The 55,382-nt window shown below is 61.3% G+C and carries 60 protein-coding genes and 1 tRNA gene (2 of these 61 cut by a window edge); 23 read left to right on the forward strand and 38 right to left on the reverse strand.

Annotated elements, in window-relative coordinates; genetic code table 11:
- The 6 genes from FHT69_RS08500 to FHT69_RS08525 form a co-directional block, all read left to right on the forward strand.
- A protein-coding gene (locus FHT69_RS08500) for a DsbA family protein (protein WP_047615707.1) crosses the window boundary here: on the forward strand, positions 1–704 show its 3' portion. The gene continues 55 nt to the left of window position 1, outside the view; the window shows 704 of its 759 coding nt (coding positions 56–759); the start codon falls outside the window, past its left edge; its stop codon occupies positions 702–704.
- 161 nt (positions 705–865) lie between these two features.
- The gene (gene aroQ, locus FHT69_RS08505) at positions 866–1,303 is read left to right on the forward strand and encodes a type II 3-dehydroquinate dehydratase (RefSeq protein ID WP_047614855.1); all 438 of its coding nucleotides are present in this window, start codon (positions 866–868) and stop codon (positions 1,301–1,303) included.
- 20 nt (positions 1,304–1,323) lie between these two features.
- Positions 1,324–1,794, forward strand: a complete 471-nt coding sequence (accB, locus tag FHT69_RS08510) for an acetyl-CoA carboxylase biotin carboxyl carrier protein (protein WP_097594597.1) — start codon at positions 1,324–1,326, stop codon at positions 1,792–1,794.
- Between the two features lie 4 nt (positions 1,795–1,798).
- On the forward strand, positions 1,799–3,154 hold the full coding sequence (accC, locus tag FHT69_RS08515) for an acetyl-CoA carboxylase biotin carboxylase subunit (protein ID WP_174824496.1): 1,356 nt from the start codon (positions 1,799–1,801) through the stop codon (positions 3,152–3,154).
- A gap of 7 nt (positions 3,155–3,161) precedes the next feature.
- Complete coding sequence (aat, locus tag FHT69_RS08520; protein ID WP_183905217.1) at positions 3,162–3,776, forward strand: leucyl/phenylalanyl-tRNA--protein transferase; 615 nt, start codon at positions 3,162–3,164, stop codon at positions 3,774–3,776.
- Between the two features lie 75 nt (positions 3,777–3,851).
- A complete protein-coding gene (locus FHT69_RS08525; RefSeq protein ID WP_183905218.1) occupies positions 3,852–4,778 on the forward strand; it encodes a DUF2167 domain-containing protein in 927 nt (308 codons plus the stop codon).
- Positions 4,779–4,796: 18 nt separating this feature from the next.
- On the opposite strand, the gene FHT69_RS08530 is transcribed toward FHT69_RS08525, so the two are convergent.
- The 5 genes from FHT69_RS08530 to gatB all read right to left on the reverse strand — a co-directional run bounded on the left by FHT69_RS08530 (position 4,797) and on the right by gatB (position 8,339).
- Positions 4,797–5,237, reverse strand: coding sequence for a DUF2155 domain-containing protein (locus FHT69_RS08530; RefSeq protein ID WP_183905219.1), 441 nt, complete (start codon positions 5,235–5,237; stop codon positions 4,797–4,799).
- A 112-nt stretch (positions 5,238–5,349) separates the two neighbouring features.
- Positions 5,350–5,748, reverse strand: a complete 399-nt coding sequence (locus FHT69_RS08535; RefSeq protein WP_047614845.1) for an NADH:ubiquinone oxidoreductase subunit NDUFA12 — start codon at positions 5,746–5,748, stop codon at positions 5,350–5,352.
- A gap of 103 nt (positions 5,749–5,851) precedes the next feature.
- A complete protein-coding gene (locus tag FHT69_RS08540; protein WP_063475479.1) occupies positions 5,852–6,325 on the reverse strand; it encodes a GNAT family N-acetyltransferase in 474 nt (157 codons plus the stop codon).
- Between the two features lie 4 nt (positions 6,326–6,329).
- Entirely contained in the window at positions 6,330–6,833 is a 504-nt protein-coding gene (locus FHT69_RS08545) for a GNAT family N-acetyltransferase (RefSeq protein ID WP_097594600.1), read from the reverse strand.
- Positions 6,834–6,836: 3 nt separating this feature from the next.
- A complete protein-coding gene (gatB, locus tag FHT69_RS08550) occupies positions 6,837–8,339 on the reverse strand; it encodes an Asp-tRNA(Asn)/Glu-tRNA(Gln) amidotransferase subunit GatB (protein ID WP_183905220.1) in 1,503 nt (500 codons plus the stop codon).
- A gap of 259 nt (positions 8,340–8,598) precedes the next feature.
- Here gatB and FHT69_RS08555 point away from each other — a divergent pair, with 259 nt between their 5' ends.
- Positions 8,599–8,775 carry a hypothetical protein gene (locus FHT69_RS08555; protein WP_165932246.1) on the forward strand — a complete coding sequence of 59 codons (177 nt, stop codon included), beginning with the start codon at positions 8,599–8,601 and terminating at the stop codon, positions 8,773–8,775.
- Between the two features lie 7 nt (positions 8,776–8,782).
- Positions 8,783–9,157 carry a VOC family protein gene (locus FHT69_RS08560; RefSeq protein WP_047614836.1) on the forward strand — a complete coding sequence of 125 codons (375 nt, stop codon included), beginning with the start codon at positions 8,783–8,785 and terminating at the stop codon, positions 9,155–9,157.
- 71 nt (positions 9,158–9,228) lie between these two features.
- Here FHT69_RS08560 and FHT69_RS08565 read toward each other — a convergent pair whose 3' ends face one another.
- Positions 9,229–9,735, reverse strand: coding sequence for a GNAT family N-acetyltransferase (locus tag FHT69_RS08565; RefSeq protein WP_047615690.1), 507 nt, complete (start codon positions 9,733–9,735; stop codon positions 9,229–9,231).
- Positions 9,736–10,046: 311 nt separating this feature from the next.
- On the opposite strand from FHT69_RS08565, the gene FHT69_RS08570 reads away from it, so the two are divergent.
- Positions 10,047–10,304 carry a YjhX family toxin gene (locus FHT69_RS08570; RefSeq protein WP_047614835.1) on the forward strand — a complete coding sequence of 86 codons (258 nt, stop codon included), beginning with the start codon at positions 10,047–10,049 and terminating at the stop codon, positions 10,302–10,304.
- A gap of 46 nt (positions 10,305–10,350) precedes the next feature.
- On the opposite strand, the gene FHT69_RS08575 is transcribed toward FHT69_RS08570, so the two are convergent.
- Together FHT69_RS08575 and FHT69_RS08580 are read right to left on the reverse strand one after the other, a co-directional pair.
- Positions 10,351–10,632: a hypothetical protein gene (locus FHT69_RS08575; protein WP_047614833.1), complete on the reverse strand. Its 282-nt coding sequence runs from the start codon at positions 10,630–10,632 to the stop codon at positions 10,351–10,353.
- A 198-nt stretch (positions 10,633–10,830) separates the two neighbouring features.
- On the reverse strand, positions 10,831–11,583 hold the full coding sequence (locus FHT69_RS08580) for a sulfite exporter TauE/SafE family protein (RefSeq protein ID WP_183905221.1): 753 nt from the start codon (positions 11,581–11,583) through the stop codon (positions 10,831–10,833).
- Between the two features lie 98 nt (positions 11,584–11,681).
- Between FHT69_RS08580 and FHT69_RS08585 the strand changes: the two genes are divergently transcribed.
- Entirely contained in the window at positions 11,682–12,596 is a 915-nt protein-coding gene (locus FHT69_RS08585; protein WP_183905222.1) for a LysR substrate-binding domain-containing protein, read from the forward strand.
- 254 nt (positions 12,597–12,850) lie between these two features.
- On the opposite strand, the gene gatA is transcribed toward FHT69_RS08585, so the two are convergent.
- The 3 genes from gatA to FHT69_RS08600 all read right to left on the reverse strand — a co-directional run bounded on the left by gatA (position 12,851) and on the right by FHT69_RS08600 (position 15,451).
- Entirely contained in the window at positions 12,851–14,332 is a 1,482-nt protein-coding gene (gene gatA, locus FHT69_RS08590) for an Asp-tRNA(Asn)/Glu-tRNA(Gln) amidotransferase subunit GatA (RefSeq protein ID WP_183905223.1), read from the reverse strand.
- A 57-nt stretch (positions 14,333–14,389) separates the two neighbouring features.
- Positions 14,390–14,677, reverse strand: a complete 288-nt coding sequence (gatC, locus tag FHT69_RS08595) for an Asp-tRNA(Asn)/Glu-tRNA(Gln) amidotransferase subunit GatC (RefSeq protein ID WP_047614828.1) — start codon at positions 14,675–14,677, stop codon at positions 14,390–14,392.
- Between the two features lie 69 nt (positions 14,678–14,746).
- Positions 14,747–15,451: a metal-dependent hydrolase gene (locus FHT69_RS08600; RefSeq protein ID WP_047614827.1), complete on the reverse strand. Its 705-nt coding sequence runs from the start codon at positions 15,449–15,451 to the stop codon at positions 14,747–14,749.
- A gap of 229 nt (positions 15,452–15,680) precedes the next feature.
- Between FHT69_RS08600 and ruvX the strand changes: the two genes are divergently transcribed.
- Positions 15,681–16,172 (forward strand): Holliday junction resolvase RuvX, encoded by a 492-nt coding sequence (gene ruvX, locus FHT69_RS08605; RefSeq protein WP_183905224.1) that lies wholly within the window; start codon positions 15,681–15,683, stop codon positions 16,170–16,172.
- Here the strand turns inward: ruvX and FHT69_RS08610 are convergent.
- From FHT69_RS08610 to FHT69_RS08620, 3 genes are all read right to left on the reverse strand, one after another.
- Positions 16,112–16,441, reverse strand: a complete 330-nt coding sequence (locus FHT69_RS08610; protein WP_183905225.1) for a DUF6105 family protein — start codon at positions 16,439–16,441, stop codon at positions 16,112–16,114. The genes ruvX and FHT69_RS08610 overlap by 61 nt on opposite strands.
- Positions 16,438–16,611: a hypothetical protein gene (locus FHT69_RS08615; protein WP_024320670.1), complete on the reverse strand. Its 174-nt coding sequence runs from the start codon at positions 16,609–16,611 to the stop codon at positions 16,438–16,440. Before FHT69_RS08615 ends, FHT69_RS08610 begins: the two co-directional genes overlap by 4 nt.
- Positions 16,612–16,741: 130 nt before the next feature.
- On the reverse strand, positions 16,742–17,401 hold the full coding sequence (locus tag FHT69_RS08620; RefSeq protein ID WP_047614823.1) for a TetR/AcrR family transcriptional regulator: 660 nt from the start codon (positions 17,399–17,401) through the stop codon (positions 16,742–16,744).
- A gap of 248 nt (positions 17,402–17,649) precedes the next feature.
- On the opposite strand from FHT69_RS08620, the gene map reads away from it, so the two are divergent.
- The 6 genes from map (at position 17,650) to FHT69_RS08650 (ending at position 25,066) form a co-directional block, all read left to right on the forward strand.
- The gene (map, locus tag FHT69_RS08625) at positions 17,650–18,486 is read left to right on the forward strand and encodes a type I methionyl aminopeptidase (protein WP_047614822.1); all 837 of its coding nucleotides are present in this window, start codon (positions 17,650–17,652) and stop codon (positions 18,484–18,486) included.
- 7 nt (positions 18,487–18,493) lie between these two features.
- Complete coding sequence (gene radC / locus FHT69_RS08630; protein ID WP_183905226.1) at positions 18,494–19,321, forward strand: RadC family protein; 828 nt, start codon at positions 18,494–18,496, stop codon at positions 19,319–19,321.
- A 186-nt stretch (positions 19,322–19,507) separates the two neighbouring features.
- Positions 19,508–20,695: an alpha-hydroxy acid oxidase gene (locus FHT69_RS08635; RefSeq protein ID WP_183905227.1), complete on the forward strand. Its 1,188-nt coding sequence runs from the start codon at positions 19,508–19,510 to the stop codon at positions 20,693–20,695.
- Between the two features lie 180 nt (positions 20,696–20,875).
- The gene (gene sthA / locus FHT69_RS08640; protein WP_047615374.1) at positions 20,876–22,282 is read left to right on the forward strand and encodes a Si-specific NAD(P)(+) transhydrogenase; all 1,407 of its coding nucleotides are present in this window, start codon (positions 20,876–20,878) and stop codon (positions 22,280–22,282) included.
- Between the two features lie 51 nt (positions 22,283–22,333).
- Positions 22,334–23,137, forward strand: coding sequence for an endonuclease/exonuclease/phosphatase family protein (locus tag FHT69_RS08645; protein WP_183905228.1), 804 nt, complete (start codon positions 22,334–22,336; stop codon positions 23,135–23,137).
- 159 nt (positions 23,138–23,296) lie between these two features.
- The gene (locus FHT69_RS08650; RefSeq protein ID WP_097543847.1) at positions 23,297–25,066 is read left to right on the forward strand and encodes a B12-binding domain-containing radical SAM protein; all 1,770 of its coding nucleotides are present in this window, start codon (positions 23,297–23,299) and stop codon (positions 25,064–25,066) included.
- Between the two features lie 98 nt (positions 25,067–25,164).
- Here the strand turns inward: FHT69_RS08650 and FHT69_RS08655 are convergent, their stop codons facing one another.
- The 5 genes from FHT69_RS08655 to FHT69_RS08675 form a co-directional block, all read right to left on the reverse strand.
- Positions 25,165–25,587 (reverse strand): nuclear transport factor 2 family protein, encoded by a 423-nt coding sequence (locus FHT69_RS08655; protein WP_047614813.1) that lies wholly within the window; start codon positions 25,585–25,587, stop codon positions 25,165–25,167.
- A 177-nt stretch (positions 25,588–25,764) separates the two neighbouring features.
- Positions 25,765–27,249, reverse strand: coding sequence for a trigger factor (gene tig / locus FHT69_RS08660; RefSeq protein ID WP_047614811.1), 1,485 nt, complete (start codon positions 27,247–27,249; stop codon positions 25,765–25,767).
- 198 nt (positions 27,250–27,447) lie between these two features.
- Positions 27,448–27,532: transfer RNA gene (locus FHT69_RS08665), tRNA-Leu, on the reverse strand.
- Between the two features lie 152 nt (positions 27,533–27,684).
- On the reverse strand, positions 27,685–28,275 hold the full coding sequence (locus FHT69_RS08670) for a GDYXXLXY domain-containing protein (protein ID WP_047615681.1): 591 nt from the start codon (positions 28,273–28,275) through the stop codon (positions 27,685–27,687).
- Positions 28,272–29,390, reverse strand: coding sequence for a DUF2157 domain-containing protein (locus FHT69_RS08675; protein WP_063475465.1), 1,119 nt, complete (start codon positions 29,388–29,390; stop codon positions 28,272–28,274). The genes FHT69_RS08670 and FHT69_RS08675 overlap by 4 nt, the downstream gene beginning before the upstream one ends.
- Before the next feature lie 888 nt (positions 29,391–30,278).
- Between FHT69_RS08675 and FHT69_RS08680 the strand changes: the two genes are divergently transcribed.
- The 3 genes from FHT69_RS08680 (at position 30,279) to trmFO (ending at position 32,388) form a co-directional block, all read left to right on the forward strand.
- Complete coding sequence (locus tag FHT69_RS08680) at positions 30,279–30,425, forward strand: DUF1127 domain-containing protein (protein WP_003558908.1); 147 nt, start codon at positions 30,279–30,281, stop codon at positions 30,423–30,425.
- A 293-nt stretch (positions 30,426–30,718) separates the two neighbouring features.
- The gene (locus tag FHT69_RS08685) at positions 30,719–30,862 is read left to right on the forward strand and encodes a DUF1127 domain-containing protein (RefSeq protein WP_003573524.1); all 144 of its coding nucleotides are present in this window, start codon (positions 30,719–30,721) and stop codon (positions 30,860–30,862) included.
- Between the two features lie 92 nt (positions 30,863–30,954).
- A complete protein-coding gene (trmFO, locus tag FHT69_RS08690; protein WP_183905229.1) occupies positions 30,955–32,388 on the forward strand; it encodes a methylenetetrahydrofolate--tRNA-(uracil(54)-C(5))-methyltransferase (FADH(2)-oxidizing) TrmFO in 1,434 nt (477 codons plus the stop codon).
- Between the two features lie 9 nt (positions 32,389–32,397).
- On the opposite strand, the gene FHT69_RS08695 is transcribed toward trmFO, so the two are convergent.
- The 5 genes from FHT69_RS08695 to yajC all read right to left on the reverse strand — a co-directional run bounded on the left by FHT69_RS08695 (position 32,398) and on the right by yajC (position 37,121).
- The gene (locus tag FHT69_RS08695; protein ID WP_063475463.1) at positions 32,398–32,865 is read right to left on the reverse strand and encodes a hypothetical protein; all 468 of its coding nucleotides are present in this window, start codon (positions 32,863–32,865) and stop codon (positions 32,398–32,400) included.
- Positions 32,866–32,936: 71 nt separating this feature from the next.
- On the reverse strand, positions 32,937–33,794 hold the full coding sequence (locus FHT69_RS08700) for a phytoene/squalene synthase family protein (RefSeq protein WP_183905230.1): 858 nt from the start codon (positions 33,792–33,794) through the stop codon (positions 32,937–32,939).
- A 2-nt stretch (positions 33,795–33,796) separates the two neighbouring features.
- Positions 33,797–34,183: an Mth938-like domain-containing protein gene (locus FHT69_RS08705; RefSeq protein ID WP_047614799.1), complete on the reverse strand. Its 387-nt coding sequence runs from the start codon at positions 34,181–34,183 to the stop codon at positions 33,797–33,799.
- A 4-nt stretch (positions 34,184–34,187) separates the two neighbouring features.
- Positions 34,188–36,728 (reverse strand): protein translocase subunit SecDF, encoded by a 2,541-nt coding sequence (gene secDF, locus FHT69_RS08710; protein WP_097623109.1) that lies wholly within the window; start codon positions 36,726–36,728, stop codon positions 34,188–34,190.
- A gap of 45 nt (positions 36,729–36,773) precedes the next feature.
- Positions 36,774–37,121, reverse strand: a complete 348-nt coding sequence (gene yajC / locus FHT69_RS08715) for a preprotein translocase subunit YajC (protein WP_047614795.1) — start codon at positions 37,119–37,121, stop codon at positions 36,774–36,776.
- Between the two features lie 206 nt (positions 37,122–37,327).
- On the opposite strand from yajC, the gene FHT69_RS08720 reads away from it, so the two are divergent.
- Positions 37,328–38,200: an ATP-binding protein gene (locus tag FHT69_RS08720; protein WP_047614793.1), complete on the forward strand. Its 873-nt coding sequence runs from the start codon at positions 37,328–37,330 to the stop codon at positions 38,198–38,200.
- A 91-nt stretch (positions 38,201–38,291) separates the two neighbouring features.
- Here FHT69_RS08720 and FHT69_RS08725 read toward each other — a convergent pair whose 3' ends face one another.
- The 13 genes from FHT69_RS08725 to FHT69_RS08785 all read right to left on the reverse strand — a co-directional run bounded on the left by FHT69_RS08725 (position 38,292) and on the right by FHT69_RS08785 (position 53,833).
- On the reverse strand, positions 38,292–39,896 hold the full coding sequence (locus tag FHT69_RS08725; protein WP_063475460.1) for a peptidoglycan DD-metalloendopeptidase family protein: 1,605 nt from the start codon (positions 39,894–39,896) through the stop codon (positions 38,292–38,294).
- Between the two features lie 244 nt (positions 39,897–40,140).
- Entirely contained in the window at positions 40,141–40,794 is a 654-nt protein-coding gene (locus FHT69_RS08730; RefSeq protein ID WP_047614790.1) for a protein-L-isoaspartate(D-aspartate) O-methyltransferase, read from the reverse strand.
- A complete protein-coding gene (surE, locus tag FHT69_RS08735; RefSeq protein ID WP_017964058.1) occupies positions 40,791–41,564 on the reverse strand; it encodes a 5'/3'-nucleotidase SurE in 774 nt (257 codons plus the stop codon). The genes FHT69_RS08730 and surE overlap by 4 nt, the downstream gene beginning before the upstream one ends.
- Positions 41,565–41,568: 4 nt before the next feature.
- Complete coding sequence (gene serS / locus FHT69_RS08740) at positions 41,569–42,852, reverse strand: serine--tRNA ligase (RefSeq protein WP_063475459.1); 1,284 nt, start codon at positions 42,850–42,852, stop codon at positions 41,569–41,571.
- A 102-nt stretch (positions 42,853–42,954) separates the two neighbouring features.
- Positions 42,955–43,782, reverse strand: a complete 828-nt coding sequence (gene tatC / locus FHT69_RS08745) for a twin-arginine translocase subunit TatC (RefSeq protein WP_047614785.1) — start codon at positions 43,780–43,782, stop codon at positions 42,955–42,957.
- Entirely contained in the window at positions 43,779–44,390 is a 612-nt protein-coding gene (tatB, locus tag FHT69_RS08750; RefSeq protein WP_183905231.1) for a Sec-independent protein translocase protein TatB, read from the reverse strand. The genes tatC and tatB overlap by 4 nt, the downstream gene beginning before the upstream one ends.
- Positions 44,391–44,441: 51 nt before the next feature.
- Positions 44,442–44,633: a twin-arginine translocase TatA/TatE family subunit gene (locus tag FHT69_RS08755; RefSeq protein WP_003538990.1), complete on the reverse strand. Its 192-nt coding sequence runs from the start codon at positions 44,631–44,633 to the stop codon at positions 44,442–44,444.
- Positions 44,634–44,815: 182 nt separating this feature from the next.
- Positions 44,816–45,532, reverse strand: a complete 717-nt coding sequence (gene scpB / locus FHT69_RS08760) for an SMC-Scp complex subunit ScpB (RefSeq protein ID WP_063475457.1) — start codon at positions 45,530–45,532, stop codon at positions 44,816–44,818.
- Positions 45,529–46,386 (reverse strand): segregation and condensation protein A, encoded by an 858-nt coding sequence (locus tag FHT69_RS08765; RefSeq protein ID WP_047614779.1) that lies wholly within the window; start codon positions 46,384–46,386, stop codon positions 45,529–45,531. Before FHT69_RS08765 ends, scpB begins: the two co-directional genes overlap by 4 nt.
- 18 nt (positions 46,387–46,404) lie before the next feature.
- The gene (gene nagZ / locus FHT69_RS08770) at positions 46,405–47,418 is read right to left on the reverse strand and encodes a beta-N-acetylhexosaminidase (protein WP_183905232.1); all 1,014 of its coding nucleotides are present in this window, start codon (positions 47,416–47,418) and stop codon (positions 46,405–46,407) included.
- Positions 47,419–47,530: 112 nt separating this feature from the next.
- The gene (locus tag FHT69_RS08775; RefSeq protein WP_183905233.1) at positions 47,531–50,731 is read right to left on the reverse strand and encodes an SPOR domain-containing protein; all 3,201 of its coding nucleotides are present in this window, start codon (positions 50,729–50,731) and stop codon (positions 47,531–47,533) included.
- Between the two features lie 61 nt (positions 50,732–50,792).
- Positions 50,793–52,550, reverse strand: coding sequence for an arginine--tRNA ligase (gene argS, locus FHT69_RS08780; protein ID WP_183905234.1), 1,758 nt, complete (start codon positions 52,548–52,550; stop codon positions 50,793–50,795).
- A gap of 65 nt (positions 52,551–52,615) precedes the next feature.
- The gene (locus FHT69_RS08785; RefSeq protein ID WP_047614775.1) at positions 52,616–53,833 is read right to left on the reverse strand and encodes a deoxyguanosinetriphosphate triphosphohydrolase; all 1,218 of its coding nucleotides are present in this window, start codon (positions 53,831–53,833) and stop codon (positions 52,616–52,618) included.
- 222 nt (positions 53,834–54,055) lie between these two features.
- On the opposite strand from FHT69_RS08785, the gene erpA reads away from it, so the two are divergent.
- Complete coding sequence (erpA, locus tag FHT69_RS08790; protein ID WP_063475454.1) at positions 54,056–54,388, forward strand: iron-sulfur cluster insertion protein ErpA; 333 nt, start codon at positions 54,056–54,058, stop codon at positions 54,386–54,388.
- Positions 54,389–54,512: 124 nt separating this feature from the next.
- Positions 54,513–55,304, forward strand: coding sequence for an exodeoxyribonuclease III (gene xth, locus FHT69_RS08795; protein WP_047614772.1), 792 nt, complete (start codon positions 54,513–54,515; stop codon positions 55,302–55,304).
- A gap of 51 nt (positions 55,305–55,355) precedes the next feature.
- Here xth and exoR read toward each other — a convergent pair whose 3' ends face one another.
- Positions 55,356–55,382: the final stretch of an exopolysaccharide production regulator ExoR gene (gene exoR / locus FHT69_RS08800; RefSeq protein WP_047614771.1), read on the reverse strand. It continues 777 nt past the right edge of the window; 27 of the gene's 804 nt are visible here — the last part of the coding sequence; its start codon lies beyond the right edge, outside the window; its stop codon occupies positions 55,356–55,358.

Here is a 55,382-nt window from a genome sequence, read left to right on the forward strand (position 1 = left end):
TTCCGCTTCCGGCGGCGGCGCTCGACGACCAGCAGAAGAAGGAGTTCGGCGAATTCATCAAGCAATATCTGATCGAGAATCCCGAGATCATGATCGAAGTCCAGGATGCGCTGCAGAAAAAGCAGGAAGCCCAGCGGCTGGTGAAGGCCAATATGGCGATCGAAGAGAACACCGCCGACATCTTCGATTCGAAGAACGACGTCACGCTCGGCAATCCCAAGGGCGATGTCACCGTCGTCGAATTCTTCGATTACAATTGCAGCTATTGCCGGCACGCACTTCCCGACATGCAGGCGATGCTGAAGAAGGACAAGAACGTCCGCTTCGTGCTCAAGGAGTTTCCGATCCTCGGACCGGATTCGGTCGCCGCCCACAAGGTAGCCGATGCCTTCCGCAAGCTGGCGCCGGAGAAATATGCCGATTTCCATGTCGCCCTTCTCGGCACCGAGGGCCGCGCCTCCGACGAAACAGCGATCGCGGTCGCCGCTTCGCTCGGTGTCAGCGAGGACAAGATCCGCGCCGAAATGGCAAAGAGCCCGAATGACGGTATCGTCCAGGCGACCTACCAGCTCGCCTCCAGCCTCGGCATCAGCGGCACGCCCTCCTATGTGATCGGCAACGAACTGGTGCCGGGCGCCGTCGGGCTCGACGATCTCGAAGCCAAGGTCAAGAACATGCGCAGTTGCGGCAAGACTGCCTGCTGAGCAAACCAGCCGCCGATCGGCCGCCCATCAAATCGCCAAAATCGAAGCGTTTCAGCCATGTGGACAAATGTGGCGTGATTCCCGCTGGCCAATCCGTAAGGGCTTTCATTCGGCCTTCGCGGAGTCTATAGGTTGCCGTCGTACATTTTACGGAACATTCGATGACGCAAACGATTTTTGTCCTGAACGGCCCCAACCTGAACATGCTGGGTAAACGAGAGCCCGGCATTTATGGCGGCAAGACGCTGAAGGACATCGAAGCCGACTGCAAGGCCGCCGGCCGCGATCTCGGGTTTGATATCGATTTCCGGCAGAGCAACCACGAAGGCACGCTTGTGGACTGGTTCCACGAGGCAGATGAAAAGGCCGCCGGCGTTGCCATCAACGCGGGCGCCTATACGCATACATCGGTCGCGCTGCATGATGCGATCCGCGCCATTTCCATTCCCGTCATCGAGCTCCACATATCCAACGTGCATGCACGGGAAGAATTCCGTCACAAGTCGATGATCGCGCCGGCATGCAAGGGCGTGATCTGCGGCTTCGGGACTCACAGCTACATCCTGGCGCTCCACGCGCTGAAGAACATCACGGCATAAGAAGAAGACAGGGCAACACCATGGCTGAAAAGAAATCGGGTATCGATCAGGCACTGATCCGCGATCTCGCCAATATTCTCAACGATACGGATCTGACAGAGATCGAGGTCGAGCAGGACGACCTGCGCATCCGCGTTTCGCGCGCCGGTACGCCGCAATACGTCCAGGCGCCGATCGCAGCACCCAGCTATGCCGCGCCCGCAGCCGCTGCACCGGCAGCCGCTGCCGCGCCGGCCGCAGCGCCCGCCCGTAACCCCGCCAACGTCGTCAATGCTCCGATGGTCGGCACCGTCTACATGGCGCCGGCTCCGGGCGCGCGTCCGTTCATCGAAGTCGGCGCGACCGTCAAGGAAGGCCAGACGCTCATCATCATCGAAGCAATGAAGACGATGAACCAAATCCCCTCGCCGAAGTCCGGCAAGGTGACCGAGATCCTCGTCGATGACGGACATCCCGTCGAATACGGCCAAGCCCTCGTGGTCATCGAATAGGCCGATGCCCATGATTTCGAAAATCCTCATCGCCAATCGCGGGGAAATCGCCCTTCGCGTGCTCCGGGCCTGCAAGGAGCTCGGCATCGCCTGCGTCGTGGTTCATTCCACTGCCGACGCCGATGCCATGCATGTGCGCCTTGCCGACGAAAGTGTCTGCATCGGCCCGCCCTCCTCGCGCGAGAGCTATCTCAACATCCACCAGATCGTCGCCGCCTGCGAGATCACCGGCGCCGATGCCGTGCATCCGGGTTACGGCTTTCTGTCGGAGAACGCCAAGTTCGCCGATATCCTCGATGCCCATGGCATCACCTTCATCGGGCCGACGGCGGACCACATCCGCATCATGGGCGACAAGATCACCGCCAAGACGACGGCGCTCGAACTCGGCATTCCCGTCGTTCCGGGCTCGGACGGCGAAGTGAAGACCGAAGAGGACGCGCTGAAGACGGCCGCCGAAATCGGCTATCCCGTGCTGATCAAGGCCACGGCCGGCGGTGGCGGACGCGGCATGAAGGTCGCCAAGAGCGAGGCCGACCTGATCGAAGCCTGGTCGACGGCGCGCACGGAAGCGGCAGCCGCCTTCGGCAACGATGCCGTCTATATGGAAAAATATCTCGGCAAGCCGCGCCACATCGAAATCCAGGTGTTCGGTGACGGCGAAGGCAATGCCATCCATCTCGGCGAGCGCGACTGCTCGCTGCAGCGCCGCCACCAGAAGGTCTGGGAAGAGGCGAATTCGCCGGCACTCAACGTCGAGCAGCGCATGAAGATCGGCCAGATCTGCGCCGACGCCATGAAGAAGCTGAAATATCGCGGCGCCGGCACGATCGAATTCCTCTACGAGAATGGCGAGTTCTATTTCATCGAAATGAACACCCGTCTGCAGGTGGAGCATCCGATCACCGAAGCGATCACCGGCATCGACCTGGTGCATGAGCAGATCCGCGTCGCTTCCGGCGGCGGTCTCTCGGTGACGCAGGACGAAGTGCATTTTTCCGGCCACGCCATCGAATGCCGCATCAATGCCGAGCACCCGCGCACCTTCGTTCCCTCGCCCGGCACGATCACCCATTTCCACGCGCCGGGCGGCCTCGGGGTGCGCATCGATTCCGGTGCCTATCAGGGCTACAAGATCCCGCCTTATTACGACAGCCTCATCGGCAAGCTGATCGTGCACGGCCGCACCCGCGTCGAATGCATGATGCGGCTGCGCCGGGCGCTCGACGAATTCGTCGTCGACGGCATCAATACGACGCTGCCGTTATTCCAGGATCTCGTCTCCAACCAGGATATCGCCAACGGCGACTACGACATCCACTGGCTGGAACACTACCTCGCCAACACACCGGCGGCATAGGACAGGAATGGCAGGATCGCGCAGGAAGTCACCAGGCATCACCCCTGACATTCTCCTGCGCGCCTATTCCATCGGCCTCTTCCCGATGGCCGAATCCGCCGACGACCCGGAGATCTTCTGGGTCGAACCGGAGCTGCGCGGCGTGCTGCCGCTCGACCATTTCCATGTGTCGAAAAGCCTTGCCAAGACGGTGCGCAGGAAACCCTTCGAGATTCGCTTCGATCACGCTTTCGATCAGGTGATCGCGGCTTGCGCGGAGGAGACATCCGGGCGTCCGAGCACCTGGATCAACAAGACGATCCGATCACTTTACGCGACGCTCTTCGACATGGGCCATGCCCATACCGTCGAAGCCTGGGATGGCGACGAACTGGTCGGCGGCCTCTACGGCGTCTCGCTCGGCTCGGCCTTCTTCGGCGAAAGCATGTTTTCGCGCCGCACGGATGCCTCGAAGATCTGCCTCGTGCATCTGGTCGACCGGCTGCGGGAAAGGGGCTTCACCCTGCTCGACACGCAATTCACCACGGAGCACCTGAAGACGTTCGGAGCGATCGACGTTCCGAAGGCCGATTATGCCGCGATGCTTGCGACGGCGATGGAGTCGCCACACCTTAAGTTTTAAGCCCGATTGATTCATCCAAACGTTGATTTTCCACCTAGTTTGGCTAGGCTCCGGAATGCAACGGGGGATAGAATTTTGAAACGATATTTTGCAGCCGCGATCCTTTTCGCCTTGTTGACGAGTCAGGCTGGCGCGCGCCCTTACCAAGAGATGTTCGCGAACAGGAGCGATTTTTCCGACGCGGAAAAACCATTGCTGGAGAAGCTCGATTTTCAGCAGGGCGTGATCAAGCTGCCTGAAGCCAAGGCAACGCTGAACGTACCCGCCGACTTCTACTATCTCAGCCCTGCCGACGCGAAGACGGTTCTCGTCGATATCTGGGGAAACCCTCCGGCGGCGGCGGGAACGACGGGGATGATCTTCCCTGCAAAATATGCGCCGACCGATATCGAGGCCTGGGGTTCCACCGTCGAATACAATGCTGACGGCTATGTTTCCGACGCCGATGCCGCCACGACCAACTACGACGAATTGCTGCAGAACATCAAAGACGCGATCCGCGAAAACAACGCCGAACGCGAAAAGCGGGGGTTTCCGAAGATCACGCTTGTCGGCTGGGCCTCCACGCCGCACTACGACAGATCTGCGCATGCGATGCACTGGGCTCGGGATCTGATCTTTGGCGACGACACGCAGCCGCAGCACACGCTGAATTATTCCGTGCGTGTGTTCGGCCGCCAGGGCGTATTTCAATTCAACTTCGTCGCCGGCCTCGATCAGTTGAAAGAGATCGAAGGCGTCATTCCGACCGTCACCAAGCTCGTACAGTTCGACAAGGGAATGGCTTATGACGACTATGTCGAGGGCGACAAGATCGCGGCCTATGGGATGGCGGGAATGATCGCTGCGGGCGCGGGCGCCAAGATTGCCGCGAAGGTAGGATTGCTGGCACTCGCCCTCGCCTTCTTCAAGAAGGCCGGCGTTCTCGTCTTCATCGTGCTCGCCGGTGCGCTTCGCTTTGCCAAGGGTCTTTTCAAGGGGAACAAGACACCCACAGCATAACGCGGCCGTCAGGTCGCGTTAGCGGGCTGTCGCCTTGGCGCCGTCAGGCGCCGGGACGTCCGAGCTCGTCTTGCAGTCCTTCAGCCAGACGTCGTAGATCGGGTGCTCGACGGCATTGAGGCCGGGGCTGGCGGCGAACATCCAGCCGGTGAAGATGCGGCGGATCTTGCGGTCGAGGGTGATCTCGTCGACCTCGACGAAACCGTCGATCTTCTGCGCCTCCGCCTGGTCGCGCGAATAGCAGGCTTTCGGCGTCACCTGCAGCGCGCCGAACTGTACCGTCTCGTTGACATAGACGTCGAAGGTCGTGATGCGGCCGGTGATCTTGTCGAGGCCGGAGAAGACGGCAACCGAATTTTCGATGCGTGCGGCATTTGCCGCAACCGGCGGAAGCAGGGCCGAAAGCGCCAGCAGCGATCCGGCGGCACGCAGCACCATGTTCCGCGTGAAGAGCTTCATGTACCCGTCTCCAGACATTTTCAGTTCACGGCCGCGGTCAAGCGCGGCCAACCTGCGGGTAAAGGTCAATTGTGGCCAAAAGCCGGGCCTGGGATTGCCCGTTCGAGCCGTCTCAGTTGCCGGGCGTCCAGGCGTCGTAATCGCCGGTGACGCGCGGCCGCTCACCCGGAACGGCGATGGAGCCCGGCGGACGGTAAGCCTGCGGCGAACCGGTGAGGTTGGGGCGATGCCCCTTCTGCCATTCCTTGGCGACGTAGTTTTCCTTGGACGGGGGAACGTCGGTGCGATGATGCATCCAGCCATGCCAGCCCGGCGGAATGGCGGAGGCTTCGGCATAACCCTTGTAGATCACCCAGCGCTTCGGCAGACCGTAGGAAGACATGCCGCCTTCGTAATAGACGTTACCGAATTCATCCTCGCCGACACGCTTGCCAAAACGCCAGGTCGCAAAACGCGTGCCCATCGTCTGACTGTTCCACCAGGTGAAGGTTTGAACCAGAAGATTCCACATGTCTTTTCCTTGTGCCCGCCGGGTGCGGGCCAAACCAGAATTCATTCCCTCGCTTATGCCGTCGCGAAGCCGAATTGTCCAGCGATTCCACGACAGCCACGGGTCATTTCAAAGCCATCTTGAAGCCCAGATGCGAGGCCCTGAAGCCCAGCCTTTCGTAGAAACGGTGGGCATCCCTACGCAGGGCATTCGAGGTCAGCTGCACCAGCCGCATGCCGCGGCCTTTTGCCTCGGCAATGGCGAATTCGATCATCGCGGCACCGATCCCCTGCCCGCGCAGATCGGCCCGCGTCTGCACCGCCTCGATAATCATCGCCGAGGAGCCACGGCTGGTCAGCGACGTCGTCACCATCGTCTGGAACGTGCCAACCACCTCACCGCCGCGCTCTGCAACGTAAAGCATCTGGTCTGGCGAAGCTTCGATTGCGGCAAAGGCCCTGGCATAATCCGGGAAGGCTTCAGCTTCCGTGGTATCGCCATGACCGCCGAGCGCATCGGCGGCAAAGATTGCCACGAGCGCCGGCAGATCCTCTTTGCGCGCCTGACGAATGAGTATGTCGGGCAATTCCCCCGCCACGGCCTCAATGCCCTTCGAGCGGTTTTTCGAAGATCAGCGCGGGAATGCCGGATTGCCCGGCCCCACTGTTCTCGTTGCGGCCGACCTCGGTGAAGCCGTGCGTGAGATAGAAGGCGATCGCCGCTGCATTCTGCGGTTCGACTTCGAGACGCATGATCTCCGCATCCGGAAAACAGGTTTCGAGCTCGGCGAAGATATCACGGCCGATACCTTGGCGCTGCAGCGCCGGCCTGACGTAGAGGAGATGCAGCATGACCGTCTTCGTCAATTGCTGCGACATTGCCGCATAACCCATGCCGCCAATATTGCGGCCGTCATCGGCAACGAGGAATTCGGCATCCTTTCGCGCCAGCCGCGCCTTCAGCGCCGCCGCCGCAAAGAGATGGGCGATGAGATCATCCACCTTGGCTGCGCCATGGATGTCGTCATAGGTAGCATGAAAGCTCTCCGCCAGCAGGGCGCGCACCTTCTCCACGTCGCGTTCGCCGGCGGTGCGGACGAAGTACACCGCTTATTCCTCGATGCCGAGCTTCGCCTTGACGAGGGCCTGGACAGCCTGCGGATTGGCTTTGCCGCCGGTCGCCTTCATCACCTGGCCGACGAACCATGCCGCCATGGTCGGCTTCGCCTTGACCTTTTCGACCTGATCGGGATTGGCGGCGATGATCTCGTCAACGGCCTTCTCGATCGCGCCGGTATCCGTCACCTGCTTCATGCCGCGCGTCTCGACGATCTGGGCGGGATCGCCACCTTCGGTGAGCACGATCTCGAAGAGATCCTTGGCGATCTTGCCGGAGATGGTTCCCGCCTTGATGAGATCGATGATGGCGCCGAGCTGGGCCGGCGAAACCGGCGTCTCCTCGATATCCTTGCCGGTGCGGTTCAAGGCGCCGAGCAGATCGTTGATCACCCAGTTTGCCGCCGTCTTGCCGTCACGGCCTGCGGCGACCGCTTCGAAATAATCGGCAATCGCCTTCTCGGAGACGAGCACCGAAGCGTCATAGATCGACAGGCCGAGCTCGCGCACGAAACGCTCCTTCTTGTCGTCGGGCAGCTCGGGAAGATCGGCTTCGAGCGCCTTGATGAAGGCATCGTCGAATTCGAGCGGCAGCAGGTCCGGATCGGGGAAGTAACGATAGTCGTGCGCATCCTCCTTGGAGCGCATGGAGCGCGTCTCGCCTTTGTTCGGGTCGAAGAGGCGGGTCTCCTGATCGATCGTGCCGCCCTCCTCCAGAATGCCGATCTGGCGTCGGGCTTCATATTCGATCGCCTGGCCGATGAAGCGGATGGAGTTGACGTTCTTGATTTCGCAGCGCGTGCCGAAACCCTCGCCCGGACGGCGGACCGAGACGTTGACGTCGGCGCGCATCGAACCTTCGTCCATGTTGCCGTCGCAGGTGCCGAGATAGCGCACGATCGAGCGCAGCTTGGTCATATAGGCCTTGGCCTCGTCGGACGAGCGCATGTCGGGCTTTGAGACGATCTCCATCAGCGCGACGCCGGAACGGTTCAGGTCGACATAGGACATGGTCGCATGCTGGTCATGCATCGACTTGCCGGCATCCTGTTCCAGATGCAGGCGCTCGATGCCGATCTCGATATCCTCGAACTGGCCCTGGCGGTCCGGCCCAAGCGAAATGACGATCTTACCCTCGCCGACGATCGGATCCTTGAACTGCGAGATCTGATAGCCTTGCGGCAGGTCGGGATAGAAATAGTTCTTGCGGTCGAAGACCGAGCGCTTGTTGATCTCGGCCTTCAGGCCGAGGCCGGTGCGCACCGCCTGCTTGACGCATTCCTCGTTGATGACGGGCAGCATGCCGGGCATGGCGGCGTCGACCAGCGAGACGTTCGAATTCTGCGGCTTGCCGAATTCCGTCGAGGCGCCGGAGAAGAGCTTCGAATTGGACAGCACCTGGGCATGGACTTCCATGCCGACGATGACTTCCCAGTCGCCGGTGGCGCCGGGGATGAAGCGTTTCGGATCAGGCGTGCGGACGTCGACAAGGGTCATCTGATACTCTTTGCAGGCTGTTCTTTTCCACTGGTGAGGTAACGGAAATGGCGTAGCGGTGCAAGGCTTTCCCTTGTGCAAGAGTTGCCGTCGGCGGCTTCTGTCTGGGGCGAGAGGCCGTCTGCACCACGGACGGCGACATCGGCATAAGCCGAGCGATCGACACGAATTCTGACCGCCCCAGTTGTCGATACCATAGTGATCTCTATCTTCAGTCCAAATGCGCTTGGATTTTGGCCATCGCGATAGGGAGGCGCTATTGAAGGGTTATCTGCCCTATCTGGTCGGGACGCTGGCGGGATTACTGCTCGCGCTCACTATTTCCGGTCTGTTGACGTTGCGGGGAACACCACAGCTCGTGCTTTTCGCATTGCTGCCGGCCATCGGCGGGGCGATCGCTGAGCGCGTCTCCGAGCGTCGATCCGACAAGTTTTAGAAGCGCCATGGCAAGGCTGAAAGAAATCGTCATCGACTGCGACAATCCCTGGCGAGTTGCTCGTTTCTGGGCGGCGGCGCTCGATGGCTACGAAGTGATGCCTTATGACGATGCCGAGCTGGCCCGCCTTGCCGCATTGGGGCTGACACCGGAAACGGATCCGACGGTGATGGTCGATGGTCCCGGAACACGCCTCTGCTTCCACCTTCGCCAGGGAGAGCGTCCCGCCCGCAACCGTGTTCATCTCGATATCGCCGCCCCGGATCGGCAAAAAGAAGTGGAACGGCTCCTATCCCTCGGGGCGACATTCGTCCGCGAGACGGATGCCTACAGCGTATTGAATGATCCCGAAGGCAACAATTTTTGCGTGACGTCCGAATAGCCCGCTATGAGCCGAGAACCACGCCCGGCGGCCGTAAGCAATCCTCCGCCTCCTGCAGCACCTTTCAAACGTCAGAATTCCTGCCCGTATCCGCCGCCATCGGAAACGAGCTGTTTTGTCAGTCCGACCGAGGGCACATCGCGATCGAGCTTCGGATTATAGGCGACCGAGAGCCAGTGGATGCTATAGCCGTGTTTCCGGAAGAAGCCGATCGCCTCGCTATTGCCGGAATGGGTCTGCATCGCCGCCTTCTCGAAGCCCTGATCGGAGATTTCCTTTTCGATGCGGACGAGAAGCGCCGAACCAAGCCCCTGGCGGGTGAAGGCAGGATCGATCCAGAAATCCGAGATGGTTTCGTCCAATCGCTCGCGCGCCGCCCAGCCTGCCACCTGGCCGTTCTGCTCGACGACGGTGATGGTCAGCCAGTCGTTTTCCACGAAGTTCCGAAAGGCGTTGCGCGCTGCATCGATCATCGCGTCCGATTCGCCGATCGACGCCATCGCATTTTGCCAGGCCCTGAGCCCGATCTCGCTCAATAGCTCCGCTTCACCGTCGCGGGCATTGCGAATGTGGATCAACGACACCTCCGCGTTACCCCTCAACTAGACCATTGAGTCGCGAAATTTACCAGTGGCTCCAAGGAGATGATGGTTGGAAATTGCGGTTTTCGACCGGTTTTAACCTGAGAGCACGCTCTTGACCGAATTTTCCCGGCTGAATAATAAAGCTTATCGAGGTGTTTTATGTTGAGCCTGCCTGAGACCCGGTAAAGGCCCTGCCCGCAAGTTTTCTTGCGCGCATGGGCCCGAAAAAAACGAAGCCCTGACGTTCGAATGAACGCCAGATCGTTTTTGTGCGCCCTGCCGGGCGCGATACCGGATCTCAACACATGGACATTTCTCGCACGGAGCAGCGCATCCTGCATCTCATGGCCCAAGGCGGCCGCATCGAAATTTCTCGCGACGACAACAGGAAGATCGAGGCAGTCAGTTGCTTCACCCGCGATGGCTGGCTCTATCCCGGCGTCGATCTCGATCTCTTCCGCAGGCTGAAGCAGCTGAGGGCCATCAAGTCCTCGAGCGGCCAACCCTACCGGATCACCGAAAAAGGACTGAGGCTGGTCAGGTCGCAACTAAATAACAGGTAATCGGGCAACCCACCCTGACTATGCTCCAACCGGCGTAGTCAGGGTGTTAGCCTCCAGCCTTTGCAGAGAGTTCCGTCCGCATCGCCGACCACTCGTCGGCCATCGAGCCGGCGCCTCGTCTCTTTCCAGCGCGACGATACCAGTAGTCGGCATTCCAGTCGTCGCCTTCGATGCGATGGCAGAGCGCGTGACCCCAGTCGAACGGCTGTTCACCTTCGTGACGCTGGCAGATTTCGTGTACCGCCTGCCAATCCGCGCCCATGGTGAACCCACCGGCAGCGAGGCGATCGGCTGCCTCGATCAATCGCGCAAGATCATTGTTCGGCATGAGGCCCTCCCCGCAAAGTCTTCTTTCTATAACAGGCGCCACCTCGAAATCCGAGACGGCACCCGCCTTCTTCAGTCGCGAAGCAAATGGTCAGGTGACCTGCCTTGCCGGCAAGGGTTTCAAGGCCCCCGAGGTCCTTCAGACGCAGCGTGACCGGGTTGTCAGCAACTGACATCCACCTCGTGCCACCACAAGCGGTCATTGCGACAGAAGGGGCCGAAGCGCCATTTCCAGTCCCAGAATCAGGAGACAGACGAGAAATCCACGCCGAAAGACATCTTGACTGATCCGCGTGCGGATCGCCTGCCCAGCCACCATGCCAACTAGGGCGGGGATGACGGCAAGCACCGACGTCGTCAGTGCGCTGATTGGCAGAGTCCCATGGGAGAGAAGGGCGATAGCAAGCGCAATGGTCGAAATGCTGAAGGATAGGCCCAATGCCTGAACCAGTTCGTCCCGCTCGAAACCGAGCGCCTGAAGATACGGAACGGCGGGAATGACGAATACGCCCGTAGCACCTGTCATTACGCCCGTTGCCAGCCCAACCAGAGGCGATGCCCAAGGCTGCCAATGGGAGGGCACGCGGTGCTGATGAGCAAGGAGCGTGTAGGCTGAGTAGAAGACCAGCGCGAGCCCGAGAGCCATCGTGGTGCGGCCGGCATTACCGCCTGCAAGCAGGGTGCAGCCGGCCAGCGTGCCGATGACGATCATCGCCATCATGGGCCACAGTCGCAGCAGAAGCGGCCCAAATCGTGGACCGGCAAGAAGCTGCCAAACATTCGTGACGAAGGATGGCGCGAGCAGCAGCGCGGCCGCCGTCAATGGATTAAGGAGCGCGCCGAGTGCACCCGTGGCCACTGTGGGCAAGCCCATGCCCGTGACGCCTTTGACGAAACCGGCAACAAAGAAAATGACGGCGATTGTGACAGTGGTGAAGTTGATCTGCTCCATGCTGCCACTTAGAGCAATACGACGCTTGACCACAATCGGGAACTTCCATCGTCAGGCTTCGGTTTTTCCGAAGCCTGACCGTGTGTTATCTTTGCGCCATGCGCTTCGATCTTGCAGATTTACGTCTCTTTCTCGCCGTTGTGGAGGCTGGCAGCATCACGCATGGCGCTTCGGCGGCCAATCTTTCTTTGGCTGCGGCAAGCGAGCGACTCCGTCAGATGGAAGCATCCGGCGGCGTATCGCTTCTGGATCGCGGGCGGCGGGGCGTCAGCGCGACGCGGGCCGGAGAAGCATTGGCGCATCATGCCCGTCTCGTTTTGCACCAGGTGGCAGCGATGCAGGCGGAATTGTCAGAGCATGCGCGGGGAGTCCGGGCCACGATCAGGCTCTTCGCCAATACGGCGGCAATGGCCGAATTCCTACCCGGTCGTCTTGGACCGTGGCTGGCGGCGCATCCCCGCATCGACGTCAATCTCTCCGAGCGACCGAGTTCCGAGATCGTCAAGGCAATAGCAGGCGGACTGGCGGAGATTGGGATCGTCTCCGACGCGATCGAGACTTCACCGCTGACAACATCGCCATTTGCGGTCGATCGTCTCGTCGCCGTCATGTCGAGCACTCACCCCATGGCCAGGGAAAGGCGGATCGCCTTTTCTCAACTCCTCGGCGAAGACCAGATCGGCTTTGCAGGTGCTCTTCAACAGCATGTCAATGACCACGCGGCGCGCGCGGGCCACAGGTTGCAGCCGCGCGTGCATCTCAGAACCTTTGAAGGCATTTGCAGGATGGCGGCGGATGGCGTGGGTTTCGGCATTGTTCCCGAGATCGCCGCGCGCCGCTGCCGTCGCACCATGCCGATCGCATTTGTCAGACTCACTGACGCCTGGGCGACGCGACGACTTCTGCTGTGCTCTCAAGCCGTTCAAGAACTCCAACCCATCACGCGTCAACTGTTCGAGCATCTGGCGCGAGGTCAACATGCACCGATTTTGCGGCCTGATATCGATCCCTAAAGGTACGAGGTTTCTTCACGGACATATCAACGAGCGGGAAGTCCTCCTCATCGACAGCAAGGTCTTATCAGCGTTAGCCAACAAGTTCGCACCGGCCTCCGTCAGATCGACTGAATGATGGTTATGGACAACAGGGAGGTGCTGAGTTCCGGCTCGAAGGAACAAATATGAAAAAATGGCCTGTCGATCAGGAAAAAGGCCGGGCGCCGACCGCCTTACGATCGGCGCCTATGTCTCTCGGATCGTTAAGTCGGCTACCACCACTTGGCGGGCGTAAACCGGCCGGCCGCCTGCTCGATGATATGGGCGGTCTTGAAGAGGGTTTCCTCATCAAAGGGCTTGCCGATCAGCTGCAGACCGAGCGGCAGACCCTTCTGGTCGAGGCCGGCCGGCACGGCGATGCCGGGCAGGCCCGCCATGTTGACCGTCACCGTGAAGATGTCGTTCAGATACATCTTCACCGGATCGGCGGCGAGGTTCTCATCGGCGACGCCGAAGGCCGACGACGGTGTTGCCGGCGTCAGGATGGCGTCGACGCCGGCATCGAAAGCGAGTTCGAAATCGCGCTTGATCAGCGTGCGGACCTTCTGGGCGCGGATATAATAGGCGTCGTAATAGCCGGCGGACAGCACATAGGTGCCGATCATGATGCGGCGCTTGACTTCCTTGCCGAAGCCCGCGGCACGTGTCTTCTCGTACATGTCGACGATATCCTTGCCGTCGACACGCAGGCCGTAGCGCACGCCGTCGTAACGGGCGAGGTTCGAGGATGCCTCGGCGGGAGCGACGATGTAATAGGCCGGAAGGGCGTATTTGGTGTGCGGCAGCGAGATGTCGACGATCTCGGCGCCGGCTTCCTTCAGCCAGGCGATGCCCTGGCGCCAGATGGCTTCGATCTCATCCGGCATGCCATCGACGCGGTATTCGTTGGGAATACCGATCTTCATGCCCTTCAGCGACTGGCCGATCGCGGCTTCATAATCCGGCACCGGCAGATCGACCGACGTGGTGTCCTTGGCATCGACGCTTGCCATCGACTTCAAAAGGATGGCGGCGTCGCGCACGTCGCGGGCGATCGGGCCCGCCTGATCGAGCGAGGATGCGAAAGCGACGGTACCCCAGCGCGAGCAGCGGCCATAGGTCGGCTTGATACCGACGGTGCCGGTGAAGGCTGCCGGCTGGCGGATCGAGCCGCCGGTATCGGTCGCGGTAGCGCCGGCGCAAAGATGCGCGGCGACGGCCGCGGCCGAGCCGCCGGAGGAGCCGCCGGGCACGAGCTGCTGGTTGGAGCCCGCGGAGCGCCAAGGGTTGATGACCGCGCCATAATACGACGTCTCGTTGGAGGAGCCCATGGCGAACTCGTCCATGTTCAGCTTGCCGAGCATGACGGCGCCGTCATCCCAGAGGTTCTGCGTCACGGTCGATTCATAACGGGGCTCGAAACCATCAAGAATATGGCTGCAGGCCTGGGTGTGCACACCGACTGTGGCAAAGAGATCCTTGATGCCGAGCGGGATTCCTTCGAGATCGCCTGCCTTGCCGGCGGCGATGCGCGCGTCGGAATTCTTCGCCATGACGCGGGCGAGATCCGGCGTCACCTTTATATAGGCATTCAGCTGGCCATTGGCGGCATCGATCGCCGAGATATAGGCTTCGGTCAGTTCGGTCGCGGTGATTTCCTTGGCGCGCAGCTTCTGGCGGGCTTCGGCAATGGTCAGGCTGGTGAGTTCGCTCATCGTGTTTTCGCTTCAGATCTGGAAATGGCAACAGGGTCGGAAAGAGGCTTCGAAGCCTTATTCGACGACTTTCGGCACCAGGAAAAAATTGTGATCGGTGACGGGCGCATTGGCGACGATATCGGCTGCCTTGCCGCCGTCGGTCACCTCATCGCTCCGCTTCTTCATCGCCATCGGGGTGACTGACGTCATCGCCTCGACGCCATCGACATTCACTTCGGAGAGTTGCTCGACGAAGCCAAGGATACCGTTCAGCTCACCGACCATGCGATTTGCCTCATCCTCGGAGACGGCAATACGTGCAAGGCGGGCGACGCGCTTCACGGTGGCAAGATCGACGGACATGGCATTCTCCGGATAGGATTTTTCCTACCCGCTATAAAGGCCATGTCCGCCTTACGCAACGGGGTTTCGTCAGATCGACAGGCTCTCGGAGGGCTTCAGTGCCTTCACTTCCGTCTGCGATCCTTCCATGCCGGCAACGAATTTTTCGGCGGTCTGCTCGATGATCGGGAAGGTTCCGTAGTGGCAGGGGATGGCGGTCTTGAAGTTGAAATAGCGCCGGCAGGCAAGGGCTGCCACGGCGCCGCCCATGGTGAAGCGGTCGCCGATCGGCACGAGACCGATATCGGGCTGGTGCAACTCATTGATCAGCGCCATGTCGGAGAAGATGTCGGTATCGCCCATGGCAAGAATCGAGGCTTCGTCGTCGAAATGCAGCATCAGGCCGTTGGCGTTGCCGAGCGCGTGCGAAACGCCGTCTTCGGTGATCTGGGCAGATGAGTGCAGCGCATTGGTGAAGGTCGCCGAGAAGCTGCCGAGCGCGATCGTGCCGCCGGTATTGCCCATCTCGATCTTGTCAACGCCCTTGGAGCCGAGCCAGGCGGCAAGATCGGCATTGGCGAGAACGACGGCGCCGGTTTCCTTGGCAAGTGCGATGGTGTCGCCAACATGGTCTCCATGGCCATGCGTGAGCAGGATGTGGGTAATGCCTGCCGCAACATCCTTGATATCCTGGCCGGAAAAGGAGGCGTTATAGCTGAGGAACGGGTCGAGCAGGATCTTCGCCTTTGATGTCTCGATGCGGAAGGCGGAATGGCCGAGCCAGGTGATCTTCATGAAATGTCTCCTTTATTACGTGATGCAAAAGCAGGCTTCGATAGGAGATCCGGATGATTTTGGGCGGGATCGGCCTCAATCTCCACCCGCATCTCAATCAAAGAATTGGAGCATGATGTCGCCCGAAAACCGCTCACACTTTTCGGCATCATGCTCTAAGGACATATCTTACGTGGCCACAAAGAAAAGCGGCAACGACTTCAATTTCTTTTGACGGGATGAAATGGCGATGACGGTGCTGACGATCGAGGAAATGGCCGAGACGCTTGCCCCGCGACAGGCGATTGCCGGCCTCGATCTCGGCACCAAGACGATCGGGCTGTCGATGTCTGATCTCGGGCGGCGTTTCGCCACGCCGCGCACGGTGATCCGGCGCGTCAAGTTCACCATCGATGCGCAGGCGCTGCTGGACTTTGCAGAATCGGAAAAAGTCGCCGGCTTCATCATCGGCCTGCCGATGAATATGGACGGATCGGCGGGTCCGCGGGTGCAGGCAACGCGCGCCTTCGTGCGCAACATGGAGCAGAAGACAGCGCTGCCCTTCGTCTATTGGGACGAGCGGCTTTCAACGGTGGCGGCCGAACGGACGCTGCTCGAAATGGACGTCTCGCGCGCCAAGCGGGCCGAACGGATCGATTCGGCCGCGGCAAGCTTCATCCTTCAGGGCGCGCTCGACAGGCTTTCCTTGCTGGCAAGGTCGGGAGACGAATTCAGCGGCTGACGCGCCTGCCACCAGGCGATGATCGATTTGCGCTTGCGCAGACCGAGAATGGCGAAGACGACGAGGCTGTCGACCGCGATCGCGCGGGCCACGAGCGGCGGGATGGTCTCCGGCGGAATGCCCAATGCGTCGCCGTACAGCTGGAACGTCAGGTCGTGGACCTGCCGCGTCAGCATGAAGATGCCGAAATTCATGTCATAATAGGAGAGCCAGTACCATCCGCCCAGAAAGACGATGGGGCCGGCCCAGAAGATCAGAAACCACTTCATGCGGCCTCTCCTCCATGCTTGCGCGCGACGGGCAGATCGAGGGAGACCAACCAAGTTGACGATGCCATGATGCAAAGCACCAGCGTCGGAATTGCAATATCCAGCGCCAGGACTGCGAAAAACATCATCGCCGTCACCAGAAACGCGGCTTTAGCGATCTTCGTTCCCATGGGCGTCAACTCGGGGGCTCTCACTCATACATCTCTGCTCACCACCACACTGTCGGCTTAACCAGACCCGCGCAACGTAAACCATTTGTTAAGGTTAACGCGGCGCCCGCCCCCTGTGGATGAGCAGATCTCAGCCGTAGACGCCGCGCACGATGCGCTTCAGCGCCGTCGCCGCCTTCTCCCAATCCTTGGATATCTTCAGCGACAGGCCGGCGCATTGCCCGCCGGCCGCAGCAGCAAGCACGAGGTGCTGGATCGCCGCGATAATCACGGCATTCACGGCTGCCGCATCCACGCCCTTCGGCGGCGCCAGCGAGCCGCGCATGCGCTCCAGCCAGAGAGCGAGCGCCTTCGAACGCGCTTCGGACAGCCGCCTCACCTGCTCGGTGTTTTCCGATATTTCCCAGGCGAGGATGCGGCGCATCAACGGATCATCTCTCAAGGCATCGAGGAGGAGAAGCGACAGCCGCTCCATCAGGTCGCCATAGGTGAGCAGGAACATGCCGCCCGTGTCTTCCGGAATGCGATCCTTCACCCATGTGCCGAGATCGGCGCCGATCGCTTCGACCAGGCCGTCGAGGCCACCATAGTAGCGATAGATCAGCTGCTTGTCGCAACCGGCGCGGCGGGCGACCGCGTTGATGCCGAAATTCTGGAAACCTTCCTCGGCCAGCAGACCCTTGGCGGCGGCAAGGATGGCGCGCTCGGTGGCGCCGCGATCACGCACGCGCCGTTCCGGCTCGCCGGCGGCCTCCGGTAAGATCTCAAGATTAATCGCTTCGTTCAGCATGAATGCCCCTTCCCCGCTGTCACCAATCGGTGAGTAACGCGGAGATTTCAGGCAATCAATCCTATCCCCTTGGGAAGATTGTGGATATTCCATCCGGTCCAACGATTTGGCCTCGGACCGATTTGGAAAGCTGCACGCCAAACGGATCCGATCCGGTCAGAAATCTCGTCCTGGCGGTTGATCGCGATGGACGAACCCGGCATAGCTGCATTATGAACAAATCTAATAATCTCTGCTAAGGCCCTGCAATGGTGAACTATATCGAAGCCTCTTCCGCGCCGCCGAAGAATACCGGGGCCATCCGGCTTTATGACGCTGAAGCATTCGAGGGCATGCGCAGGGCATGCCAGCTGACCGCGCGCTGCCTCGATGCGCTTGCCGATATCGTCAAGCCCGGCCTGCTGACCGATGAGATCGACCGGTTCGTCTTCGATTTCGGTCTGGATCACGGCGCCTATCCGGCGACGCTGAACTATCGCGGCTATACCAAATCAACCTGCACCTCGATCAACCATGTCGTCTGCCATGGCATTCCGAACGACAAGCCGCTGCGCGAAGGCGATATCGTCAATATCGACGTCACCTTCGTGCTCGACGGCTGGCACGGCGATTCCAGCCGGATGTACCCTGTCGGCACGATCAAGCGCGCCGCCGAGCGCCTGCTCGAGGTCACCTATGAATCGCTGATGCGCGGGATATCAGCCGTCAGGCCGGGCGCCCGCACCGGCGCGATCGGCGAGGCGATCCAGACCTATGCCGAGGCCGAGCGCTGTTCGGTGGTGCGCGATTTCTGCGGCCACGGTGTCGGCCGGCTGTTCCATGATTCGCCGAACATCCTGCATTACGGCCGCGCCAATGAAGGGCCGGAATTGCGCGAAGGCATGATCTTCACCATCGAGCCGATGATCAATCTCGGCCGGCCGCATGTGAAGGTGCTGGCCGACGGCTGGACGGCGGTGACCCGCGACCGCTCGCTTTCGGCGCAGTACGAACATACGGTCGGCGTCACCTCCAACGGCTGCGAGATCTTCACGCTGTCGCCGGGCGGGCTCGACCGCCCCGGCCTGCCGTCGCACAACGGGTGACGATCCGATGGCGAAGGGACCTGCTGCAACATCCTCCGACGACGAGTTGCCTTTCCCAACGCAAGAGCCCATTGCAGCCGACGAACGCTCGTTCTTCGGCGGACGGCCGCAAAAGTCGTCCGCGGCGAATGGCAGGACCGCCCTGCCCGCCTCGCTCGCCGCGCAAGAACATTATCATGGTCATCGCGAGCGGTTGCGTGACCGCTTCCGCGAACTGGGCGACACCGCGCTTGCCGACTACGAAATCCTCGAGCTCTTGCTTTTCCGGCTGATCCCGCGGCGTGATACCAAGCCAATCGCCAAGGCGCTGATCGAGCGATTCGGCTCGCTTTCCGGCGTCTTCGGTGCGCCAGCAGCGCTGCTGACGGAGGTGAAGGGCGTCGGCGAGGCCGTGGCGCTCGACCTGAAGCTGATCTCGACTGTGACCCATCGGACGCTGAAGAGCGAGCTCAGGAGCAAACAGGTCCTGTCCTCGTGGTCTTCGGTCATCCAGTATTGCCATGCCGCGATGGCGCACGAGACCCGCGAACAATTCCGCATCCTCTTCCTCGACAAGCGCAATGTGCTGATCGCCGACGAGGTCCAGGGCCGCGGCACGGTCGACCATACGCCGGTCTATCCGCGCGAGGTGGTGAAACGCGCGCTGGAGCTTTCGGCAACGGCGATGGTGCTCGTCCACAACCACCCCTCCGGCGACCCGACACCGTCACGCGCCGACATCGACATGACGATGGTCATCATCGAAGCCGCCAAGGCGCTCGATATCACCGTCCACGACCACGTCATCATCGGCAGGGATGGCCATGTCAGCCTGAAGGGGCTGAAGCTGATCTGAACAAAAGCCAGGACCGACCGCCGACGAGGTGCGAGGCCGCCGCACGTCGATCCTGCGGCAGCTTATCGGTGTGGGAAGACTGCGGAATGCCGGAGTTGACAGCAGTTGGTGGTGCGGGATTGTATGCAATCCTGCAACCACCATCTCTGAACAATGCCCGCCCGAATACCGAGAAGATGAAGCTCCATGACGATCAGCAGCGGCAACACCGATCGATCGACCCGGCTCTGCCGCGACGTGCTCTGCCTCGATGATTTTGAAATGAAGGCGCGGCGACATCTGCCAAAGCCTCTATTCGGTTATATCGCAGGCGCGACCGAGACCAATGCATCGCTGCGGCATAACGCGGAAGCTTTCCAGGCGTATGCCTTCCGGCCTCGTGTCCTTCGGGACGTCTCGAAACGCAGCACCGAGACGAGCCTCTTCGGCAAGACCCATGCCGCACCGTTCGGCATCGCGCCGATGGGTATCAGTGCGCTGATGGCCTATCGAGGTGACATCGTGCTCGCGCAAGGAGCGGACCAATCGGGAATCCCGATGATCATAAGCGGTTCATCACTTATCCCCTTAGAAGAGATCGCTGCGGCTTCGCCACAAGCGTGGTTTCAGGCCTATCTCCCCGGCGAACCCGATCGTATCGATGCTCTCATCGATCGCGTCGGCGCGGCCGGCTTGCGCACACTTCTGCTGACCGTGGACACAGCCACGCTGCCAAATCGGGAAAACAATGTAAGGGCCGGATTTTCGACGCCTTTGCGTCCAGGTCTGCGCCTGGCATGGCAGGGCATCTCGCACCCGCGTTGGACCACCGGCACATTCTTGCGCACGATCGTTCGGCACGGCATTCCGCATTTTGAAAATTCCTATGCCACAAGAGGCGCGCCGATCATCTCCTCGAACGTCACGCGCGATTTCGGCAGGCGCGACCACCTCAACTGGAATCATTTGGAGCGGATCCGCAACAGGTGGTCCGGCAAACTTGTGGTCAAGGGGATCATGCATCCTGACGACGCGGCCCGAGCTGCCGACACCGGGGCGGATGGAGTGATCGTCTCCAACCATGGCGGCCGCCAGCTTGACGGCACCGCTTCACCGCTTCAGGTGCTTCCGGAGATTGCAGCACGTGTCGGAGACAGCGTTGCCGTCATGGTCGATGGCGGTTTCAGGCGTGGAACTGATATCATGAAGGCTCTCGCGCTCGGGGCCCGTTTCGTGTTCGTGGGCAGGCCGTTCCTTTATGCCGCAGCCGTCGCGGGGTTACCGGGCGTGCTTAAGGCGGCGGACATCCTGAAGACGGAACTGCACAGCAATATGGCGTTGCTCGGCGTTACCAAGGTCAGCGATATTTCCGCGGACTACATCACCCGCGCATGAAAACCGTCGCGCGCCGACATCATGGCGTAAAGCTGTTTCCCGAAGGGCTCACTTGCCCGAAAAAGCGCCCGTCAGGACCAATCAGGCGGCCGTAAAACAATCTGTAACATTGACCGGCTAACGATGGACGGGCGACATTTTGCGTCGCAAAATGATTCCTTTCCAATCCGGGGCTTGATGATGCTTCAGTACGATCTCGTTGTGGTGGGCAGCGGTCCCGCAGGGCGCCGCGGCGCCATCCAGGCTGCAAAACTCGGCAAGAAAGTGCTTGTCATCGAGCAGGGCAAACGCGTCGGCGGCGTGTCCGTGCATACCGGTACCATCCCCTCCAAAACGCTGCGCGAGACCGCGCTCAACCTTTCCGGCTGGCGCGAACGCGGCTTCTATGGCCGGTCTTATCGCGTCAAGGAAGAGATCAGTGCAGATGATTTGCGCCGCCGCCTGCTGATTACGCTCAACCACGAGGTCGAGGTGCTGGAACACCAGTTCGCCCGCAACCGCGTGCAGCATATTCGCGGCAAGGCGAGCTTCATCGATGCGTCGACGCTGCAGGTGATCAAGGATGACGGCGAGACCACGCAGGTCACCGCCGCCAGCGTACTGCTCGCCGTCGGCACAAAGCCGTTCCGTCCCGATTACATACCTTTCGACGGCAAGACCGTACTCGACAGCGACGAGTTGCTCGACATCCAGGAGCTGCCGCGATCGATGGTCGTCATCGGCGCCGGCGTCATCGGCATCGAATATGCGACGATCTTCAGCGCGCTCGACACGGCCGTCACCGTCATCGACCCGAAGGCGACGATGCTCGACTTCATCGACAAGGAAATCGTCGAGGACTTCACCTATCAGCTGCGTGACCGCAACATGAAGCTGCTGCTCGGCCAGAAGGCCGACAAGGTTGAGACGCTCGACAACGGCAAGGTCGAGCTGACGCTCGACAGTGGCCGGCGCCTGACGACCGACATGGTGCTTTTCGCCGCCGGCCGCATGGGAGCGACTGACGCACTGAATCTTCCGGCCATCGGCCTCGAAGCCGATAGCCGCGGCCGTCTCAAGGTCAATCCGGAGACGTTCCAGACATCGGTTGCCAACGTTTACGCCGCCGGCGACGTCGTCGGCTTTCCGAGCCTTGCCTCGACCTCGATGGAACAGGGCCGCATCGCCGCCCGCGTCGCGATCGGCGCGGTCGCCAAGGAGCCGCCGAAATATTTCCCCTACGGCATCTATGCCGTGCCGGAGATTTCGACCTGCGGCCTGACTGAAGAGGAGATGAAGGAGCGCGGCATTCCCTATGAATGCGGCATCGCCCGCTTCCGCGAAACCTCGCGCGGGCATATCATGGGCCTCGACACCGGCCTTTTGAAGCTGATCTTCTCGCTGAAGACTCGCCGTCTGCTCGGCGTGCATATCGTCGGCGAAGGCGCCACCGAGCTGGTCCATATCGGTCAGGCGGTGCTCAACCTCAAAGGCACCGTCGAATATTTCGTCGAAAACACCTTCAACTATCCGACACTCGCCGAAGCCTACAAGATCGCCGGCCTCGATGCCTGGAACCGGATGGGCGACATCAAGTCGGAACTTTAAAGTTCGCCGCGTAGACAGCAGATCCGGCCGCCAAAACGGAGCCGAACGACATTGCGCATCATCTCGCTCAACGCATGGGGCGGCAGGCTGCACGAGGCCCTGATCGACTATGTCGCACAGGCCGATCCGGATGTGCTGTGTCTGCAGGAGGTATTGCGAGCGCCGGGTGCGGGTTCAGGATGGTCGATCTATCGGGATGCGGGGCTGGAGCTGCCACAGCGCTTCAATTTATTCACTGAGCTCAGCGCCGCCCTGCCCGGCCATGACGGCTTCTTCTACCCGACATCGAGAGGCGAGTTCTTCAACGGCGATACCGCCATTGCCGCCGAATTCGGGTTGGCGACCTTCGTGCGCAAAACGCATTCCGTCATCGCCCAGGGGCTGGACTTCGTGCATGGCCGTTTTTCCGCCGATGGCTGGGGCGACCATCCGCGGCCGCGAAACGCCCATTGCATTCGTCTCTTCAGCCATGAGCCCGCTTCTTCCATGACCATCGCCCACCTGCATGGCCTGCGCGACCCTGCAGGCAAGGGCGACACGGCGGCGCGCGAGGCGCAGGCCGCAGCGCTGGTCGGGCTGATCGAGCGCGTCTGGCCCGGCGACGAAGGGCTCGTCGTCTGCGGCGATTTCAACGTGCTGCCCGACAGTGCGACCTTCACGACTCTCGCCAGACTCGGGCTTTCCGATCTCGTCACCGGAAACGGTCTTGTAGACACACGAACCTCCTACTATCTGAAGCAGGGCCGCTTTGCCGATTACATGCTGGTTACACCGGCGGTGAAGGTTGCCAAATTCGAGGTGGTCGAGGCGCCTGAGGTCTCCGACCACCGCGCATTGCTGCTGGATATCGGGTAGTATATTAAGGAATGACAAGTTTCGCGAAGCGTTTGCGCGCCGTGCCTTTTTTTACGCCTTAGTTTGACCGCCTAAATCGCATTGATACGCCGTGCCTGATAGATGCCTTCAAATCCATTTTGCCTTCGGGCAAAAGCTTCTAAAGAAAGATAGATACTCTTGTCCCATGTCTTGGAAGCTGCCCGCAGACGTTTTCAGCTGATCCTGATCAAGCCGTCGCATTATGACGATGATGGCTACGTCATCCGCTGGTGGCGGGCGATGATTCCCTCCAATTCGCTCGCGGCCCTCTATGGCATCGCCGCTGAATGCGCCGAGCGCAAGGTGCTCGGAGACGATACGGCGATCGACATCACCGTGATCGACGAGACCAATACGCGGATCGATTTTGCCGGCCTGCTGGCGCAGTTCAAGCGGCACGATAATTTCGGCATGATCGCGCTTGTCGGCGTCCAGACCAACCAATATCCGCGCGCCCTCGATATCGCCCGGCCCTTCCGCGATGCCGGCCTGCCGGTTTCCATCGGCGGCTTCCATGTTTCCGGCTGCCTGTCGATGCTGGATGGCAAGGCGGTCGGGCTCGATGCCTGCCGTGACATGGGCATCTCGATGTTTGCCGGCGAGGCCGAGGGCCGGCTCGACATGGTGCTGCGCGACGCCGCCGCCGGCGAGCTGAAGCCGCTCTACAATTTCATGAACGACCTTCCCGGCATCGGCGGCACACCGGTTCCCTTCCTGCCGAAGGACAATATCCAGCGCACGCTCGGGCTCAGCACCAGCTTCGATGCCGGACGCGGCTGTCCCTATCAGTGCTCGTTCTGCACCATCATCAACGTGCAGGGACGCAAGTCGCGCTTCCGCTCGGCCGACGACGTCGAAAAGCTGGTGCGGATGAACTGGGCGCAGGGCATCCACAAATTCTTCATCACCGACGACAATTTCGCCCGCAACAAGGATTGGGAAGCGATCTTCGACCGGTTGATCGAGCTCAAGGAGCGCGACGGCATTCCGCTCGGCCTGATGATCCAGGTCGACACGCTTTGCCACAAGATCCCGAATTTCATCGAGAAATCCCGGCGCGCCGGCGTCACCCGTGTCTTCATCGGCCTCGAAAACGTCAATCCGGACAATCTGACCGCCGCCAAGAAGAACCAGAACAAGATCACCGAATACCGCAAGATGCTGCTCGCCTGGAAGGCGCAGGGCATCATGACGCTTGCCGGTTATATCCTGGGATTCCCCGCCGATACGCCGGAATCGATCCGCCGCGACATTACGATCATCCAGGAAGAGCTGCCGCTCGACGTCATCGAATTCTTCATCCTGACGCCGTTGCCGGGCTCCGAGGACCATCAGGTCCTATGGAAGAAGGGCGTCGAGATGGATGCCGATCTCAACATCTACGATGTCGAGCATGTCTGCACCGCGCATCCCAAGATGAGCAAGCAGCAGTGGGAAGACATCTACCACGAGGCCTGGTCGCTCTATTATTCGCCTGATCATATGAAGACGCTGCTGCGCCGCGCCGTGGCAACCGGAGTCCCGCTTGCAAGGCTCGTCAAGGTTCTCGTCTCCTTCGCGACCACCGTGCCGCTGGAAAACGTGCATCCACTGCAAAGCGGCCTGCTGCGCCTGAAAACGCCGTCGGAGCGTCGCCCGGACCTGCCGCGCGAAAATCCGCTGGTGTTCTGGCCGCGCTTCGCCTGGGAAACCTTCCGCAAACATGCCTCGCTCGCCGGCACGATCATTGGCCTGACGATTTCGGCATTCCTGATTTCAAGGGATGCCAAGTCGAAGACCTATATGGATCAGGCCCTGACGCCTGTCGCCGACGACGAAGAGGAAACGCTCCACCTCTTCACCCAGACCGCCGGCGGCGCCGCAGCCGTCAACCATGTCAGGAAAGTCGCGCAACTGACAGCGCATTGAGCGCTAAATCTTAACGGCGGCCGACGCCCTGTCGGCCGCACCAAACCCCAAATCAAGTTTGACAACGCGCTTTGAAGCGCTCGGACTTTGGAGGCCGTTTAAGCGAGCTGGATGATCCGGCTCGTCTCTGCCACTTGCAGCGTGTCGACGAATTCGACGATCTTGACCGGTTTCCCATCCCGGAAATGGATCTTGTCGACGAATTCCGTATGGAAGCTCACGCCCGATGGGATGTGCCTGACCTCGCCTTCGCGGTGGGCAAAGACCATGTGCTCATCTTCGTCGACATAGATGCCTGATGTCTTGATATTCGATAGATCCCATACCGTGATGAGCTGCGTTATCGCTTGGCGAAAGGCATGCCCGCTTGCTTCAGTCGAAAAGGGCGCCAGCCGTGTATTACCGGCCATGCGAAAGGTGCACCCCTCGCCGATCAGCGCCAGCGTGCCCTCGATATCGCCGCGGTCACGCACAGCATAGATTTCCTCCACAAGCTTCTTCATGTCATGCTTTGCAGTCATCTTCAGGTCCTCCCCACCATCAGCGAAATCTGCATCGAATTATACTTTATTGCAACTCTTTGTTGTTCCGGATGAATAGGCACAATGGAGTAGGCGGCGAGAATGAAACTGCCCCAGATAATAGAAAAAGGCCCCGCACGATGGCGAGGCCTTCCAAACTTCTGAACTGAAAAGCGATTATTCGGCGCTTTCGTCAGCCGCCTTCTTCTTCGGAGCAGCCTTCTTCTTCGGTGCGGCTTCTTCGCCTTCACCGGCGTCAACTGCTTCGGCCTTGGCGGCAGCCTTCTTCTTCGGCGCGGCCTTCTTGGTCTCGGCCTTAGCCTCGCCTTCTTCCTCGGCGAGCAGTTCTTCCTTCGTCACCTTCTTGTCGGTAACGTCGATTTCGGTCAGCAAGTGATCGATGACCTTTTCTTCGAAGATCGGCGCGCGGATCGAAGCGGCGGCACCCGGCTGGCTGCGGAAGAATTCGAGGATCTGCTTTTCCTGGCCCGGATACTGACGCAGCTGATCGTAGATGGCGCGCTGCATTTCGTCTTCGCTGACTTCGACGCCGGCCTTTTCGCCGATTTCGGAGAGAACGAGGCCGAGGCGGACGCGACGCTCGGCGAGCGTCTTGTATTCCTCACGTGCCTTTTCTTCGGTCGTGTCTTCGTCCTCGAAGGTCTTGCCGGACTGGGCGAGGTCGTTGTTCACCTGGCTCCAGATGCCGTTATATTCGGCGTCGACGAGCGAGTTCGGGGTCTCGAACTTGTACATCTCATCGAGCTGGTCGAGAATCTGACGCTTCAGCTTCTGGCGGGTCAGCGAGCCGTACTGCGATTCGATCTGGCCACGAACGATTTCCTTCAGGCGGTCGGCGGATTCGATGCCGAGCTTGGAGGCGAGTTCGTCGTTGATCTCGACAGCGCCGGGGGCTGCGACATCCTTGACGGTGACATCAAAGGTCGCTTCCTTGCCGGCGAGGTTCTTGGCCGGATAGTCGGCCGGGAAGGTCACGGTGATGGTCTTCTCATCGCCAGCCTTGACGCCGACGAGCTGGTCTTCGAAGCCAGGAATGAAACGGCCGGAGCCGAGCACCAGTTCGGCGCCCTGGTCGGTGCCGCCTTCGAAGGCTTCACCGTCGACCTTGCCGACGTAATCCATGGTGATGCGGTCGCCGTTGGCGGCCTTGCCGGTCTTGGTCTCGTAGGCGCGAGCGCTTTCGGCGACCTTCAGGACCTGCTCGTTGACTTCGTCGTCCGAGATGTCGATGACTTCGCGCGTGACCTTGATGCCCTTGACCGACTTCAGTTCGATCGGCGGCAGCACTTCATAGGAGAGCGTGAATTCGAAATCCTGCTGGGCGGCGAGGATCTTGTCGGCTTCGTCCTTGTCTTCCGTCATGGCGATTTCCGGCTGCGTGGCCGACTTTTCGCCGCGGCTGGACAGGATGGCGGCCGGCTGCTCGCGGACGATCTCGTTGACGAGGTCGGCCATGATCGACTTGCCATAGACCTTCTTCAGGTGAGCAGCGGGGACCTTGCCCGGACGGAAGCCGTTGATGCGAACCTTGTCCTTCACATCGGCAAGACGCTCATTCATCTTGTCTTCCATGTCCTTGGCCGGGATAACGACCTTGATTTCGCGCTTCAGCCCTTCAGCGAGCGTTTCGATAACCTGCATGTCTTCCTACCTTCATGTCGTGGCGGCCGTGCCCAGACGCCGTTCGTTTCAATGAGCACGACGCCGGCAGCGTGCCGCGCGTGGCTTTTCCAATTCCGTATCATTCCGCGAAAAACGGAACGGCACTCGCGGGCTATTCGGGACAACTTTCAATTGTTCTGGAACAACCGATTCTCAGTCTCCCGCCTGCAAACAGCTTGGTGCGGGTAGAGAGACTTGAACTCCCACGCCTTGCGGCACCAGAACCTAAATCTGGCGTGTCTACCAATTTCACCATACCCGCGTTCACAAAACCGCATGCCTATGCCTGCGCATGAGGCCTTCCGGAGCGCGGCGTCTCTATATCACCCGATTTGGCCGAGGCAAAGGAAAAATGAACCGTCAATGACAGCGATCTGCGCTTCAGAAGCCGCCCTGCTAAGAAGTGCCGCCGGATCAGTAAAGCGGCTCGTCGTAAACCGGCTTGCCGTCAACGAGAAGGCTGCGAATCTGCGGGCTTCCATCAGGCGAAACCCGCACTGATATAGCGACATTGCCGTCATTGCGGGCCTCCTCGATCGGCTTGCCCTCGCCTTCCGGAACGTAATAGCGCTCGATGCCGTATTCGACACGGATGCTGTCGCCGGCGGCAAGTCCGCCGCTGTAGAATGGCTGGCTGCGCAGGATCACGGTCTCCGGCTGCGGCGACAGTTCATGAAAGGACGATTCGATCACCGTCCAGAAACCGTCCTCCTGCTTCTTCAACCGAACCCATAATACGCGTTCGCCGGGCTCGGCCGGAATGCCACCGGAAACCGTCTGCACCGGCACCGAAGAAATGTCGTAGTTCAAGACGACGTAATCGCCGCGCAGGAAATCGCGCGGGTCGACGGGCGCCGTCTTCAGCAGCACCTCGGCGCCATTGCTGAGGATAGACGCCCGGCTCTGGATGATCGTGCCGAGGATAAGGGTCTGCAGACCGGCGACGATGATCGCCGAAAAGAGATAACCCCTACCGGATTGCAGCCTTGCCATGAACGAGCTCATGCGCGCTCCCCCTGTCCATTCGCCGACTGTGCATTCGCCGAAAAACGCCGCTCGAGACGGATGACGATCCACGCGACAAGTGCCACCACGAGACCGGAGAACAGGAAGAGGCTCGACGTACCGAGGATCGAGCCGACGGTGACGGAGGCAAGATACAGCATCTCGGCGGCAAAGGTGGTGTAGGCGAGATAACGCACCGCGCCGTTATTCCTGCCATGCAGGGCGATTGCCAGCACGGAAGCGGCAAGCGTCGCCACGCCAAGCACCACCAGCCGCCAGCCGTCCTCGATCTCGATATGCAGCAGCAGGAAGCCGATCGCGGCGACAAGGAAGCTGTAGAAGGCCGGGGCCGCACCGGCGCTCCTGACCAGGGAGGCGATCCGCGGGAGCGGCAACGCCGTCAGGACGAAGGCCACCATGCCGCCGATCGCGAAGGCGAGCGCCACGGCGATCTCCTCATAGAGAGTATAGAGCCAGGCGAGCCAGCCGATCAAAAGCAGATAGGCCAGATGGCGGGCCCGCTCGGCGCCGGTATACCGCACCAGGGCGATTGTGATCGCCGCCATGATGGGCGCCATCCAGGGATCGAAGCCTATCCAATGCGTGTCGTTATTCTGCAGGTAGACGGCGAACGACGCCCAGGAGAGGAAGCCGGCGACGATGGTCACGGCGCCCGAACGGAACAGGATTGCCGAGATCGTCGCGATGGCGAACCAGAGATACATCACCGTCTGCTCGTCGCCGGAGAGATGATACATCTGCCCGACAAGTGAGATGGCGCCGCCGAAACTCATCGCGCCGATGACCAGCAAGCCGCTTGCGGCCGCTGTCGAACCGCGGGCAAGCATCCGGGCGGCGGCGATGTGCACCACCCAGATCAGCGCGAGGATGCCGCCGACGCGGACAAGGCGCGGGATGGCCTCCCAGTTGGAGGCGACGACCAGCAGGATGGCAGCGGCAAGCAGCACCGCCGCCAGCGCCATCAGCACCCTGCCGAGGCTGAAACTTGCCGGGCGGCTGTCATATTCGGCGAGAAGTGCGCTTGCCGTTTCCTGACCGAGCAGGCCCTTGCCCACCCAGAGGGAGAGATCCCGCTCCAATCTGCCGCGATACATGCTCCACCCCTTATTTCCGCGACGCCGACTGCGGCACTGCGGCTCTCGCCGTTATAGACGCAGCAGAGGTGTTCGCAAACGCTCCTGCGGCAAATATACAAGTTCCTCATTGGTCTAACTTGTATCGAGTGTTAACCGGCCGCTAACGTCAGAAGCGCTAATATAGACATATGAACGGAGAGGCATGCGCATTACGCATACCACTCATGAATTTATTGCACTGCAAAATAATCATTAGTCATACTATTTGTTTGAGGTGTCGAAGCACGGGGATGGCGCCCTGGCACGGCTCAGCCGGATGCCCTCGGATCTATTGTCCGTGACGAGATTCGCAGCTGCGCACTCCTCCTCCCAGCGCGCTGCGATAGGCTGGCAACACTCCTCCTCCCAGTTGCCAGCACCATAACACGCCCGCCGGATCCTCCCCCGGCGGGCGTTTTTGTTAAGCCGAAGCGCGATTAAAGCCTTGACGCTCTGTGCTTTTTCCGTCGCATGGCGCCGCGCGCCACATTGGCGCCGCGCGCCACATTGGCGCCACGCCGCCCCGCCGACCCTGCGAACGGATGGGCAGCTTCCGATCCGAAGCGGAACCGCTCTTTGCATCAGTTGGACGGCCGGAATCGCCGGAGGGAGAAGCGTTTTTCTCCATTGGCATCCATTCAGCACTCTCAACCGACTTGCTTGCCTAAGAGTCATTCTGCCTATTCATTGACCAAAAAGCGGTAAGTCTGCGTCAAACATCCCATGAGCATTGCATACACCGCATAGGTGATCTGAAAACTTGGCTATTTTAGTCTTTCGCGCCGCAACATATATTCTAGTCATCAAATAGAGGTCAGCGCCGATCGGTGGCTGCTGGCAGATGAAAACCTCAGAAAGGGGCTTAACATGAACTTCTCTCGCTCTTTCAATAACTGGCGCAAGTATCGTCAGACCGTCACGGAACTTGGCCGCATGACCAACCGCGAATTGCATGACCTCGGCATCGACCGTTCGGACATCCATCGCGTTGCCCGTGAGGCTTCTGCCCGCTAATTCCAGGCGATCGCGGCTCCTCCCAAGCGCGATTGTTCTCGATCGAAAACGCCCGCTGTACCCACAGCGGGCGTTTTCTTTTGTCTGCATGCGGGCGGCCGAGTTGCATGTTTTTCCGGCTTCTTTAGCCCGCTCAAAAAATATTCACCGCCCAATTTACGAGCATCACATTGCACAATTGCATGGCAGACGCCTTTTATTTGCACTGCACAATAGGACCGATATCGCCTATATAAACACCAACCGCAGAGAGACAGGCGATCCCGCCGTCCCGCGGACATAGGAAGAAAACGATGAACCCGATCCGCATTGCAAAAAGCTGGCTCAGCTACCGCCGTACGCTCAACGAACTCGGCGGCCTTTCCAACCAGACCCTGTCCGATATCGGCGTCAGCCGCTACGACATCCGCAATATCGCATCCCGCTCGTTCCGTTAATAACGGGCACGATGCTTCCAAGACGGCGCCATCAGGCGCCGTTTTTGATTCCGGGTGTTGGATCGCACCTGCCGACATGATATCAGCCCGGGATGAACACGACCTCCTCCTATTCCCCCATCCACGTCGTCGGCGGCGGGCTTGCCGGTTCGGAAGCCGCCTGGCAGATCGCCAGTTCCGGCATTCCCGTCATCCTGCATGAAATGCGCGGCGTACGCGGCACCGATGCGCACAAGACCGACGGCCTGGCCGAACTCGTCTGCTCCAACTCCTTCCGCTCCGACGATGCGACTAGCAATGCCGTCGGCGTCATCCATGCCGAAATGCGCATGGCGGGCTCGCTGATCATGGCCGCTGCCGATCGATGCCAGGTGCCGGCCGGCGGCGCACTCGCCGTCGATCGCGATGGCTTCTCTGAGGCCGTGACCAAGGCAATCCACGAGCACCCGCTCATCACGGTCGTGCGGGAAGAGATCACCGGCCTGCCGCCCCGCGACTGGGATCTCGCCATCGTCGCCACCGGACCGCTGACGGCGCCGTCGCTCGCAAACGCTATCCAGGCGGAAACGGGCGAGGATTCGCTCGCCTTCTTCGACGCCATCGCGCCGATCGTCTACCGCGAGAGCATCGACATGGATATCTGCTGGTATCAGTCGCGCTACGACAAGGTCGGTCCCGGCGGCACCGGCAAGGATTACATCAACTGTCCGATGGACGAGGCGCAGTACAATGCCTTCGTCGACGCGCTGGTATCAGGCGACACGGTCGGTTTCAAGGAATGGGAAGGCACGCCCTATTTCGACGGCTGTCTGCCGATCGAAGTGATGGCCGAACGCGGCCGCGAGACGCTGCGCCACGGGCCGATGAAGCCGATGGGGCTGACGAACGCGCATAATCCGACGGTCAAGGCCTATGCCGTCGTGCAGCTGCGGCAGGACAATGCGCTCGGCACGCTCTACAATATGGTCGGCTTTCAGACGAAACTGAAATATGGCGCACAGGCGGACATCTTCCGGATGATCCCGGGTCTGCAAAATGCAGAATTTGCCCGTCTCGGCGGCCTGCACCGCAACACCTACATCAACTCCCCCACCCTGCTCGACCCGTCGCTGACGCTGAAATCACGGCCTGGCCTGCGTTTCGCCGGTCAGATCACCGGTTGCGAGGGTTATGTGGAAAGCGCCAGCGTCGGACTGATGGCCGGGCGTTTCGCCGCTGCCGAACGCAAGGGCGAGGCGATCTCGCTGCCGCCGGCGACGACGGCGCTCGGCTCGCTGCTCGGCCATATCACCGGTGGTCATATCGTCACCGACGAGGAGCCGGGTAAACGATCGTTCCAGCCGATGAACATCAATTTCGGGCTGTTTCCGGAGCTCCAACCCGGTTCGATCGTAAAACCCGAAGGCGTCAAGCGTTTCCGCGGCAAGGACAAGACGATCATGAAGCGGCAACTGATCGCGCGCCGCGCGCTGGCAGACTGCGCCGCCTGGCTTGGCCAGAGTCTGACGCTTGCCGAGAGCGCCTGACCGGCGCTTCTACTGCTTGTTCGCCGCCGGCAGGTTGCCGGATGGCAGGTCCTTATCCGGCTCGGCAATATAATTGCCGAGCAGCCAGAGCGACACTTCGGAAGCCTCCTTGGCGGAAGCGAATTCAAAATCACCATTGTGATGGGGCGCATCGAGGAAGTCGACCATCAGTCCCCTGCCCGTTTCCGAACCGACGACACGCACGCGGCCCGGCTCGATCAGATGGCAGGCGAAGTGGCGCGACATGTTGCGCATGAAGCCCGCCTTGTTATCGTGCAGGCGTACGAAGATTGCCTGGCCGTTTTCCGTCGCCTGCAACTGGCGGATCGCCTCGGTCGGAAAGGCGCGGCCGAACTCGATGATGGCGAGGCCCGTGTCATGCAGGCCATCTTCCTTGTTCTGCGCGGCCATGCGTGTGGCCACAAAAGCAAAGAAAACAACGATGGCGAAAAGAACGCACCAGACGATAATGCCCACGCCGAGTCTCCGATCAAAGGGTAGCGGTGGAAGTGTTGTACCGCGCGAGACTTGCGCGAATTTGACCGATGTCAGATTTTCCGGCGTGCCGCAGCCAGCCCCATCCGCAGCTGGCGGCGCCATTGCGGCGGCTGCAGCGGATGGTCGAACAGCGAGGCGCCGCGTTTTTGCGCCTTGACGAGCACCGGTTCGGCGAGCACCGTCGGCAGGAAGGCTGGAAACACGGCTGCCGCAATCGGCCCTGCCGCTCTCGCCTTCGCCAGATGTTCGCGACCAAGACCGGCAAAAGCCTCGATGGCGGCGGAGATGCGCGCCCTGTCGTCGCCGGCAAGGAAGGTATCGCGGTCGAGACCGGTTGCCGACAGGATCTGCAGCGGAATATAGACCTGGCCGCGGCGGCGATGCAGCGGCATCAGCAGCAATAGCCCGGCGACGGCCTGGGCAACGCCGGCATGGCCGGCAGCGTCGGCCGATCGTGCGGCCTCCTCAGGCGAAAGCACGAGGCTTGCCAGCTGGATCAGGGCGGATGCCGTCTCGCCGGCGTAACCTTCAAGCGAGAGACGGGTCTCCATCGGATCGTCATAGAGATCGAAAGTGCGGGCCTCGATCATGTCGATCAGCGTCTTGCGCGGCAAACGGTGCGTTTCGATCGCGGCCAGAAGTGCAGAGGCGACGGGATTGGCCGCCGTCGAGCCATGTGCGCTGCCTTCCAGCAGATCGTGCCAATATTGCAGCCTGACTTCGCCAGGCAACAGCTCGCGCACGAGATCGCGGACGCGGGCAAGCTCGGCATTAAAGACATAGAGAGCTGCAAGCGCGCCGCGCTTTTCCTCCGGCGACAGCAGACAGGCGAGATAGCGGTCGCGATCGCTGTCACGCAGCATCGCCAGGCAGATCTCCTGGTTCGTCGTACTATTCGCTTCCGTCATCGTCAGACCGCGATCAATGCCGCGGCGACGGCGCGCTGCTCCGAGAGCATGATATTGAAGGTGCGCACCGCAGCCCCGGTGCTCATCGGATCGGAGGAGATGCCGCGCGATTTCAGCGCCAGCTTCAATTCCTCGGGCAGACGGCGAAGCTCGGTTCCGGTGCCGACGAGCAAAACTTCGATATCACTAGCCTCATCCAGCACACGGCGGAAATTTTCCGGCGACAGCGGTTTCGACATATCCATGTCCCAGCCATGAATGCCGGAAGGCAGGCAAAGGATCGAGCCGCGATGCGACATGTCGGCAAAACGGAAACCGCCATTGCCGTAAGTGTCGATCGGGGCGCGCCCGGGGAAATGCGCAGCGCGGATTTCTATGCCTTTTGCCATGTTTTCAAACCACCGTGCCGGATTTTACACCAGCATCCGTCTTGTTGCTCTCTTCCCCGTCGGGAGCCTCCGGCCGCAGCCGGAAGACGATCAATACAGGAGCGGCGATATAGATCGAAGAGAAAGTGCCGAGAGCGACGCCGAAGAGCATCGTAAAGGTGAAGGAGCGGATGACGTCGCCCCCGAAGAGATAGAGTGCGAGCAAGGCGAGCAGCGTCGTCGCCGCGGTCAGAACGGTGCGCGACAGCGTCTGGTTGATCGAGGCATCGATCAGGATCGGCAGCGGCATCTTCTTGTATCGCTTGAGATTCTCGCGCATGCGGTCATAGACCACGACCGTGTCGTTCAGGGAATAACCGACGATGGTCAGGACCGCGGCGATGCTCGTCAGATTGAACTCGATGCCGGTGAGGACGAAAAGACCGAGCATGATGATGACGTCGTGCAGCGTTGCGACGATGGCGCCGACTGCGAACTGCCATTCGAAGCGGATCCAGATGTAGATCAGGATCGCCGCCAGCGCTGCCAGCACGCCGAGCGTCGCCATCATCGTCAATTCGCCCGAGATGGCGGGGCCGACGACCTCGACTCGGCGGAAATCATAATCCTCCTGGAGCTCGCCGCGCACCAGCGTCGCCGCCGACTGTTCGGCATTCTCGCCGCCGCCCTGGGAAGCGATGCGGATCCGCGCGTTCGCCGGGCCGCCGGTACGCTCGACACTGATATCGCCAAGATTGAGATCATTCAGACGCGAGCTGAGATCGGCGATGTCGGCATTGCCCTGCTTCGCCGTTACCTCGATCAGCGAGCCGCCGGTGAAATCGATGCCGAGATGCAGACCGACGGTGGCAAAAGCGGCCATGGCGATCAGCGAAATAACCGCCGAGGCCGTGAAGACATAACGGCGGATCCCCATGAAACGAATATTGGCATGCTCGAAAAGATGGGTCAGGACACTCTTCGGCAGATGCCGGGGATGGCGCCGTCTCAGCCAGGCGCCGACGATCGAGCGCGTCAGCGTGAAAGCCGTGAAGACGGTCGTCAGGATGCCGACCGCCAGCGTCACCGCGAAACCGCGGATGGTTTCGCTGCCGAGGAAGAAGAGGATAATGGCGGCGATGAAGATCGTGACATTCGCGTCGACGATCGTTGCGAATGCGCGCGAGAAACCCCGGCCGACGGCCTCCGCAAAGGAATGGGTGGTTTTCTCTTCTTCCCGGATGCGCTCGTAGATCAGCACGTTCGAGTCGACGGCCATGCCGACGATGAGCACGATGCCGGCAATGCCCGGCAAGGTGAGCGTCGCGCCGGCAAGGCTGAGCACCGCGACGATGAGGATCAGGTTGAAGAAGAGCGAGACGACGGCGATGACGCCGAGAATACGGTAAAGCGCGATCATCAGCGCTGCGACGAGCACAACGGCGACGAGGCCGGCAATAAGGCCGCTGAAGATGGAATCGGCGCCGAATGTCGGGCTGACGCTACGCTCCTCAACGCTCGTCAGCGTCGCCGGCAAGGCGCCGCCGCGCAGCATGATGGCAAGGTCGCGGACGCCATCCTCGGAGAAGTTTGCCGAAATCCGGCCCTCACCGCCGGTGATCGCCGCATCGATGACCGGTGACGACATTACCTGGTCATCGAAAACGATGGCAAGGTGCTTGCCGATATTCTGCCCGGTCGCCTGCGCCAGCCGCTGCGTGCCCTCGGCGTCGAGACGGTAGGTGATCGAGGTATCCTGCGTCTGCGGGTCGACGACAGGCTCGATATCGACCATGTTGCTGCCGGTGACGAAGGCGGTGCGGTCGACGAGATAAGGTACCGGCGGATCGTCCAGCGAATAGAGCACCTGCGATGTGGCCGGCCAACGGCCGTTCAGCGCTTCCTGCCCCGACATGCTTTCATCGATCAGATGAAAGGAAAGCTTGGCCGGCTGGTTCAGGATGTTTTTCAGCCGCTCCGCATCGAGCGAGCCCAGCACCTGGACGACAATTCGATCGGCGCCATCGGGGCGAACGAGGAAATTGTCATAGCCGAATCCGGCGATGCGGCGGCCTACGATATCGAGCGACCGGGTCCGGGCCGAGGCGACGTCGGCGGTAATGCCGGCGTCGGAAATCTGCAGCGAAAGTTGCCCCTCCCCGCCCTGCTGCAGCGCGATCTCTGGTCCTGAACGTCCCGCAGCCGTCGTCAAAGGCTTGAGGAGATCGACCGCCGCCTGTGTCTGGGCCGGATCGGTGATCCGGACGGTGACGGTCTGGTCATTGCCGGTCAGCCCGGTGTAGCGGATGCCGGCGCCGCGCAGCGCGTTGCGCACATTGGCGACCGCCTGCTCCAGGCGGTCCTTGACGATATCGGAACGCTCGACCTTCAGAACGATATGCGAACCGCCCTGCAGGTCGAGGCCGAGCGTCATGCGGTCGTGGCGCAACCAGTCCGGCAGAGAGGAACGCTGCGCCTCGGTCAGCAAATTGGGCGCAGCGATGACGATGGCCGCAAACGCGACCAGCCAAATCAGAAGTGTTTTCCAGCGGGAAAAATGCAACATTCTCTCGACGATCTTCCGATCCGGCGGTCCTGCCGTTATCGCTTGTTACGCTGCGTCGGCCTTGACTGGTTCACCCTTGACGCGGACGTCCGAAATGCCGCTGCGGACGATACGCACGCGAACGCCTTCAGCGATCTCGACTTCAACTTCCTTGTCGTCGATGACCTTGGTGACCTTACCGACGAGACCGCCACCGGTGACGACCTGGTCGCCGCGACGGATCGCCTTCAGGGTCTCCTCACGCTTTTTTGCCTGTGCGCGCTGCGGACGGATCAGCAGGAAGTACCAGACGACCATCAGCGGCACGAACAGGATGATCATTTCGAAACCGGAGCCGCCGAATCCCGTTGCGGTATCGGTCGCGCTCTGGGCGAATGCCGGGGTGATGAACATGCTAAACTCCTCAGGCTTGGGCGGCGGAACTCCGCCTCTCTTTTCAGGTTGCCGGACTATAGTTACCGCTTCGATGAATGCAACAGAAACAGCCGGAAACAGTACCGATTCCGCTGCCTCATAACCTTTCCGCCGTCAAAACGCCATGGTACCCGGCATCCAAAGATCAAAGCAGATTGCCGCAGTGAGAAATCAGGAGGCCACCGATGACCGAGGAAATCAACACAGCCCTGCTTGCCGAACTGAGACGGCTCGCAGACGCCGTCGAGCGTCTTGCCGGACCGGCGCCTACCCTCAACGACTGGGATGCCGCCGACTGTTTCGTCTGGGCACCATCGCGCCAGCATCTGCAGCCGGTCAAGCGACCGAACCGGGTGGCATTGAAGCTCATCCGCGGCGTCGATCACGTGCGCGACATCCTGCATGAGAATACGGTGCGTTTCGCCGACGGTTATGCCGCCAACAATGTGCTGCTCTGGGGCGCGCGCGGCATGGGCAAATCCTCGCTGGTCAAGGCCGTGCACGAGGATGTCAGGCGCGAAAGCGGCGTCTCGCTGAAGCTGGTCGAAGTCCATCGCGAGGATATCGCCAGCCTTCCCAACCTGCTCGACCTGTTGAAGGACACACCGCACCGCGTGATCGTCTTCTGCGACGATCTCTCTTTCGATCACGACGACACCGCCTACAAGTCGCTGAAGGCAGCGCTCGACGGCGGCGTCGAAGGACGACCGGACAATGTGCTCTTCTACGCCACCTCCAACCGGCGCCATCTTCTGCCGCGGCACATGATGGAAAACGAGCAGTCGACGGCGATCAATCCGTCGGAGGCGGTCGAGGAGAAGGTTTCGCTTTCCGACCGCTTCGGCCTCTGGCTCGGCTTCCATAAATGCAGCCAGGAGGATTATCTCGGCATGATCGACGGCTATGCCGATCACTTCAAGCTCGGGCTCGACCGCAGCAAGATGCATGCGGAGGCGCTGGAATGGGCGACGACCCGCGGCGCGCGCTCCGGCCGTGTCGCCTGGCAGTATATCCAGGATCTGGCCGGGCGCATGCGCGTTCACATCGACAGAGCCTAAATCGCCTAGCATCAGGCGCAGTTCGGACGACATGCCAAAAAACAAAAGCCCGGCGGGTGGCCGGGCTTTTGCGCTTCCTGGTACGCTGTACCTATTCCAGGAAAGTCATCGGGTTGACCGGGGACGCGTCCTTGCGCACCTCGAAATGGACCTGCGGCTGCTTGACGTCGCCGCTCATTCCGGAGACCGCGACGGTCTGGCCGCGCTGGATCTTCTGGCCGCGAGTGACGCTCAGCGTATCGGCGTTGCCGTAGACGGTGACGGTGCCGTCGTCGTGACGGACGAGAACCGTGTTGCCGAGTTCCTTCAGGCCGTTGCCGGCATAGATGACGACGCCGTTTTCGGCAGCCTTGATCGGCGTGCCCTGCGGTACCGAAATATCGATGCCGTCATTGCGGTTGCCGTTGACGTTGGCGCCGTATGAAGCAATGACCTGGCCGCGCACCGGCCAGCGATATTTGCCGATGCCGGTCGATTCCGGCGCGTCGGAGCTGACGTCCGACTTCTTCTCGACATCGTCGACGGTCTGGGTGGCAGCCGGCGCCTTGTAGGGCGCGGGCTGAACGGAAGCCGTCTGCTGGGCGGCAGCCGGCTGGGTCGGCTTCGGATCGACCTTCTCGGCCGGGATCGAGGCGGTCTTGATGTTGTCGGCGGTGCCGTTCGGGATCTTCAGGGCTTGACCGACGCGCAGCGAGCTAGCCGAAAGACTATTGGCGACCTTGAGATCGTCGACATTGGTACCGGTCGCCTTGGCGATCTTTGCCAGCGAATCGCCTTGCTTGACGACATAGGTGCCGGCGGGCGCTTTCGGATCCTTGCCGGCGCCGACCGGAAGCTTGCCGGTGACATCGGCGTTCGCCATGGTCTTGTCGCGGGCGGAATTGGCGCCTGGAACGACAGCGACATTCTGCTCCGGCGCCTTGACCGGCTCCGGCAGCTTGCCGGGCTTGGAGAGATCGGCCGTCTGCGATGCCGCCTTGGCGGCATTGCCGCCGTTGAAGGTCGGGATCAGGATCGCCTGGCCGGGTTGGGCGGCAGATGCGGTCTTCAGATTGTTGACGCGAAGGATTTCCTTTTCCGGAACACCGAAGCGCCTGGAGAGCGTGGCAATGTTTTCACCCGGACGCAGCGTCACCGAAGGGGCATTGGTTGCGGACCAGCCGGAAACCCTCGGCGTCGTGCCTGTCGTCAAAGAATCGGGCGTCACCTTGGGTGCCGCCGGCGCCACCAACCGCGGCTTTTCAGCCTGCGGCGTAGCCGGGAAAGGCTGGGCGAGCGCAACTTCCTTTTCCCGCTGGCGGGATGGCGCCACAGCCGACGGTGCGGCAAGTTCTGTCCGCTGTACCGAGACCGGCGCGGAAGCCAGACGCGCGCTCGAGCTCGACGCGCGGATCGGATCGTAACTTGGGCGGGCGGGATAAGGCTGATTCAGCGCGTCATTGCCGCCGCCATAGCCCTGCTGGCTCGCAACGGCCGAACCGCCGAGATCGGCACGCGGCACCGGATCACCCTGAGAACCGTTCATATTCCTGCGCGGAATGGAACTTGTGGTGATCTGATCCTGCCCTGAGGAGGAAAACAAGCCGCCAAACCGTGTCACATCGGAACTGCAGCCCGTTGCGGCACTTGCCAGCAGGCCAACAACCAGAAGATTACCGGCCGACTTCCCGAACTTTGGCGAAAGACTGAAACGCATGACTCGACCCACTGAGAACGCAACCATTTGTGAGTCTATTAAAACGCGTTAGTATTACCACGCGGTTAAGATGCTGGAATCAGTGCGATATTTTTGAGAAGTTGATAACCATAGGCTTAGGGGTAAAAAATCGCAGTGCGCAGAGCATGATGCCCAAAACTTCGAGCGCTTTTCTGATTGTGATGCATATTCAGATTTCAGGCCGATCCGGCCGAAAAACATTTATGCCTGCGGCAGCCAGGCCCTACAGCAGCGAGGCAAGCCGCGGAACGATCGGCAGATAGGGAGCTTCGAACAGTTCCTCGCGTTCGAAACGGCTGCCGGTTTTCGTCAGCCGCACCATGCGGCACTCGTTTTCTGAAATCATCAGTGGCGCGATCATCGAACCGCCGGAAACGAGCTGGTCGGTATAAAAGCGCGGCATGGCATTGAAGGCGGCCGTCACCAGGATGCGGTCGAAAGTTCCCTCTCCCTGCATGCCGGCGCTTCCGTCGGCATGGCGAACGATGACGCTGCGCAGACCAAGCGATTCCATGCGTCGCTGCGCTGCCGTGGTCAGCGTCTTGTAGCGGTCGATGGACAGAACACGCTCGGCCATGCGGCCCATGACGGCGGCGGTAAAGCCGCTGCCGGTGCCGATCTCCAGAACGCGCTGTCCTGGTTTGAGCTTCAGGTGATGCAGGATGCGGACGGCAAAATCGATGCCTTCGAGGAAGGAGCCGCATTCGATCGGTATCGTCCGGCTCGAATAGGCGTCGTCGGCGAATTGCGGCGGCACGAACAGTGACCGCTGCGTCTGCTCGACCGCCGTCAGCAGATCGAGGTCGGAGATGCCTTCGGCACGCAATCTGAGGACGAGCGCCGCAAAGCCCTCCTTCTCCGCCAGTTTAGCCGTCAAACTTGTGCTCCGTATCCCAAGGCCCGCGCCACGCGGTCCGTCACGGAATAATCGGTCAGATCAAGTTTCAAAGGCGTTACCGAGATCTTATTATGCTTCAAGGCGTGAATATCGGTGCCTTCGATGAAGGCGCCGGCGCGTTCGCCGAACTTCAGCCAGTAGTAGGGAAAGCCCCGGCCATCGGAGCGCGCGTCGACCTGCAGGTTGAAGGCGAGCTTGCCCTGCATGGTCACCTCCGCGCCATCGACCTCGTCGGGACGGCAGTTCGGGAAATTGAGATTGAGGAACGTGCCCTCCGGCAGGTCCAGCACCATCAGCTTTTCCAGGAGCGCTGGGGCATGCGTTTCGCAGACCTCCCACGGCACGATGCGCGCGCCGTCCTCATAGAGATAGGCCTGGCTCAGCGCGAAGGAGCGCACGCCCTGCATCGTGCCCTCGATGGCGCCGGCGATCGTGCCGGAATAGGTGACGTCGTCGGCAACGTTCGAACCTGAATTGACGCCTGACAGCACGAGATCCGGCTTGATGTCCATCACCTGCCGGATGCCCATGATGACGCAATCGGTCGGCGTGCCGCGCAGCGCGAAATGCTTGTCGGAAATCTTGCGCAGCCGCAACGGTTCAGACAGGCTCAGCGAATGGGCCAGGCCGCTCTGGTCGGTTTCGGGCGCAACGATCCAGACATCGTCGGACAGCGTGCGCGCGATCCGCTCCAGGGCGGCGAGCCCTTCGGCGTGAATGCCGTCGTCATTCGTAAGCAGGATGCGCATCGCCTCAGGCCGCCCGTTCGATCTTGGTCAATCCGCCCATATAGGGGAGCAAAACGTCCGGAATCGTGACGGAGCCGTCCTCGTTCAGATAATTTTCAAGGACAGCGATCAGGCAGCGACCGACGGCGGTGCCGGAACCGTTCAGCGTGTGGACGAACCTGTTGTTCTTGTCATCCTTGCCGCGGTAGCGCGCATTCATCCGCCGGCCCTGAAAATCACCGCAGACCGAGCAGGAGGAAATTTCGCGGAAGGCATTCTGTCCCGGCAGCCAGACTTCGAGGTCGTAAGTCTTGCGCGAACCGAAGCCCATGTCGCCGGTGCAAAGCGTCATGGTGCGGAAATGCAGGCCGAGGCGTTTCAGCACCTCCTCGGCGCAGGCGGTCATCCGTTCGTGCTCGGCAACGGCGCTCTCGGCGTCGGTGATCGAGACGAGTTCGCATTTCCAGAACTGGTGCTGGCGCAGCATGCCACGCGTATCGCGGCCGGCGGATCCCGCTTCCGAGCGGAAAGACGGCGTCAATGCGGTGAAGCGGAGCGGCAGCTTGTCCTGATCGAGGATTTCTTCGCGCACCAGATTGGTGAGCGTCACTTCGGCCGTCGGGATCAGCCAGCGGCCGTCCGTCGTCCTGAAGAGATCCTCGGCGAATTTCGGCAGTTGGGCAGTGCCATAGACGGCCTCGTCGCGCACCATCAGGGGCGAGCTGACTTCGGTATAGCCGTGCTCGCTGGTGTGGAGATCGATCATGAACTGGCCGAGCGCGCGCTCGAGCTTGGCGAGCGGCCCGGTTAGAACCGTGAAGCGCGAACCGGAGAGCTTGGCGGCGCGCTCGAAATCCATATAGCCGAGCGCCTCGCCGATTTCGAAGTGTTCCTTCGGCGCGTGGTTCCAGCGCGGCTTTTCGCCGACGGTGCGGGTGACGACATTGTCATGCTCGTCCCTGCCGACCGGGACGTCGTCGAAGGGGATGTTCGGGATGCGCGAGAGTGCGTCGTTCAGTTCGGCCGTCAGCTGCCGGTCTTCTTCCTCGACCGCCGGCAGCAGGGTCTTCAATTCTGCGACCTCGGCCTTCAGCTTCTCGGCGAGCTCGCCGTTCTTCTGAGCCATCGCCGCGCCAATCTCCTTGGAGGCGATGTTGCGGCGAGACAGCAAGTCTTGCGCCTTCTGCACGGCGGAGCGGCGCTTTTCATCGAGGGCAACGAGACTTTGGGCCAGAGGCTCCGCCCCGCGCTTGGCAAGGGCGGCATCGAGCGCTTCGGGATTCTCACGGATCCATTTGATATCGAGCATCGTCGTTCCAGGTCGTTGCAACAGAGATGACCCCGGCCAAAGCCTGATCGGGCCTCGACCGGATGTTAAGCGGCGCTCACAAAGGGGGATTGGGATCGCCGCTCAGACGCTGTCCGTCTTGGCAACGTCCGCGGATCCGGTGTCCTTTTCGACCGCCTGCCGGGCACGCTGGCGCTCCACGAGTCGCGCCGCATAGATGGAAATCTCGTAGAGAAGGATCGTCGGTATCGCAAGGCCGATCTGAGACATCGGGTCCGGCGGCGTCAGCACGGCGGCAACGACGAAGGCGAGGACGATGGCGAACTTGCGCTTTTCGGCAAGCCATTGCGACGTCAGCAGGCCGACACGGGCAAGCAGCGTGGTGACGACGGGAAGCTGGAAGACAAGGCCGAAGGAGAAGACCAGCGTCATGATGAGGCTCAGATATTCCGAGACCTTCGGCATCAGCGAGATCGCCACCTCGTCATGACCCGGCGCCTGCTGCATCGACAGGAAGAACCACATGACCATCGGCGTGAAGAAGAAATAGACGAGAGCAGCGCCCATCAGGAACAGGACCGGCGAAGCGATCAGGAACGGCAGGAAGGCCTGACGTTCGTTCTTGTAGAGGCCCGGCGCCACGAACTTGTAAACCTGGGCGGCAATGATCGGAAAAGCGACCACCAGGCCGCCGAACATCGCCACCTTGACCTGGGTAAAGAAGAATTCCTGCGGCGCGGTGTAGATGAGCTGCGCCTTCTCGACATCGAGATGCGCCCACACCACGGCCGTCTTGTAGGGAATGACCAGATAATTGAAGAGATGCTTGGCAAAAAAGAAGCATGCGATGAAGGCGACGAAAAACGCGCCGATCGACCAGATCAGCCGCGTGCGCAGCTCCATCAGGTGCTCGATCAGCGGCTGCGGCTTGTCTTCGATATCACCGCTCATGCCTCGTCCTTCTTCGTCTGCGCCGGCTTCTTCGGCGTTGCAGGCTTCCTGACTGCCGTCGTGCGCTTCGGTTTTTCCACGGGCACGGCAACGGCCGCCGCAGCATCGACCTTGTCGGTAGCCTTGAGGCGCGGCTTGCGCACGGGTTTCGGCTTGGCGGCAACCGTATCGGCCTGGACGATCGCTGCTGCGACGGGTTCAGGCTGCGCAGGCGCGGGTACCAGCGGCGGCGTTTCCGGCAGGCTCATCGACGGCGTCGGAGCCGAGACAGCAGCAGCCGGCACCTCGGTCTTGTTTTCCGTGACCACGGTCGACTTCTGCAGGTCGGCCTTGATCTCGTTGCCCATCTGGCGAAGCGGGTTCATCGCCTCGCGCAGGCTGTTGACCGGGTTGAGCTTCTGGGCGTCGCTGATCGTCTGGCGGACATCGTCAAGCTCGGCTTCGCGCAACGCTTCGTCGAACTGCGCACGAAATTCACCCGCGACCTTACGGGCGCGCTGCGTCATCTTGCCGAAAGCGCGCAGCATCGGCGGCAAATCCTTGGGACCGACCACCACGATCAGTACGACCGCAATGACCAAAAGCTCGGTCCAGCCAATATCGAACATGCAAGGCTCCTGGACGGGAAGCGCGGGGGCTGCGCTTTTTCCCGGACTTGGTTACTTCGTTTCGTCGGCCTTGTGATCGACGGTCTTTGCCGTATCCGGCGCGTCCTCGTCCGTCATGCCCTTCTTGAAGCTCTTGATGCCCTTGGCAACGTCGCCCATCAGTTCCGGAATCTTGCCGCGACCGAACAACAACAGCACGATGACCAGAACGATCAGCCAGTGCCACATGCTAAAAGAACCCATTACGCTAACTCCCTGTTTCTATGTTCCCACGATGTAAGGATTTCCGACACCGTTTCCAACATCAAGCCCTTTGAACTGCGCTTAATGTCACGGTATCGCCCTTTGTGACAAGCCATTGACCCGCCGAAAAGTGCTGGTTCTATTGTTTTCGCCATGCATGGCAAAAGCAAGACGCAAACCCCTCAATCTTCAGAGGTGCCGCGCGGCGCCAACAACCCCAATTCCTCGAGGTCCATCTGGGTGATCGGGTCTTCGTCCTCGGTCAGTTCGTCGTTCATCAACGGCGAGGGAATATTGAAATTCGCCGGAATGCGGCCCGACAGCAAGCCCGCTCCCTTCAACTCTTCGAGACCCGGCAAGTCACGCAGCTCTTCGAGACCGAAATGGTCGAGGAAATCGCGTGTCGTGCCCAATGTCACCGGCCGGCCCGGCGTGCGCCGGCGGCCGCGGAACCGCACCCAGCCGGCCTCCATCAACACGTCGAGCGTGCCGCGCGAGGTCTGGACGCCACGGATATCCTCGATCTCGGCGCGCGTCACCGGCTGGTGATAGGCAATGATCGCCAGCACTTCCAATGCTGCGCGCGAAAGCTTCTTCACCTCATTGTCATCACGGCGGATGATGAATGACAGGTCGGCGGCAGTGCGGAAGGCCCAGGCGCCCTCGACCTGGACCAGATTGACGCCCCGCGGCGCATACTGCTCCTTCAGGCGCAGCATGATGGCGCGCACGTCGGTCTTCTCAGGCAGGCGCTCGGCGAGGAAGCCTTCGGAGACCGGCTGCGACGAGGCGAAGACCAGCGCCTCGGCGATGCGCTCGGCCTCGATCTCGGCCTGCAGTTCGCGGCTCCTGTCGTCGAAATCGCCTTCGAAATCCTCTTCGCTCTTCGGATCGATCAAGCCGGCTGCTCCTGCTCCACCACCTGCAGCGTGGCATGTTTCGGACCGCGGCGCATGTATATCGGCTGAAAGGCGCCATCCTGACGGATTTCGAGCTTGCCCTCACGCACCAGCTCCAGCGAGGCGGCAAAGGCGCTGGCGATTGCCGTGACGCGTTCCTCGGGTGCTGCGAGATAACGCAGCAGGTAATGCTCCATCGCCGTCCAGTCACCGATCTCGCCGATCATCTGGGTCAACAGCTCGCGGGCATCGGTCAGCGACCAGACACTGCGCCGCTCGATCGTCACCTGGGTGACGGCATTGCGCTGCCGCAGCGCCGCATAGGCGGTCAGGAGATCGTAGAGGCTTGCCGCATAAGCGGATTGCTGACGGTCGGGAATATGCTCGGGGGCGCCACGCACGAAGATATCGCGGCCGAGACGGTTGCGATTGACGAGGCCCTCCGCCGCCCGGCGCATGGCTTCCAGGCGTTTCAGGCGGAAGGCGAGCGTTGCCGCCAGTTCCTCGCCCGAAGGACCGTCATCCTTGACCTGCTGGGGAATGAGCAACCGTGACTTGAGATAGGCAAGCCAGGCGGCCATGACGAGATAATCGGCGGCCAACTCGATGCGGATCCGCCGGGCGCTTTCGATGAAGAGCAGATATTGCTCGGCAAGCGCCAGCACCGAGATGCGCGACAGGTCGACCTTCTGGTTGCGGGCGAGATAGAGCAAGAGGTCGAGCGGGCCTTCGAAGCCGGCGACGTCAATCACCAGCGCTGGCTCGTGGCTGGCGCGCTCGGCACCGTTATCCTGCCACAGCTTGTCCATCGGCGTTGCCGCCTGCGGACGTTCCGTGCCCTTGACCGTGCTCACCTAGCTGCTCCCTTACGATCAGACCGTCGCAAACATCGCCTCGAATTCCACCCTCAATTCCGCTTCGTCGGACCTATCCGGCGCCGCGAAGCCTGCTTCCACCGCTTTTGCGCGGGCAAGCGAGATGCCGGCGAGCGGCGGAACATTTGCCACGACATCCCGCATCTCGTCCATATCGCCATTGCAATGCAGCACGATATCGCATCCGCCTGCAATGATATTCGCCGCGCGCTCACCGATCGTACCGGAAAGAGCGTTCATCGAGCTGTCGTCGGAGAGCAGCAGACCGGTAAAGCCGATATGCTGACGGATGATGCCGTCGATCACCTTGCGCGAGGTCGTCGCCGGATTGTCCGGGTCGATGGCAGTGAAGACGAGGTGACAGGTCATCGCCATCAACTCGTCCTTCATCGCGATAAAGGGCGGGAAATCGTGGGTCTCCAGCTCATCACGCGAGACGGTGACGACAGGCAGTTCCAGATGTGAATCCGCGAAACCGCGGCCGTGGCCGGGCATATGCTTCATCACAGGCAACAGGCCGCCGGCCTTCAGGCCTTCGGCAGCCGCGCGGCCCATGGCGATGACGGTGTCGGGATCGCCGCCATAGGCGCGGTCGCCGATGACGTTGCTGCTGCCCTCCACCGGCACGTCGAGCACCGGCAGGCAATCGACATCGATGCCGAGGCTCGAAAGGTCGAAGGCATGCAGCCGCGACATCAGCCATGCGGCCCGCAGGCCAAGCGCCGGCTCGCGGCGATAAAGATCGCCGAGCGCCTGGCCGGAAGGATAACGCGCCAGAATGGGCGGGCGGATGCGCTGGACGCGGCCGCCTTCCTGGTCGATCAGCACCGGCGCATGCCAGCCGACGCTTTCGCGCAGATCGGCGACGAGATCGGTGATCTGCCGGGCTTCGGAGATGTTGCGCCCGAAGAGGATGAAGCCCCAGGGCCGTTCGCCCCGGTAAAAGGCCTTTTCTTCGGATGTGAGGGCAAGGCCGCTGCAGCCAAGGATCATCGCTTTTGATTCGGTCATGTGAGAATCATAGACGGCGCCCGGCCAAATGCGAGCAAGGTCCAGCGCGATGCACAAAAAAGAGCGGCGGACCAATCCGGTCCGCCGCTTCCGATATCAATGAGCCTGATTCTTACTTGGAGATCAGGCAGCTTCCGCCCGCGGCGCGATACTGTTCGCAGAGCGCAGCCGCCTCGTCCTTGGAACCGGCCGGAATGCGAACACGGTAGAACGTGCCCTTGCCGGCGATATCGGCCCTGCGGATCTCATGGCTACGGCCGCCAAGCACGCCGGCGAATTTCTTCGACAGGTTGGCATAGGATTTGTTCGCCTCGTCTTCCGACGGCAGCGAGGCGATCTGGATGCCGTAGCCGCCGGCGGACGCAGCCTGCTGCGGCTTTGCGGCAACCGGTGCTGCGGCCGCGACCTCAGCCGTCGTCTGCTGTGCAGGCGGCCGGACATTGCCCTTCTCGGTCACGGTGCCGACGACGTTGACGGGCTGGTCGACCGGACGGGCGGTCGGGATCGGAGCGGTATCGGCAATCGCCGAGGTCTTGACCGGGCGCACCGGCGGCTCGACCGGGGCGGGATTTGCGGCCTGCGCGTCGGCGCTGCCTGCAAGCGGCGGCTCAGCCGGCGCGGTTTCAGCAGGTGCTGCAGAACGAGCATCGGCGGAAGCAACCTCGGCGCTCGCCGGGAAACTTGCGGCCGTTCCGGCGACCGGAGGCGCAGTCGGGATCGATGGCGTCGTCTGGGCCGTCAACGGCGGCAGAGCCGACTGCGTCGGCTGGGCAGACTGCGCCGCCTGTGTCGGCTGGTCGGCGGGCGCCGGCTCCTCGCGTGCGACCAAGGTGCCGTCAGGCTTGACGATCATCGTGCGGACCTTGCGCGGCGAAACGGACGGCGCCTTGTCGGCATCGGTTGCCGAAGCGTTGTCGGCATTGTCCTGGTTGGGCAGCAGACGCGGATCCTGCGTCTCACCGACCGCGGTCGGCGTGACCTGATCACCGGCATTGGCGTTCTCGTCGTCCTCAGGCAGCGCTTCCGGTGTCAGGGTACGCTGGACGACATCGACGGGCGCCTCGTCGGAAGAAACGAGCGCCTTCTGCTTCGGCTCCTCGGCAGAACCCGCGACGCGGTCGTAGACAGCCTTATCCTGGTTCGGCACGGTCTTGCCGCCCGGATTTTCCGGAACGACCTTGACCGGCTCCTTGTCGGCGGTGATCACGCGCGGCTCGCCGGTTGCAACAATGCCGAGCCCCTCGCCGTTCCAGACGGAGGAATAGACGCCATAACCAACGCCGGCAAAAACGACGAGAACGACAGCCCCGGCCAGCAGCCGGCGCATCGACCGGGCGCGGCTGAAATCAGCGGCCTGGCTTGCCGATTCGATACGGACTTCGGAGGTTTCACGGCGCTCGACCGGTTCGCGCACGCTGCGGCGGAAATCCTCCTCCAGCGCCCGTTCGAAATCATCGAGGCCATCGGCGATGGTGGGCTTGACCGGCTTTGCCGCGGCAGCAGCCGTATCCCGGACCGGCGCCGGGGTTTCCCGCGGTTTGGCCGGCTCAAAGAAGCTGGCGATCTCTGCGTCGAGATCGAAATCGAAATCCGCAGTTTTCGCGACCGGCGCAGGCTGCTCGACCGGCGGCAGCGCCGGCACATGCATATCGTCGACGGTCTCGGGACGATCCTCCGGATCGGAGATCATCGCCGGATCGAAAGGCAAGTCTTCGGTGGATTCGGCGACAGGCGCCGCCCAGTTGAAAGCCGGCGCCGGAGCTGGCGCCTGCGGCTCAGGAACGGCGGCCGGAGCGGGCCGCACCGAGGCGGCGGCAGCCTGCTGGGGAGCAGGAGCTGGCGGCTCAGGCGCAAAAACGGGAGCCGGCCGCGGAGAGACGGCGGCGACCTGCTGCGGCGCAGGGGTTATCGGCTGGGGCGCAGGCTCGATCTGCTCGGAGAAATCGAGATCGGCGAGTTCCAGTTCGATGCCGGCAAGATCCAGCTCGAAATCATGGCCGGCGAAGGGATCGTCGGCTTCCTGTACGGGCCGCGGCGTCTGCGAATATGCCGTTGCAGCAGGCTGCGGCGCAACGACTTCGGCAAGTTGCGGCGCGACAGGCCGTGCGGCTTCGGCAGCATAGACCGGAGCTGGCTCGATCGGAGCAGGCTGGACGAATGCTGCGGCGACCGACGCGGGCGCGATCACCTCGGGCTGAACAGGTGCTGCGGCCACCGGGACGGCAGGAGCGGGTGCCGCCTCGATCGATGCGGGCTGCGGCGAAACGGGCGCCGGATTGGCGCGTTGCGGCACCGGATAACGCGAGACGTCGGCCAGCAGATCGTCGAGATCGAACGTGCCGGCAGTGTGTGGAACTTCCGGTACGACCTCAGTCAGCGCCGCATCAGCCTGGATCTCGCCTTCGACGGCCGCGGCAATGAGATCGAAACCAGCGTCGGAGCCGAAATCCTCCAGCCCGTCTTCGATTTCGACAAATTCCTCGGCCTCGGCAGCCTCTTCCGACGCGACGACCTCATCATGGCGATCGAGTTCGGCGGGGAAGCCAAGCGACGGCGAAGCGGATTCGAATTCCTCGGAGGGCTCGACAGCGGCGACAGACGCCGGCGGTTCGATTACAGATTGCGGCTCGACCACAGGAAGATCGACGGACGGCGCTTCAGCGACCGGTGCTGCGACCGTTTCGGCCACAGGCGCCGGCGCAACAACCGGCTCCTCGCGCTTCGCGGCATGGAAATTGGCGAGCGGCAGCCTGATGCTGGCAGCCGACCATTGCGGCGCCTTGGCGGGTTGCGGCAGCGAAGAGACCGGTGCTGCACCGATCGACAGCTCAAGCTCCTCGATGAGGTCGCGCGCACCGCCGAAGACCGACTGCACCGACGCTTCGGGAGCGGGCTCAGGGGAAAGCTGCTCCGCCCAGTCGGCGGCGGGCGTGTCCTGATTCTCCACGGCCAAAGTCACGTCTTCGTCAGCATCATCGGGAGCGACGGACACCGGCTCAGCAGCCTCCGCACGTTCGTCAGCGGGAGAAACATCGAGAACGGGCTCGACGTAATCTTCAGGCAGGTCGTCAGAGATCGGCTCGGCGGGCCGGTCGAGCTCTGCGAGCGGACGTGGCGAATCGTATCGGTCGAACTCGCGCCCAAGCTCTTCCTCGAGATCGAGGGCCGGCTCGCGCCGAGCCGCCTCGGTCATCGTATTCGCTGCAACACGCGGCTCGAAGCCGACGATACGGGCAAGTTCGGCCAACGGATCGTCGTCGGCAAACAGATCGTCTTTTCCGCGCGTATCATACGCAAGTTGTTTATCAGCCATGCCTATCCCACTCGCAAACGCCAACGCTCAAATGCCAGCGCATTGTGGGGAAATGGTGACGTTATCGCATTTCGTCCGGTGCGGCAGTGCCTGTAATGGCAAGTCCCGACTTCAAAACCGACGCGACGGCGTACACCAGCCCAAGTCTGGCAATACTTGATTCTCGGTTTTTATCATTAACAAATCGTAATTCCGGCTGATCTTTACCTTTGTTCCAGTGCGCGTGGAACGAACTTGCGACGTCGTAGAGGTAAAAAGCGATGCGATGCGGCTCCTGCGACTGGGCGGCCGCCTCGACGATCCGCGGGAATTCGGCGAGCTTGGCGACAAGCTGCAATTCGGCCGGATCACCAATGCCAGCAACGGTTTTCGCGAGATCCTCGGGCGAAACTTCGAGGCCGGGAAAAGCCTCCCTCGCCTGCCGGAAGACCGACATGCAGCGGGCATGCGCATACTGCACGTAAAAAACAGGATTATCTTTCGATTGTTCGGTCACTTTGGCGAAATCGAAGTCGAGCGGCTCGGAATTCTTGCGGTAGAGCATCATGAAGCGGACCGAATCACGACCGACTTCCTCGACGACGTCCCGAAGCGTGACGAAATCGCCGGAGCGTTTCGACATCTTCACCGGCTCGCCGTTTCGATAGAGCTTGACGAGCTGGCAAAGCAGCACCGTCAGCTTCGCCTTACCATCCGAAACGCCGCGTGCAACCGCTTCCAGGCGCTTGACGTAGCCGCCATGATCGGCGCCGAGCACATAGATCATCTCGTCGAAACCACGGTCGAACTTGTTCTTGAAGTAGGCGACGTCGGCGGCGAAATAGGTGTAGGCGCCGTCCGACTTGATCAGCGGCCGGTCGATATCGTCACCCACTTCGGTCGAGCGGAACAATGTTTGCTCGCGATCCTCCCAATCCTCGGGAAGCTGGCCCTTCGGCGGCGGCAGCGTGCCCTTGTAGACATAACCCTTGAAGGTCAGGTCGTTGATCGCCGTGCGGATCGCCGCGGCCCCATTGGCATGCAGGGTGCGCTCGGAGAAGAAGACGTCGTGATGGACGTTCAGCGCCGCGAGATCGGCGCGGATCATCACCATCATCGCATCGATGGTGCGGTCCTTGACGATCGGCATCCATTGCTCTTCCGGCATGTTGTGCAGCCGCACGCCGTAATCGGCGGCAAGCGACTGGCCAACGGGCACGAGATAGTCGCCGGGATAGAGACCCGAAGGGATTTCGCCGATTTTTTCGCCGAGCGCTTCGCGATAACGCAGGAAAACGGAGCGGGCGAGCACATCGATCTGCGAGCCGGCATCGTTGATGTAGTATTCCTTCTCGACGCCGTAACCGGCAAAAGCCAGCAGGTTGGCAAGCGCGTCGCCGACGACGGCGCCACGGCAATGGCCGACATGCATCGGGCCGGTCGGATTGGCCGAGACATATTCGACGTTGACCTTCCTGCCCTCACCCAGCGTCGAGCGGCCGTAATCGGTGCCGGCGCCGATGATCGAGGCGAGCAGCCGCTGCCAGTAGCCGACGGCGAGACGGATGTTGATGAAACCGGGGCCGGCAACCGAGACATCGGCGACGTCGGCATCCTCTTTCAGCTTGGCGATGATGACATCGGCCAGCGCGCGCGGATTGGTTCCGAGCGGTTTTGCCAGCACCATCGCGGCATTGGTCGCGACATCGCCATGGCTCGCGTCACGCGGCGGCTCGACGGTGATGCGGCCGAAATCGAGCTCAGATCGCTTTTCCCTGACCAGATCGATCTGTTCAAGGGCGGTTTTGATCCTGGCTTCGAAGTCGGTAAAAAGGTTCATCGCACTCTTCCATGCATAGGCTGTGCCAAAGGCTCAAATCGACCCTCGGCGTGGGCGACCGCTGCCTATCGCAAATCCGGAGTGTGGTCAAACAACCGCCTGTGGGCGCTGATCGCATAGGTGTCGGTCATGCCGGCCAGATAATCGCCGACATGGCGGGCCTTCGGCGCATCGGACAGGCCGGCGATATGATCGACCCAGTAATGGCTCTGCATCTCCTTGGGATTGGCCATGTAGGCGCCAAACAGATCGGTAACGATCTTTGCCGCGCCGGCGCGGATGCGCATGATATCGGCATTGCGGTAGATGCGCTTGAAAAGCATCGCCTTGATCTGCCGGTCGGTCTCGGCCATCGCCTCGGAAAAGGTGGCGATCACCTGGCCGGCGCCGCGGATGTCGCCGGCGCTCTCGGGGCGAAGGAGGGAAAGGCGCGCCTGCGCGACACCGATCACGTCTTCGACCATGCGGGTGATCTGGCGGCGCATAATCTCATGGGTGAAGCGGCTCGGCTCCAGATGCGGATATCGCTCCCTCACCTCGGCCATCAGCCCGGCGAGAAACGGGATTTCCTCTAACATCTCGAAAGTCAGGTAACCGGAACGCAGGCCGTCATCGATATCGTGGGTATTATAGGCGATGTCGTCGGCGATCGCCGCGACCTGGGCCTCGAGGCTGGCATAGCTTGCAAGCTCGAGATCGTGCAGCTCGCAATAATCGAGGATCGGCTGGGGAACGGGGCCGCGCGTGCCGACGCCATCCGGCGTCAGAAGCGGACCATTGTGCTTGACGAGACCTTCGAGGCTTTCCCATGTCAGGTTGATGCCGTCAAATTCGGCATAACGCCTCTCCAGCTTGGTCACGATGCGCAGCGATTGTGCATTGTGGTCGAAGCCGCCATAGGGCAGCAGCACCTCGTGCAGCGCGTCCTCGCCGGTGTGACCGAAGGGCGTGTGACCGAAATCGTGGACGAGGGCGACGCCTTCGGCCAGATCCTCGTCGAGCTTCAGGGCGCGGGCGAGCGCGCGGGCGATCTGCGCCACCTCGATCGTATGGGTCAGCCGGGTGCGGTAATGATCGCCATCCTGGGCGATGAAGACCTGCGTCTTGTGCTTCAGCCGGCGAAAGGCGGTGGTGTGGACGATGCGGTCGCGGTCGCGCTGGAAATCGGAGCGCGTCGGGCTTCCGTCTTCCTGATAGAGTCGTCCGCGGCTCGTCCAGGGGTCGGCCGCATAGACCGCCCTCTCACTGCTGCCGAAACCCAAAGCACGCGTATCGATCGTCATTCTTCACCGTCATCCTGCATGTTGCCGCATCTGCCCATTGACGCCGCTCTTCGCCCTTCATACCTATAGCCCGATAAAACGGCAAAGAGGCGCTTTCTCAACCGCATCGGCGTATCATCGCCTTTTCGCTAGGATTATGGTAAGTTTCTTTGATATCAGGCATTTGAACATTTCAGTGCCAAAACCCATTCTCTCCGGATCTTGACCCCGGCAGGAGGAAACATGACGGATACGAGTGTAACCCTTTCAGATGCCGCGGCAAAGCGTATCGCTGCGATCGTCGGCGCCGAAGCCGGCAAGAGCGCGTTGCGCGTTTCCGTCGAAGGCGGCGGCTGTTCGGGCTTTTCCTACAAGTTCGATCTTGCCGATAACGCCGGCGACGACGACATCGTCGTCGAAAAGAACGACGCCAAGGTGCTGATCGACAGCCTGTCGCTCGTCTATATGGCAGGCTCGGAGATCGACTTCGTCGACAATCTGCTTGGCCAATCCTTCCAGATCAAGAACCCGAACGCGGTGGCAAGCTGCGGCTGTGGCACCAGCTTCTCGATCTGACTTCTGAACGCACGGCCTTCTCCCCAACGAACCGGCCGAAGAACTATTTCCGGCCGGTTTATCGTCTTGTCCCCTGGTGAAATACCGCGATAAAAGAAGCGCACGAAGCTAACGGGACAGAGCCATGAAGATCGCGACCTGGAACATCAACGGCGTTAAGGCGCGCATCGACAATCTCACGCAATGGCTCAAGGATTCCGATCCCGATATCGTCTGCCTGCAGGAAATCAAAACCGTCGACGAAGGGTTTCCGCGGCTGGAGATCGAGGCGCTCGGCTATCACGTCGAGACGCACGGCCAGAAGGGCTTCAACGGCGTGGCGATCCTCTCCAAGAGTTCCCCTTTCGAAGTGAACCGCGGCCTACCCGGCGACCCGCTGGACGAACAGGCGCGTTTCCTCGAAGCCGTGTTCACGCTCCCCGACACGCGCATCCTGCGTGTCTGCTGCCTCTACCTGCCGAACGGCAATCCCGTCGACACGGAGAAATATCCCTACAAGCTCGCCTGGATGGAGCGCCTGCGGGCGTTCGCCGCCGAACGGCTGGCCTATGAGGAGATGCTGGTCCTTGCCGGCGATTACAATGTCATCCCGGAACCGCACGACTGCTTCGATCCCAAGGTCTGGGAAAACGATGCGCTGTTTCTGCCGCAGACGCGGGCGGCGTTCCGCCGGCTCGAAAATCTCGGGCTGACGGATGCGGTGCGCGCGACGACGGATGCGACGCAGTTCTATTCCTTCTGGGATTATCAGGCCGGCGCCTGGCCGAAGAACAACGGCATCCGCATCGACCATCTGATGCTGTCGCCGGAAGCCGCCGACCGGATGACGTCGGCCGCGATCGAGAAACATGTGCGGGCTTGGGAAAAGCCGTCCGACCACGTGCCTGTTATCGCCTATTTCGATTTTGCAGGCTGAGGCTTTTCCGCCTTACCGTGCCGTGGGTCCGAAAGGATGCACGGCACTCCTCTAGTCGTCGGAACCGGTCGCGATGCT

Source organism: Rhizobium sp. BK008 (assembly GCF_014197345.1).
GTDB classification, from domain to species: Bacteria; Pseudomonadota; Alphaproteobacteria; order Rhizobiales; family Rhizobiaceae; genus Rhizobium; species Rhizobium anhuiense.

Excerpts from the sequence above, each read along its gene's own strand:
- FHT69_RS08675 (WP_063475465.1), bottom strand. The coding sequence starts at position 29,390 with ATGTATCGCGGCAGATTGGAGCGGGATCTCTCCCTCTGGGTGGGCAAG.
- radC (WP_183905226.1), top strand. The coding sequence starts at position 18,494 with ATGGCGAAGGGACCTGCTGCAACATCCTCCGACGACGAGTTGCCTTTC.
- gatB (WP_183905220.1), bottom strand. The coding sequence starts at position 8,339 with ATGACCCTTGTCGACGTCCGCACGCCTGATCCGAAACGCTTCATCCCC.
- FHT69_RS08785 (WP_047614775.1), bottom strand. The coding sequence starts at position 53,833 with ATGACGATCGATACGCGTGCTTTGGGTTTCGGCAGCAGTGAGAGGGCG.
- nagZ (WP_183905232.1), bottom strand. The coding sequence starts at position 47,418 with ATGACCGAATCAAAAGCGATGATCCTTGGCTGCAGCGGCCTTGCCCTC.
- FHT69_RS08635 (WP_183905227.1), top strand. The coding sequence starts at position 19,508 with ATGACGATCAGCAGCGGCAACACCGATCGATCGACCCGGCTCTGCCGC.
- FHT69_RS08530 (WP_183905219.1), bottom strand. The coding sequence starts at position 5,237 with ATGAAGCTCTTCACGCGGAACATGGTGCTGCGTGCCGCCGGATCGCTG.
- tig (WP_047614811.1), bottom strand. The coding sequence starts at position 27,249 with ATGCAGGTTATCGAAACGCTCGCTGAAGGGCTGAAGCGCGAAATCAAG.
- FHT69_RS08700 (WP_183905230.1), bottom strand. The coding sequence starts at position 33,794 with ATGACGGAAGCGAATAGTACGACGAACCAGGAGATCTGCCTGGCGATG.
- accC (WP_174824496.1), top strand. The coding sequence starts at position 1,799 with ATGCCCATGATTTCGAAAATCCTCATCGCCAATCGCGGGGAAATCGCC.
- sthA (WP_047615374.1), top strand. The coding sequence starts at position 20,876 with ATGCTTCAGTACGATCTCGTTGTGGTGGGCAGCGGTCCCGCAGGGCGC.
- FHT69_RS08615 (WP_024320670.1), bottom strand. The coding sequence starts at position 16,611 with ATGGGAACGAAGATCGCTAAAGCCGCGTTTCTGGTGACGGCGATGATG.
- FHT69_RS08775 (WP_183905233.1), bottom strand. The coding sequence starts at position 50,731 with ATGGCTGATAAACAACTTGCGTATGATACGCGCGGAAAAGACGATCTG.
- argS (WP_183905234.1), bottom strand. The coding sequence starts at position 52,550 with ATGAACCTTTTTACCGACTTCGAAGCCAGGATCAAAACCGCCCTTGAA.
- erpA (WP_063475454.1), top strand. The coding sequence starts at position 54,056 with ATGACGGATACGAGTGTAACCCTTTCAGATGCCGCGGCAAAGCGTATC.
- aat (WP_183905217.1), top strand. The coding sequence starts at position 3,162 with ATGGCAGGATCGCGCAGGAAGTCACCAGGCATCACCCCTGACATTCTC.
- map (WP_047614822.1), top strand. The coding sequence starts at position 17,650 with ATGGTGAACTATATCGAAGCCTCTTCCGCGCCGCCGAAGAATACCGGG.
- FHT69_RS08670 (WP_047615681.1), bottom strand. The coding sequence starts at position 28,275 with ATGAGCTCGTTCATGGCAAGGCTGCAATCCGGTAGGGGTTATCTCTTT.
- FHT69_RS08610 (WP_183905225.1), bottom strand. The coding sequence starts at position 16,441 with ATGAAGTGGTTTCTGATCTTCTGGGCCGGCCCCATCGTCTTTCTGGGC.
- surE (WP_017964058.1), bottom strand. The coding sequence starts at position 41,564 with ATGCGCATCCTGCTTACGAATGACGACGGCATTCACGCCGAAGGGCTC.
- FHT69_RS08535 (WP_047614845.1), bottom strand. The coding sequence starts at position 5,748 with ATGTGGAATCTTCTGGTTCAAACCTTCACCTGGTGGAACAGTCAGACG.
- FHT69_RS08580 (WP_183905221.1), bottom strand. The coding sequence starts at position 11,583 with ATGGAGCAGATCAACTTCACCACTGTCACAATCGCCGTCATTTTCTTT.
- FHT69_RS08705 (WP_047614799.1), bottom strand. The coding sequence starts at position 34,183 with ATGGCAAAAGGCATAGAAATCCGCGCTGCGCATTTCCCCGGGCGCGCC.
- FHT69_RS08755 (WP_003538990.1), bottom strand. The coding sequence starts at position 44,633 with ATGGGTTCTTTTAGCATGTGGCACTGGCTGATCGTTCTGGTCATCGTG.
- serS (WP_063475459.1), bottom strand. The coding sequence starts at position 42,852 with ATGCTCGATATCAAATGGATCCGTGAGAATCCCGAAGCGCTCGATGCC.
- ruvX (WP_183905224.1), top strand. The coding sequence starts at position 15,681 with ATGACGGTGCTGACGATCGAGGAAATGGCCGAGACGCTTGCCCCGCGA.
- FHT69_RS08680 (WP_003558908.1), top strand. The coding sequence starts at position 30,279 with ATGAACTTCTCTCGCTCTTTCAATAACTGGCGCAAGTATCGTCAGACC.
- tatC (WP_047614785.1), bottom strand. The coding sequence starts at position 43,782 with ATGAGCGGTGATATCGAAGACAAGCCGCAGCCGCTGATCGAGCACCTG.
- FHT69_RS08725 (WP_063475460.1), bottom strand. The coding sequence starts at position 39,896 with ATGCGTTTCAGTCTTTCGCCAAAGTTCGGGAAGTCGGCCGGTAATCTT.
- FHT69_RS08585 (WP_183905222.1), top strand. The coding sequence starts at position 11,682 with ATGCGCTTCGATCTTGCAGATTTACGTCTCTTTCTCGCCGTTGTGGAG.
- tatB (WP_183905231.1), bottom strand. The coding sequence starts at position 44,390 with ATGTTCGATATTGGCTGGACCGAGCTTTTGGTCATTGCGGTCGTACTG.
- xth (WP_047614772.1), top strand. The coding sequence starts at position 54,513 with ATGAAGATCGCGACCTGGAACATCAACGGCGTTAAGGCGCGCATCGAC.
- accB (WP_097594597.1), top strand. The coding sequence starts at position 1,324 with ATGGCTGAAAAGAAATCGGGTATCGATCAGGCACTGATCCGCGATCTC.
- FHT69_RS08655 (WP_047614813.1), bottom strand. The coding sequence starts at position 25,587 with ATGACTGCAAAGCATGACATGAAGAAGCTTGTGGAGGAAATCTATGCT.
- FHT69_RS08685 (WP_003573524.1), top strand. The coding sequence starts at position 30,719 with ATGAACCCGATCCGCATTGCAAAAAGCTGGCTCAGCTACCGCCGTACG.
- FHT69_RS08720 (WP_047614793.1), top strand. The coding sequence starts at position 37,328 with ATGACCGAGGAAATCAACACAGCCCTGCTTGCCGAACTGAGACGGCTC.
- FHT69_RS08620 (WP_047614823.1), bottom strand. The coding sequence starts at position 17,401 with ATGCTGAACGAAGCGATTAATCTTGAGATCTTACCGGAGGCCGCCGGC.
- gatA (WP_183905223.1), bottom strand. The coding sequence starts at position 14,332 with ATGAGCGAACTCACCAGCCTGACCATTGCCGAAGCCCGCCAGAAGCTG.
- FHT69_RS08575 (WP_047614833.1), bottom strand. The coding sequence starts at position 10,632 with ATGCCGAACAATGATCTTGCGCGATTGATCGAGGCAGCCGATCGCCTC.
- FHT69_RS08570 (WP_047614835.1), top strand. The coding sequence starts at position 10,047 with ATGGACATTTCTCGCACGGAGCAGCGCATCCTGCATCTCATGGCCCAA.
- aroQ (WP_047614855.1), top strand. The coding sequence starts at position 866 with ATGACGCAAACGATTTTTGTCCTGAACGGCCCCAACCTGAACATGCTG.
- gatC (WP_047614828.1), bottom strand. The coding sequence starts at position 14,677 with ATGTCCGTCGATCTTGCCACCGTGAAGCGCGTCGCCCGCCTTGCACGT.
- FHT69_RS08560 (WP_047614836.1), top strand. The coding sequence starts at position 8,783 with ATGGCAAGGCTGAAAGAAATCGTCATCGACTGCGACAATCCCTGGCGA.
- yajC (WP_047614795.1), bottom strand. The coding sequence starts at position 37,121 with ATGTTCATCACCCCGGCATTCGCCCAGAGCGCGACCGATACCGCAACG.
- trmFO (WP_183905229.1), top strand. The coding sequence starts at position 30,955 with ATGAACACGACCTCCTCCTATTCCCCCATCCACGTCGTCGGCGGCGGG.
- FHT69_RS08600 (WP_047614827.1), bottom strand. The coding sequence starts at position 15,451 with ATGAAGATCACCTGGCTCGGCCATTCCGCCTTCCGCATCGAGACATCA.
- secDF (WP_097623109.1), bottom strand. The coding sequence starts at position 36,728 with ATGTTGCATTTTTCCCGCTGGAAAACACTTCTGATTTGGCTGGTCGCG.